Annotated in this window: 41 protein-coding genes (1 of these 41 cut by a window edge); 11 read left to right on the top strand and 30 right to left on the bottom strand. The window is 72.3% G+C overall.

Features of this window, described 5'->3' with window-relative positions:
• The 4 genes from infB to rimP form a co-directional block, all read right to left on the bottom strand.
• Positions 1-2919: the 5' portion of a translation initiation factor IF-2 gene (gene infB / locus ACFYX4_RS25240; protein ID WP_389337546.1), read on the bottom strand. It extends 177 nt beyond the left edge of the window; 2919 of the gene's 3096 nt are visible here — the first part of the coding sequence; its start codon is at positions 2917-2919; the stop codon falls past the left edge of the window.
• A gap of 147 nt (positions 2920-3066) precedes the next feature.
• Positions 3067-3363 (bottom strand): YlxR family protein, encoded by a 297-nt coding sequence (locus ACFYX4_RS25235; RefSeq protein ID WP_389337543.1) that lies wholly within the window; start codon positions 3361-3363, stop codon positions 3067-3069.
• 102 nt (positions 3364-3465) lie between these two features.
• Complete coding sequence (nusA, locus tag ACFYX4_RS25230; RefSeq protein WP_389337540.1) at positions 3466-4452, bottom strand: transcription termination factor NusA; 987 nt, start codon at positions 4450-4452, stop codon at positions 3466-3468.
• 2 nt (positions 4453-4454) lie between these two features.
• Positions 4455-4982, bottom strand: coding sequence for a ribosome maturation factor RimP (gene rimP / locus ACFYX4_RS25225; RefSeq protein ID WP_389337537.1), 528 nt, complete (start codon positions 4980-4982; stop codon positions 4455-4457).
• 210 nt (positions 4983-5192) lie between these two features.
• Here rimP and ACFYX4_RS25220 point away from each other — a divergent pair, with 210 nt between their 5' ends.
• The 3 genes from ACFYX4_RS25220 to ACFYX4_RS25210 all read left to right on the top strand — a co-directional run bounded on the left by ACFYX4_RS25220 (position 5193) and on the right by ACFYX4_RS25210 (position 7274).
• A complete protein-coding gene (locus ACFYX4_RS25220) occupies positions 5193-5753 on the top strand; it encodes a hypothetical protein (RefSeq protein WP_389337534.1) in 561 nt (186 codons plus the stop codon).
• Positions 5750-6280, top strand: a complete 531-nt coding sequence (locus ACFYX4_RS25215; RefSeq protein ID WP_389337531.1) for a ferritin-like domain-containing protein — start codon at positions 5750-5752, stop codon at positions 6278-6280. Before ACFYX4_RS25220 ends, ACFYX4_RS25215 begins: the two co-directional genes overlap by 4 nt.
• A 97-nt stretch (positions 6281-6377) precedes the next feature.
• Positions 6378-7274 carry an aminoglycoside phosphotransferase family protein gene (locus tag ACFYX4_RS25210; protein ID WP_389337528.1) on the top strand — a complete coding sequence of 299 codons (897 nt, stop codon included), beginning with the start codon at positions 6378-6380 and terminating at the stop codon, positions 7272-7274.
• Between the two features lie 281 nt (positions 7275-7555).
• Here the strand turns inward: ACFYX4_RS25210 and ACFYX4_RS25205 are convergent, their stop codons facing one another.
• The 7 genes from ACFYX4_RS25205 to ACFYX4_RS25175 form a co-directional block, all read right to left on the bottom strand.
• Positions 7556-9259 carry a proline--tRNA ligase gene (locus ACFYX4_RS25205; protein WP_389337525.1) on the bottom strand — a complete coding sequence of 568 codons (1704 nt, stop codon included), beginning with the start codon at positions 9257-9259 and terminating at the stop codon, positions 7556-7558.
• Between the two features lie 73 nt (positions 9260-9332).
• Complete coding sequence (locus ACFYX4_RS25200) at positions 9333-9896, bottom strand: GNAT family N-acetyltransferase (RefSeq protein ID WP_389337522.1); 564 nt, start codon at positions 9894-9896, stop codon at positions 9333-9335.
• A 51-nt stretch (positions 9897-9947) separates the two neighbouring features.
• Entirely contained in the window at positions 9948-10796 is an 849-nt protein-coding gene (locus tag ACFYX4_RS25195; RefSeq protein ID WP_389337519.1) for a GNAT family N-acetyltransferase, read from the bottom strand.
• Positions 10797-10953: 157 nt separating this feature from the next.
• Entirely contained in the window at positions 10954-12111 is a 1158-nt protein-coding gene (gene ispG, locus ACFYX4_RS25190) for a flavodoxin-dependent (E)-4-hydroxy-3-methylbut-2-enyl-diphosphate synthase (RefSeq protein ID WP_389337516.1), read from the bottom strand.
• Positions 12112-12314: 203 nt separating this feature from the next.
• Positions 12315-13607: a M50 family metallopeptidase gene (locus ACFYX4_RS25185; protein ID WP_389337617.1), complete on the bottom strand. Its 1293-nt coding sequence runs from the start codon at positions 13605-13607 to the stop codon at positions 12315-12317.
• 11 nt (positions 13608-13618) lie between these two features.
• Positions 13619-15043: a 1-deoxy-D-xylulose-5-phosphate reductoisomerase gene (gene dxr / locus ACFYX4_RS25180; RefSeq protein ID WP_389337513.1), complete on the bottom strand. Its 1425-nt coding sequence runs from the start codon at positions 15041-15043 to the stop codon at positions 13619-13621.
• Between the two features lie 94 nt (positions 15044-15137).
• Positions 15138-17084, bottom strand: a complete 1947-nt coding sequence (locus ACFYX4_RS25175) for an acyl-CoA dehydrogenase family protein (protein ID WP_389337510.1) — start codon at positions 17082-17084, stop codon at positions 15138-15140.
• Between the two features lie 577 nt (positions 17085-17661).
• Between ACFYX4_RS25175 and ACFYX4_RS25170 the strand changes: the two genes are divergently transcribed.
• Positions 17662-18675: a LacI family DNA-binding transcriptional regulator gene (locus tag ACFYX4_RS25170; protein ID WP_389337507.1), complete on the top strand. Its 1014-nt coding sequence runs from the start codon at positions 17662-17664 to the stop codon at positions 18673-18675.
• A 67-nt stretch (positions 18676-18742) separates the two neighbouring features.
• Positions 18743-20785 (top strand): TIM-barrel domain-containing protein, encoded by a 2043-nt coding sequence (locus ACFYX4_RS25165; protein WP_389337504.1) that lies wholly within the window; start codon positions 18743-18745, stop codon positions 20783-20785.
• 69 nt (positions 20786-20854) lie between these two features.
• On the opposite strand, the gene ACFYX4_RS25160 is transcribed toward ACFYX4_RS25165, so the two are convergent.
• The 7 genes from ACFYX4_RS25160 to ACFYX4_RS25130 form a co-directional block, all read right to left on the bottom strand.
• Positions 20855-21568: a hypothetical protein gene (locus tag ACFYX4_RS25160; RefSeq protein WP_389337501.1), complete on the bottom strand. Its 714-nt coding sequence runs from the start codon at positions 21566-21568 to the stop codon at positions 20855-20857.
• A 26-nt stretch (positions 21569-21594) separates the two neighbouring features.
• Complete coding sequence (locus ACFYX4_RS25155) at positions 21595-23796, bottom strand: glycoside hydrolase N-terminal domain-containing protein (RefSeq protein ID WP_389337497.1); 2202 nt, start codon at positions 23794-23796, stop codon at positions 21595-21597.
• Positions 23793-25757 carry a beta-galactosidase gene (locus ACFYX4_RS25150; RefSeq protein WP_389337494.1) on the bottom strand — a complete coding sequence of 655 codons (1965 nt, stop codon included), beginning with the start codon at positions 25755-25757 and terminating at the stop codon, positions 23793-23795. Before ACFYX4_RS25150 ends, ACFYX4_RS25155 begins: the two co-directional genes overlap by 4 nt.
• Positions 25757-27985, bottom strand: coding sequence for a 1,4-beta-glucanase (locus tag ACFYX4_RS25145; RefSeq protein WP_389337491.1), 2229 nt, complete (start codon positions 27983-27985; stop codon positions 25757-25759). The genes ACFYX4_RS25150 and ACFYX4_RS25145 overlap by 1 nt, the downstream gene beginning before the upstream one ends.
• A gap of 303 nt (positions 27986-28288) precedes the next feature.
• On the bottom strand, positions 28289-29239 hold the full coding sequence (locus tag ACFYX4_RS25140; RefSeq protein WP_389337488.1) for a carbohydrate ABC transporter permease: 951 nt from the start codon (positions 29237-29239) through the stop codon (positions 28289-28291).
• Between the two features lie 5 nt (positions 29240-29244).
• A complete protein-coding gene (locus tag ACFYX4_RS25135) occupies positions 29245-30279 on the bottom strand; it encodes an ABC transporter permease (RefSeq protein WP_389337485.1) in 1035 nt (344 codons plus the stop codon).
• A gap of 27 nt (positions 30280-30306) precedes the next feature.
• Complete coding sequence (locus ACFYX4_RS25130; protein WP_389337482.1) at positions 30307-32010, bottom strand: extracellular solute-binding protein; 1704 nt, start codon at positions 32008-32010, stop codon at positions 30307-30309.
• A 385-nt stretch (positions 32011-32395) separates the two neighbouring features.
• On the opposite strand from ACFYX4_RS25130, the gene ACFYX4_RS25125 reads away from it, so the two are divergent.
• Positions 32396-35257, top strand: coding sequence for a glycoside hydrolase family 3 C-terminal domain-containing protein (locus ACFYX4_RS25125; protein ID WP_389337479.1), 2862 nt, complete (start codon positions 32396-32398; stop codon positions 35255-35257).
• A gap of 120 nt (positions 35258-35377) precedes the next feature.
• Here ACFYX4_RS25125 and ACFYX4_RS25120 read toward each other — a convergent pair whose 3' ends face one another.
• The 3 genes from ACFYX4_RS25120 to gabT form a co-directional block, all read right to left on the bottom strand.
• The gene (locus tag ACFYX4_RS25120; protein WP_389337476.1) at positions 35378-36823 is read right to left on the bottom strand and encodes an aldehyde dehydrogenase family protein; all 1446 of its coding nucleotides are present in this window, start codon (positions 36821-36823) and stop codon (positions 35378-35380) included.
• 192 nt (positions 36824-37015) lie between these two features.
• On the bottom strand, positions 37016-37636 hold the full coding sequence (locus ACFYX4_RS25115; protein WP_389337473.1) for a phosphatase PAP2 family protein: 621 nt from the start codon (positions 37634-37636) through the stop codon (positions 37016-37018).
• A 453-nt stretch (positions 37637-38089) separates the two neighbouring features.
• The gene (gene gabT, locus ACFYX4_RS25110; protein ID WP_389337470.1) at positions 38090-39424 is read right to left on the bottom strand and encodes a 4-aminobutyrate--2-oxoglutarate transaminase; all 1335 of its coding nucleotides are present in this window, start codon (positions 39422-39424) and stop codon (positions 38090-38092) included.
• A gap of 243 nt (positions 39425-39667) precedes the next feature.
• Here gabT and ACFYX4_RS25105 point away from each other — a divergent pair, with 243 nt between their 5' ends.
• Both ACFYX4_RS25105 and ACFYX4_RS25100 read left to right on the top strand, forming a co-directional pair.
• Entirely contained in the window at positions 39668-42214 is a 2547-nt protein-coding gene (locus ACFYX4_RS25105; RefSeq protein WP_389337467.1) for an ATP/GTP-binding protein, read from the top strand.
• 121 nt (positions 42215-42335) lie between these two features.
• Positions 42336-43961, top strand: a complete 1626-nt coding sequence (locus tag ACFYX4_RS25100) for a PucR family transcriptional regulator (RefSeq protein ID WP_389337464.1) — start codon at positions 42336-42338, stop codon at positions 43959-43961.
• A 31-nt stretch (positions 43962-43992) separates the two neighbouring features.
• On the opposite strand, the gene ACFYX4_RS25095 is transcribed toward ACFYX4_RS25100, so the two are convergent.
• The 7 genes from ACFYX4_RS25095 to ACFYX4_RS25065 all read right to left on the bottom strand — a co-directional run bounded on the left by ACFYX4_RS25095 (position 43993) and on the right by ACFYX4_RS25065 (position 51869).
• Complete coding sequence (locus ACFYX4_RS25095) at positions 43993-44457, bottom strand: hypothetical protein (protein ID WP_389337461.1); 465 nt, start codon at positions 44455-44457, stop codon at positions 43993-43995.
• Between the two features lie 131 nt (positions 44458-44588).
• The gene (locus ACFYX4_RS25090; RefSeq protein WP_389337458.1) at positions 44589-46022 is read right to left on the bottom strand and encodes an NAD(P)/FAD-dependent oxidoreductase; all 1434 of its coding nucleotides are present in this window, start codon (positions 46020-46022) and stop codon (positions 44589-44591) included.
• A gap of 34 nt (positions 46023-46056) precedes the next feature.
• The gene (locus ACFYX4_RS25085; protein ID WP_389337455.1) at positions 46057-46869 is read right to left on the bottom strand and encodes an ABC transporter permease; all 813 of its coding nucleotides are present in this window, start codon (positions 46867-46869) and stop codon (positions 46057-46059) included.
• Positions 46870-47799: an ABC transporter permease gene (locus ACFYX4_RS25080; RefSeq protein ID WP_389337452.1), complete on the bottom strand. Its 930-nt coding sequence runs from the start codon at positions 47797-47799 to the stop codon at positions 46870-46872.
• Entirely contained in the window at positions 47799-48965 is a 1167-nt protein-coding gene (locus tag ACFYX4_RS25075) for an ABC transporter ATP-binding protein (RefSeq protein WP_389337449.1), read from the bottom strand. The genes ACFYX4_RS25080 and ACFYX4_RS25075 overlap by 1 nt, the downstream gene beginning before the upstream one ends.
• Positions 48966-48970: 5 nt before the next feature.
• Positions 48971-50218: a spermidine/putrescine ABC transporter substrate-binding protein gene (locus tag ACFYX4_RS25070; RefSeq protein ID WP_389337446.1), complete on the bottom strand. Its 1248-nt coding sequence runs from the start codon at positions 50216-50218 to the stop codon at positions 48971-48973.
• A 76-nt stretch (positions 50219-50294) separates the two neighbouring features.
• The gene (locus ACFYX4_RS25065) at positions 50295-51869 is read right to left on the bottom strand and encodes a gamma-aminobutyraldehyde dehydrogenase (RefSeq protein ID WP_389337443.1); all 1575 of its coding nucleotides are present in this window, start codon (positions 51867-51869) and stop codon (positions 50295-50297) included.
• 211 nt (positions 51870-52080) lie between these two features.
• Here ACFYX4_RS25065 and ACFYX4_RS25060 point away from each other — a divergent pair, with 211 nt between their 5' ends.
• Positions 52081-52683: an NADAR family protein gene (locus ACFYX4_RS25060; RefSeq protein ID WP_389337440.1), complete on the top strand. Its 603-nt coding sequence runs from the start codon at positions 52081-52083 to the stop codon at positions 52681-52683.
• Positions 52684-52686: 3 nt separating this feature from the next.
• Here ACFYX4_RS25060 and ACFYX4_RS25055 read toward each other — a convergent pair whose 3' ends face one another.
• A complete protein-coding gene (locus ACFYX4_RS25055; protein ID WP_389337436.1) occupies positions 52687-53709 on the bottom strand; it encodes a DUF4190 domain-containing protein in 1023 nt (340 codons plus the stop codon).
• Between the two features lie 90 nt (positions 53710-53799).
• On the opposite strand from ACFYX4_RS25055, the gene ACFYX4_RS25050 reads away from it, so the two are divergent.
• A complete protein-coding gene (locus ACFYX4_RS25050; protein WP_389337614.1) occupies positions 53800-54951 on the top strand; it encodes an adenosine deaminase in 1152 nt (383 codons plus the stop codon).
• Positions 54952-55020: 69 nt separating this feature from the next.
• Positions 55021-55707 carry a glycerophosphodiester phosphodiesterase gene (locus ACFYX4_RS25045; RefSeq protein ID WP_389337433.1) on the top strand — a complete coding sequence of 229 codons (687 nt, stop codon included), beginning with the start codon at positions 55021-55023 and terminating at the stop codon, positions 55705-55707.
• Between the two features lie 20 nt (positions 55708-55727).
• Here the strand turns inward: ACFYX4_RS25045 and ACFYX4_RS25040 are convergent, their stop codons facing one another.
• Entirely contained in the window at positions 55728-57419 is a 1692-nt protein-coding gene (locus ACFYX4_RS25040) for an RNA polymerase sigma factor (protein ID WP_389337430.1), read from the bottom strand.
• Positions 57420-57671: the final 252 nt, after the last annotated feature.

Genomic DNA, 57671 nt, shown 5'->3' with positions numbered 1-57671 from the left:
GATGAGTCGGGCCTTGGTGTTGCGCTTGACCTCGCCCGAGCGGATGAGGACACCGGCGATGTTGCCGAGCTTGGACGACTTGAAGACCTCGCGGATCTCCGCCGTACCGAGCTCGTGCTCCTCGTACTCCGGCTTCAGCATGCCCTTCAGGGCCGCCTCGATCTCCTCGATCGCCTGGTAGATGACCGAGTAGTAGCGGACGTCCACGCCCTCGCGCTCGGCCATCTGCTGCGCACGGCCGGCCGCGCGCACGTTGAAGCCGATCACGATGGCGTCCGAGCCCATCGCCAGGTCGATGTCGGACTCCGTGACCGCACCGACGCCGCGGTGCAGGACGCGGATGTCGACCTCTTCGCCGACGTCCAGCTGGAGCAGCGAGGACTCGAGAGCCTCCACTGAACCGGAAGCGTCACCCTTGATGATCAGGTTCAGCTGCTGGACCTCGCCGGCCTTCAGGGCGGCGTCCAGGTTCTCCAGGGAGAACCTGCGCGTGCGCTTGGCGAAGGCGGCGTTCCGCTCGCGGGCGGCACGCTTCTCGGCGATCTGGCGGGCGGTGCGGTCCTCGTCGACGACGAGGAAGTTGTCGCCCGCGCCCGGGACGTTGGTCAGGCCCAGGACCTGGACCGGCGTCGACGGGCCGGCCTCGGCCACGTTGTTGCCGTTGTCGTCGAGCATGGCGCGCACTCGGCCGTAGGCGTCGCCCACGACCATCGTGTCGCCGACCCGCAGGGTGCCTCGCTGCACGAGGACCGTCGCCACGGCGCCGCGGCCGCGGTCGAGACGGGACTCGATCGAGATGCCCTGCGCGTCCTGGACCGGGTTGGCCCGCAGGTCGAGCGAGGCGTCGGCCGTGAGGATCACGGCCTCGAGCAGCGAGTCGATGTGCAGACCCTGCTTGGCGGAGATGTCGACGAACATGGTGTCGCCGCCGTACTCCTCGGCCACCAGGCCGTACTCGGTCAGCTGACCGCGCACCTTGGTCGGGTCCGCGCCCTCGACGTCGATCTTGTTGACCGCGACGACGATCGGGACCTCGGCCGCCTTGGCGTGGTTGAGCGCCTCGACCGTCTGCGGCATGACGCCGTCGTTGGCCGCGACGACCAGGATCGCGATGTCCGTCGACCGGGCACCACGGGCACGCATGGCGGTGAACGCCTCGTGACCCGGGGTGTCGATGAAGGTGATCGCGCGGTCCTCTTCGTTGACCTGGGTCGAGACCTGGTAGGCACCGATGTGCTGGGTGATGCCGCCGGCCTCGCCCGCGATGACGTTCGTCTTGCGGATGGCGTCGAGCAGTCGGGTCTTTCCGTGGTCGACGTGACCCATGACGGTGACGACCGGCGGGCGGACCACCAGGTCCTCCTCGTCGCCCTCGTCCTCGCCGAACTCGATGTCGAAGGACTCGAGCAGCTCGCGGTCCTCCTCCTCCGGGCTGACGATCTGAACCTGGTAGTTCATCTCGCCGGCGAGGAGCTGGAGGGTCTCGTCGGAGACGGACTGGGTCGCGGTGACCATCTCGCCGAGGTTCATCATGACCGCGACGAGCGACGCCGGGTTGGCGTTGATCTTCTCCGCGAAGTCGGTGAGCGACGCACCGCGCGACAGGCGAATGGTCTCGCCGTTGCCGCGAGGCAGCATCACGCCGCCGACCGACGGGGCCTGCATGGCCTCGTACTCCTGGCGCCTCTGCCGCTTCGACTTGCGACCGCGACGCGCGGGACCGCCGGGACGGCCGAAGGCGCCCTGCGTGCCACCACGGCCACCGGGACCGCCCGGACGACCGCCGAAGCCGGGACGGCCGCCACCGCCACCGCCCGGACCGCCGGGACGACCGGCGAAGCCGCCGCCACCGCCGCCGGGACCGCCGGGACGACCGGCGAAGCCGCCGCCACCGCCGCCGCCGGGACGACCGGCGAAGCCGCCGCCGCCCGGACGACCGCCGCCGCCACCGGGACGACCGCCGCCGCCGGGACCGCGACCGCCGGGACCGCCGCCACCGGGACGGGGGCCGGCAGCCGGACGCTGCGGCATCATGCCGGGGTTCGGACGCGGGCCGCCGGGACGGGGACCGCCGGCGCCGCCCTGCGGACGCGGCATGCCGGCCGGGGACGGGCGGGGACCGCCGGGAGCCTGCGGACGAGGACCGCCGCCCTGGGCGCCGGGCGCCTGCGGACGGGGGCCCGCGCCGGGAGCGCCGCCGGGACGGGGACCGCCGGGGCCGCCCTGCGGACGGGGGGCCTGCGGACGGGCCATGCCGGCGTTGCCGCCGGAGGTGAAGGGGTTGTTGCCCGGACGGGGACCGGCCGGACGGGCGCCGGGACGCGGCGCGCCGCCACCGGGACGCTGACCCTGCGCGGCGGCCGGGCGCTGAGCCTGACCACCCTGCTGGCCCTGACCGGGGGCGGGACGACCGCCGGGCTTGGGAGCGCCGGGGCGCGGACCCTGACCCTGGCCCTGGCCGGCCGGCTTCTGCGGAGCCGGGGCCGACGGCGGAGCGGTGAACTCCGGGGCGGCCGGGGCCGGACGCGGCGCGGGCCGCGGGCCCGGACGCGGGCCGGAACCGGAAGACGCCGGCGCGGGGGCCGACGGGGTCGACGAGGCAGCCGGGGCCGCGGGGGCCTGGGGCGGCTGAGCCGTCGGGGGCTTGGGGGCGGCCGGCCGAGGTGCGGCCGGGCCCGGACGGGCCGCCTGCGCCGGGGAGGGCGCCGCGGGCCTGGGGGCAGCCTTGCGCGGGGCGGGCTTGGCGGACTTGCCGCTGCCACCGCCCTGGAAGGCGTCGGTCAGTTTGCGTACAACGGGCGCCTCGATCGTCGAGGACGCCGAACGGACGAATTCACCGAGCTCTTGGAGCTTGGCCATGACGACCTTGCTCTCCACGCCGAACTCCTTGGCGAGTTCGTATACCCGGACCTTAGCCACTTCGCTCCTTTTAGGTCCGGGTTGCGGCCGGACCGTCGCTACTTCATGGGCGTACTCATCGCGTGCTCATCGAGTGCTCATCGCAATCTCGACCTACTTCCAACTCGCGGGGTACCTGGGCCGCGCGGGGGTTCCACGCAACGCTTCTTACGGTGTTGCCTGATCGGCAACTGTCGTCTGCTCGACGTACCGGCGCAACGCCTTTGTGTCGAGCGCTCCCGGGGCACGCAACGCCCGCGTGAACGCCCGGCGGCGTACCGCCTGGTCGAGACAGACCGGGGCGGGATGCACGTACGCACCCCGGCCGGGCAGCGTACCGCGAGGATCGGGGACGCAGGCGTCCTCTCTCGCCACGATGCGCAGCAGCTCCGTCTTGGCCGTTCGCTCCCTACACCCCACACAGGTGCGTTCAGGGCGTGAGCGGGCGTGCGTCCGGCCAGACACAGTTAAGTCTACCTCCCCGCGGCCACCTCACCCCTTCGGGGCAGGACTCGAACAGTTGCCGCGCGTATATCTGACGTGATCTGAGCGTGCTGAGGCGTGGATCTATTCCCCGGGCTGCTCGGTGTCGGGCCGGATGTCGATCCGCCAGCCGGTCAGCCGGGCGGCGAGCCGGGCGTTCTGCCCTTCCTTGCCGATCGCCAGCGACAGCTGGTAGTCCGGGACCGTCACGCGCGCGGAGCGGGCCGCCATGTCGACGACCTCCACCTTGGACACCCGGGCGGGTGACAGCGCGTTCGCCACCATCTCGGCCGGGTCGTCCGACCAGTCGACGATGTCGATCTTCTCACCGTTGAGTTCGCCCATGACGTTGCGCACCCGGCCGCCCATGGGGCCGATGCAGGCGCCCTTGGCGTTCAGGCCCGAACGGGTGGAACGGACGGCGATCTTCGTACGGTGACCGGCCTCACGTGCGATGGCGGCGATCTCGACGGACCCGTCGGCGATCTCCGGCACCTCCAGCGCGAACAGCTTCTTCACCAGATTGGGGTGCGTCCGCGAGAGGGTCACGGACGGGCCGCGCACGCCCTTCGCCACCCGGACGACGTACGACCTGAGACGCATGCCGTGCTGGTAGGTCTCGCCGGGGACCTGCTCCTGCACCGGCAGGATGGCCTCCAGCTTGCCGATGTCCACGAGGACGTTCTTCGGGTCGCGGCCCTGCTGGACCACACCGGTGACGATGTCGCCCTCACGGCCGGCGTACTCGCCGAGCGTCGCGTCGTCCTCGGCGTCGCGCAGGCGCTGGAGGATCACCTGCTTGGCCGTCGTCGCGGCGATCCGGCCGAAACCGGACGGCGTGTCGTCGAACTCGCGGGGCTCCTGCCCCTCCTCCAGGTCCTCGGGGTCCTCCTTCGCCCACACGGTCACGTGACCGGTCTCCCGGTTGAGCTCCACGCGCGCGTGACGGCGGCTTCCCTCGGTGCGGTGGTAGGCGATGAGGAGGGCCGACTCGATCGCCTCGACCAGCAGGTCGAAGGAGATCTCCTTCTCCCGAACCAAGCCCCGCAGGGCACTCATGTCGATGTCCACGGCTACGCCTCCTCCTCTTCCTTCATGTCCTGCGCGCCCTGCGCGTCCTGCTTGTCCTTGCGGTTGAACTCGACCTGCACGCGCGCCTTGTCGACGTCCGCGAACGCGAGTCTGCGGGTGGTGGCCTTGCGGCCCTTCACTCCGGGAACCTCCACGTCGAGACCCTCGTCGTCCACGGCGAGGATCCGGGCGACGAGTTCGCCGTCCTCGCGCAGCTGGAACCTCACCAGGCGGTCCGTGGCGCGGACGTAGTGGCGGTGCTCGGTGAGGGAGCGCTCCGCGCCCGGGGTGCCGACCTCGAGGGTGTACTCGCCCTCGCCCATCGCGTCGGTCTCGTCGAGCTTCGCCGAGAGCGCGCGGCTCACATCGGCGATCCGGTCCAGGTCCGCTCCGGTGTCGGAGTCGACGACGACGCGCAGCACTCGCTTGCGTCCGACGGAGTCCACGGCGATCTCTTCGAGATCCAGGCCCTGGGAGGTGACGAGGGGTTCCAGCAGTTCTCGCAGCCTCTCGCTCTGGGTCGTGCTCATCCGGGTGACTCCTCGGCCGCGTGTGCTGTTGTGGGTTGGGTCGCGTGTCTGATCAAAGGGTATCGGGTCGCGGAGGGTGTTGCCGTCCACCGGACGGTGCCGGTGAGTGGTGGGGGGCGGGTGCGCGGGTACGGTGATCACGGGTGTGCCGCGCGTGAGCGGGCCCTGATCGGTGTTCCCTTTCGTACGAGTTCCCCGAGGACGTCTGCCGTGCCGTTCCCTCCACCGCCGCGCACCCTCTCCGGGCCGCGCAGAAGAACCCTGCTCGCCTCCGCCGCCGGGGCGGCCCTGCTGATCGGCTGCTCGGGGTCCGGGGACTCCGGCGAGGAGGGCTCGGAGGGCGATCCGTCGGTCGCGGAGCGGGCACGCGCGCGTGCGGCCCGGGACAGCGCGGGGCTGGCGGCGCGGTACGACGCCGTCCTCGCCGCGCATCCTTCGCTGGCGGAGCGGCTGACGCCGCTGCGGGCGGAGACGGTACGGCACACGGAGGCGTTCGGGGGCGTGGCGGGGACGCCGGGTGCGACGCCGTCTGGGTCTGGGTCTGGGTCTGGGTCGCCTACGGCATCCGCTTCCGGGGCGGCGGCTCCCGGTCCGTCGGTGCCCGTGAACGAGAAGGACGCACTCACCGAACTGGCCACCGCCGAGCGGACGCTCGCCGACCGCCGGGTCGCGGCGCTGACGGACCTGCCGGGCGAACTGGCCCGGCTGCTGGCCTCGGTGGCGGCGTCCGGGGCGGCGCACGCCTACATCCTGACGGAGGGCGCGCGATGAGCGACACGAAGGGCGCGAAGGGCGCGAAGGCCGAGGAGACGACGGCGCTCCAGGCCGCGCTGGCCGCCGAGCACGCGGCGGTGTACGGGTACGGCGTCGTCGGCGGGCGGATCGGCGAGGCGCGGCGCGCGGAGGCCCGGGCGGCGTACGACGCGCACCGGGCGCGCCGGGACGCGCTGGCGCGCGAGGTGCGGGATCTGGGTGGCGAGCCGGTGGCGGCGAGCGCCGCGTACGCCCTGCCGTTCGCGGTGCCGGACTCCGCGGCGGCGGTCCGGCTCGCCGCCGAGCTGGAGGAACGGGTCGCCGGCGTCTACTCGGACCTGGTGCGGGCGGCCGGGGGCGCGCGACGCCGGGAGGCCGCCGGGGTGCTGCGGGAGGCGGCGGTGCGGGCGGTGCGCTGGCGCGGCGGCAGCGTAGCCTTCCCTGGTCTCGCTGAGCGGGCCGGCTCGGCCGCGGATCCGGCCGTCACCGGCGCGGGCGCCGCGGCCACGGAGGCGGGCTCGTCCACACCGGCGCCGACGGGGTAGGCGGAAGGCGCCCGGAGAAACCGGGTGCGGCGCTGGAGCACAGACTGACGACCACGACCGGAACGCAGGAGCACGACCAGGAAGGGACGGTTCGCGCATGGCTTTCGAACCGCCGCGGCGGCTGGTCAGGGCGCTCGGTGAGACGGCGCCGGACGGCGACGACTGGCTGACCGCGCTGCCGGAGGCGGCCCGACAGGCCGTCGCTCTACGCGAGTTGACCGTCGAGCGGGTCCAGGTGCCGGGCGGGCGCAGCAGCCTGGTGGTGCTGGTGCGGTACGCCGACGGGACGCCGGCCGTGCTGAAGCTGGCCCCGCCCCGGTTCCGGCCGGAGGCCGAGCGGGCCGCGCTCGCGCGGTGGGGCGGACTGGGCGCCGTACAGCTGTTGGAGGAGCCGGCCGGCGAAGGGGTGCTGGTGCTGGAGCGGCTGCATCCCGATGTGTCGGTGCGGTCGCTGCCGGAGGCGAAGGCGCTGCTGGAGGCGGCGGGGACGCTGCGGCGGCTGTGGGTGGAGCCGCCGGCCGGGAAGTCGTTCGAGACGGTCGCCGAGCGGACCGGGCGGCAGGCGGAGGCGATGCGGGCGACCGCCGTCGACGACGAGGTGGGCGTGCTGGTGGACGCGGCGCTCGCGGCCCGCGAGGAGTTGCTGGCCGCGCCGCCCGAACACCGGCTGCTGCACGGGACGTTCCGGCAGAGCAAGGTGCTGGCGGGCGAGCGGATGCCGTGGCTGGCCGTGGGGCCGGATCCGGTGGTGGGCGAGTGCGCGTTCGATCTGGCGCGGCTGGTGCGTGACCGGGTGGAGGATCTGATCGCCACTACGTCGGGGGCGGGGACCACGCGGCGGCGGGTGCGGAAGCTGGCGGAGTCGCTGGAGCTGGATCAGGAACGGGTGCGGGGGTGGACGTTGTTCCGGGCGGTGGAGTCCGGGGTGCGGGCGCTGCGAGTGGGACGGCCCCGGGACGCGGAGTTGTTGCTGGAGTTCGCGGGCTGGTTGTGAGGCGGCCGCAGGCCCGGTGGGGGCCGGCCGCGCCCGCACGGCGGCGCCGCATGCCACCCGCACCCAAACAGGCGGCTTCCAAAGCGAGTTGAGCCGCCTCGCGGGCGGGGATCCAGGTGCTGTGACAGCCGCCGGCGCGGACCGCGCCGGCGCCGTCCAGGGGGCAGCACCGTTCCCCTCCGTGGTGTGGCTCTGACCTGCACCACGGAGGGGAACGGTCCGGAAGAAGCCCGTGAGGCGGCCCTACGCCTCGGCAGAACGTGCTGAGAGCTGCCTTTACGTCACGCGGTGAGGCGGGCGATCGCCTCGTCCACCGTCAGCTCCTCGCGCTCGCCGGTGCGGCGGTCCTTCAGCTCCAGGACGCCCTCGGCGGAGCGGCGGCCGGCGACGAGGATCTTCGGCACGCCGATCAGCTCGGAGTCGGTGAACTTCACGCCCGGGGAGACGCCGGCCCGGTCGTCGACCAGGACGCGCAGCCCCGCCGCCCGCAGCTTCTCCGAGACGTCGAGGGCCAGTTCGGTCTGGAGGGCCTTGCCGGCGGCGACCACGTGCACGTCGGCCGGGGCGACCTCGGCGGGCCAGCACAGGCCCTTGTCGTCGGCGGTCTGCTCGGCGAGGGCCGCGACCGCGCGGGAGACGCCGATGCCGTAGGAGCCCATGGTGACGCGGACCGGCTTGCCGTTCTGGCCGAGGACGTCGAGCTTGAGGGCGTCGGCGTACTTGCGGCCGAGCTGGAAGATGTGGCCGATCTCGATGGCGCGGTCCAGCTTGAGGCCGGTGCCGCAGTTCGGGCAGGGGTCGCCCTCCTGGACGACGACGACGTCGACGTACGCGTCGACCTCGAAGTCACGGCCCGCGACGACGTTCTTCGCGTGCGTGTGCTCCTTGTTGGCGCCGGTGATCCAGGAGGTGCCGGGGGCCACGCGCGGGTCGGCGATGTAGGTGACCTTCTCGCCCAGGCCCTGCGGGCCGACGTAGCCGCGGACCAGGTCGGGGCGGCCCACGAAGTCCTCGGCGGTGACCAACTCGACGGCGGCCGGGGCGAAATGGGCCTCGACCTTGTCCATGTCGACCTCGCGGTCGCCGGGCACGCCGACGGCGACGATCTCGCCGTCCACCTTGACGAGGAGGTTCTTCAGGGTGGCGGAAGCCGGGACGCCGAGGGAGGCGGCCAGGGTCTCGATGGTCGGGGTGTCCGGGGTGGGGATCTCCTCGGCGGCGGGGACGCCGGCCGCGTCCACCGGCTGGAGCTGGTAGCTGATCGCCTCGGTGTTGGCGGCGAAGTCGCAGTTGGGGCAGTCGGCGAAGGTGTCCTCGCCGGCGCCGGCCGGGGCGAGGAACTCCTCCGACTTCGAGCCGCCCATCGCGCCCGCGGTGGCGGCGCAGATGCGGTAGTCGAGGCCGAGGCGCTCGAACACCTTCTGGTAGGCCTGGCGGTGCAGGGCGTAGGACTGCGCGAGGCCCTCGTCCTCGGTGTCGAAGGAGTAGGAGTCCTTCATGAGGAACTCACGGCCGCGCAGGATGCCGGCGCGGGGGCGGGCCTCGTCGCGGAACTTGGTCTGGATCTGGTAGAGGATGACCGGCAGGTCCTTGTAGGAGGACGCCTGGTCCTTCACGATCAGCGTGAAGATCTCCTCGTGGGTCGGGCCGAGGAGGTAGTCGCCGCCCTTGCGGTCGTTCAGGCGGAACAGCTCCGGGCCGTACTCCTCCCAGCGGCCGGTCGCCTCGTAGGGCTCCTTCGGCAGGAGGGCGGGGAGCAGCACCTCCTGGGCGCCGATCGCGTCCATCTCCTCGCGGACGATCCGCTCCACGTTGGCGAGGACCTTCTTGCCGAGGGGCAGCCAGGTCCAGATGCCGGCGGCGGTGCGGCGGACGTAGCCGGCGCGGACGAGGAGCTTGTGGCTGAGGACCTCGGCGTCGGCGGGGTCGTCGCGCAGGGTCTTCGCCATCAACTGGGACATGCGCTGGACCGGTGCGTTCGCCATGGTTGTCGTACTCCTGCCGATGGGGGTGATGGCAAGGAGGTTAACCGGGAGCGCGGGGTGGCCGGAAATCCGTTTACCCCTCGCGGGGCGGGAGGGGGGCGGCGCTCCGCCCCCGGCGCAGCGGGAGGGGGGCGCCCATCACGGCGTACGGGCGGGGCGCGCTGGGGAAGAGGACGCGGCGGGCCAGGTCCTCGTAGCCGAGGGAGCGGTAGAGGGCTCGCGCCGGGCTCTCGGTGTCGATCGCGGAGAGGATCGAGCGGGGCTGGGCGGCGCCGTCGGTGATGGCGGTGATCAGGGCGCGGCCCGCGCCGCGGTTCTGGTAGACAGGGTGGACGTGCAACTCCGTGATGACGAAGGAGTCGTCGAGCCAGGCGTCGTTGCCGAGGGCGCGGAGGTAGGGCTCGACGACGGTGGACCACCAGTGGGCGCGGTCGTTCGGCATGCCGTAGACGAAGCCGACGAGTCTGCCGCCGGCGGTGGCGCCGAGGGCGCGCGCGCCGGGGTTGGTCATGTGCCGCAGGACGATCTGCCTGCGGACGGCGACTTCGTCGGGGCCGAGTCCGAAAGCGACGGCCTGGACCGCCAGTGCCTCGTCGACGTGGGCTGAAAGATCCAGGGGGCCGATGACGAGGTCCATGGCGGGAGCCTACAGGGGGCCCAGGAGGTGAACTGCTCAGAAGAGCAGGCTTCAGAAGAGCACGCTCATGAAGGCGCCCACCTCTTGGAAGCCGACCCTTCGGTACGTGCGTCGTGCCGCCGTGTTGAAGTCGTTGACGTAGAGGCTGACGACCGGGGCCACGTCCGCGAGGGCGTAGCGCAGGACCGCGGCCATGCCGGGGGCGGCGAGGCCCTTCCCCCGGTACTCGGGGGCCACCCAGACGCCCTGGATCTGGCAGGCGTCGGGGGTCGCGGCGCCGATCTCCGCCTTGAAGGCGACCCGGCCGTGGTCGTCGAGGCGGGCGAACGAGCGGCCGGAGCCGACGAGTTCGGCGACGCGGGCCTGGTAGAGGAGACCGCCGTCGCCGGCCATCGGGGAGACGCCGACCTCCTCGGTGAACATGGCCACGCAGGCCGGCATGATCGTCTCCATCTCGTCCTTGCGGATGCGGCGGACGTACGGATCCGGGGTGATGTCGGCGGGCATGCGGTCGGTGACCATGAGGGGCTGGTGGGCGCGGATCTCGCGGGCCGGGCCCCAGTGGGGTTCGAGCAGCCGCCACAGCTGGGCGGTGGCGTCGGAGGGGCCGACGATGGAGGAGCAGCGGCGACCGGCCCGCCTCGCGCGGTCGGCGAAGGCGCGTACCGCGCGCGGGGTGGCGCAGATCGGGACGAGGTTGGCGCCCGCGTAGCACAGGGACGTCAGCATGCCGTCCTCGTACCAGCCCCACATCTCGCCGCCCAGCCGCCACGGGTCCAGGCCCGCGACCTGCACACGGGAGGTCACGAAGGCGTTCGCGACCGGCTCGCGGTCGAGCACGGCGAGAGCGGCGTCCAGATCGCTCGGTTCGAGGACCCGGGAGGTGGTCTGCGTCAACAAGTGCGGGGCCTCACACTGGGGTCTGCCTGATCCCCGCACTGTACCCGCCGTTCCTTTGCCGCGCCGCCCCGCGACGATCCCCGGCCGGGAGGACGGGGTGCGAGGGGGCCACGGAGGCTGTCGAAGCGGGGCCGGGCCCCGCCCCGGAGCCGGAACCTCAGCCCGCGACCGACACCGACGGTTCGCCTGATGCCACGCCCTCGGACTCCATCTGTTCGGCCAGCTTCATGGCCTCCTCGATGAGGGTCTCCACGATCTTGGACTCGGGGACGGTCTTGATGACCTCGCCCTTGACGAAGATCTGGCCCTTGCCGTTGCCGGAGGCGACGCCGAGGTCGGCCTCGCGGGCCTCGCCGGGGCCGTTGACGACGCAGCCCATGACGGCGACCCGGAGCGGGACCTCCATGCCGGTGAGGCCGGCGGTGACCTCTTCGGCGAGCTTGTAGACGTCGACCTGGGCGCGGCCGCAGGACGGGCAGGAGACGATCTCCAGGCCGCGCTGCTTGAGGTTGAGGGACTCCAGGATCTGGTTGCCGACCTTGACCTCCTCCACTGGGGGCGCGGAGAGGGAGACGCGGATCGTGTCGCCGATGCCCTGGGAGAGGAGGGCGCCGAAGGCGACGGCCGACTTGATGGTGCCCTGGAAGGCGGGGCCGGCCTCGGTGACGCCGAGGTGGAGGGGGTAGTCGCAGGCGGCGGCGAGCTGGCGGTAGGCCTCGATCATCACGACCGGGTCGTTGTGCTTGACCGAGATCTTGATGTCGCGGAAGTCGTGCTCCTCGAAGAGGGAGGCCTCCCAGAGGGCGGACTCGACGAGGGCCTCGGGGGTGGCCTTGCCGTACTTCTGGAGCAGGCGCCGGTCCAGGGAGCCCGCGTTCACGCCGATGCGGATCGGGGTGCCGTGGTCGTTCGCGGCCCGCGCGATCTCCTTGACCTTGTCGTCGAACTGCTTGATGTTGCCGGGGTTCACGCGGACCGCCGCGCAGCCCGCCTCGATCGCGGCGAAGACGTACTTCGGCTGGAAGTGGATGTCGGCGATGACCGGGATCTGCGACTTGCGGGCGATGGTCGCGAGCGCGTCGGCGTCGTCCTGGGTCGGGCAGGCGACGCGGACGATCTGGCAGCCGGACGCGGTCAGCTCGGCGATCTGCTGGAGCGTGGCGCCGATGTCGGACGTACGGGTCGTGGTCATCGACTGCACGGACACGGGCGCGTCCCCGCCGACCGCCACGGAGCCGACCTGGATCTGCCGGCTCTTCCGGCGCTCGGCAACCCTGGTCGGAACGGACGGCATGCCGAGAGAAATCGCAGTCATCTGCTGTGCAACCCCAAGTCGTGGATCATGTCCCAGGTCCCGTCAGCGGCGGGCTCCAGGCTTCGAGATTACGGCACGGGCGCAGACCCGAGCACATCCCGCCCGTAAACCACCCGTGGGGAGTCCGCCGGGGCGCGCGGTGCGCGGCCGGACGGCGAACGGCCGGACACCCAGGGTGCCCGGCCGTCGCGAACCGCTGATGGCTAGGAGATTCGTACGGGGTTAACCACGTCCGCGATGAGGACGAGGATGGTGAAGCAGATGAAGATGCTCGCCACCACGTAGGCCACCGGCATCAGTTTTGCCACGTCGAAGGGGCCCGGGTCGGGTCGGCGGAGGAGTTTTGCCACGTTGCGGCGCAGGGACTCCCAGAGGGCGCCCGCGATGTGGCCGCCGTCCAGGGGGAGCAGCGGGAGCATGTTGAAGAGGAACAGGGAGAGGTTGAAGCCGGCGACCAGCATCAGCGCCATGGCCAGTTGCTGGGTCGGCGGGATGTCCAGGGTGAAGATCTCGCCGCCGACGCGGGCCGCGCCGACCACCCCCATGGGCGAGTCGGGTTCGCGGGGGGCGCCGTCGAAGGCCGCGTTCCACAGGGCCGGGATCTTGCCGGGCAGGGCGGCGAGGGAGTCGACGGCCTCGCCGATGCGGTCTCCCATCCAGGTCACGGACTCGCCGAAGTCCTGCTTGACGATGCCGGTGGCGGCGCTGAAGCCGAGGAAGCCGGCGGAGACGTACTCGCCCTGGACGATCTGGCCGGCGGAGTCCTTCTTGGCGACCTGGTTGGTGGCGATGGTCGCCGTCAGGGTGATGTCCTTGCCGTCGCGCTGGACGACGACCGGGACGGTCTTGTCGGGGTTGGCGCGGATGAGGTCGGACAGCTCGTTCCAGTCGTCGGTGCGCACGCCGGCGAAGGAGACGATCTCGTCGCCCGCCTTCAGCCCGGCGGCCGCGGCCGGGGAGGCCGGGTCCTTCGCCGTGCAGTCGTTGCGGTTCTCGCTCTGCTTGATGACGCACTGGGAGACCGAGCTGACCGTGGTGGTCTGCTGCGAGATGCCGAAGCCCATCAGGACGGTGAGGAACAGCGCGACGGCGAGGATCAGGTTCATGAAGGGCCCCGCGAACATCACGATGACCCGCTTCCACGGCCTGCGCGTGTAGAACATGCGCTTCTCGTCGCCGGGCTTGAGCTCCTCGAACGCGGCCGAGCGGGCGTCCTCGATCATGCCGCGCCAGGGCGAGGTGGAGCGGGCGGTCACCCGGCCGTCGTCGCCGGGCGGGAACATGCCGATCATGCGGATGTAGCCGCCGAAGGGGATGGCCTTCACGCCGTACTCGGTCTCGCCCTTGTGGCGTGAGAACAGCGTCGGGCCGAAGCCGACCATGTACTGCGGCACGCGGATGCCGAAGAGCTTGGCCGTGGACAGATGCCCCAGCTCGTGCCACGCGATCGAGACCAGCAGGCCGATCACGAAGACGACTATGCCGAGGATCATCATCAGGGACGTCATCAACGCGCCTCCGCGGTCGCCGTCTGTGCTGTCAGTTCCCGGGCCCGGGCCCGCGCCCAGGTCTCCGCTTCGAGGACGTCCGGCACGGTGAGTGAAGTTCCCGTGACGGGCGTGCCGTGTTCCTCGACCACCCGCGTCACCGTATCGATGATCCCGTTGAACGGCAGCGCGCCCCGGCGGAAAGCCTCCACGCACTCCTCGTTGGCGGCGTTGAACACCGCGGGGGCGGTGCCGCCGAGTTCGCCCACGTGCCGGGCGAGGCCGACCGAGGGGAAGGCCTCGTCGTCGAGCGGGAAGAACTCCCACGTCGACGCCTTGCTCCAGTCGAAGGCGGGCGCCGCGTCGGGCACCCGCTCGGGCCAGCCGAGGCCGACGGCGATGGGCCCGCGCATGTCGGGCGGCGTCGCCTGCGCCAGTGTCGATCCGTCCGTGAACTCAACCATCGAGTGGACATACGACTGGGGATGCACGACGACCTCAATGCGGTCGAAGGGAATGTCGTAGAGGAGGTGTGCCTCGATCACCTCCAGGCCCTTGTTGACGAGGGTGGCGGAGTTGATCGTGATCACCGGGCCCATGGCCCAGGTGGGGTGGGCGAGGGCGTCCTCGACGGTGACGTGCGCCAGCTGCTCCCTGGTCCGGCCGCGGAAGGGGCCGCCGGAGGCGGTGACGACGAGCTTGCGGACGTCCGCGCGCGTGCCGGCGGCGAGGGCCTGGAAGAGGGCCGCGTGCTCGGAGTCCACGGGGATGATCTGGCCGGGTTCGGCGAGCGCCTTCACCAGCGGGCCGCCGACGATGAGCGATTCCTTGTTGGCGAGCGCGAGGGTGCGGCCCGCCTCCAGGGCGGCGAGGGTGGGCGCGAGTCCGATGGAGCCCGTGATGCCGTTGAGGACGGTGTGGCAGTGCGCGGCGTCGGAGGCGGCGAGCTGGGTGGCCGCGTCCGGGCCGGCGAGGATCTCGGGGAGCGGCTCCCCCGCGCCGTACTCGGCGGCGAGCGCCTCGCGCAGGGCGGGCACGACGTCCTCGCGGGCGACCGCGACGGTCCGCACCCGCAGTCGGCGGGCCTGTTCGGCGAGGAGGGCGACCCGGCCGCCGTTGGCGGACAGGCCGGTCACGCGGAAGCGGTCCGGGTTGCGCAGCACGAGGTCGATGGCCTGGGTGCCGATCGAGCCGGTGGAGCCGAGGATCACCACGTCCTTGGGGCCGTCGCCGGCGACGGGGTCGTGGACGAGGTGCGGGTCGGCCAGGGCGCGGGCCGGGCGTCCCGTCGTCCGCGCGGGGGGCGGGTCCTGCGGCGCCAGGTGCGTGCCCCGCGTGCTCGGCGCGCTGAGGTCGGGGCCCGGTGCGGTGAGGGTGCGTGCGTGGCGTCGCGGGGCGGCCGGGGCTTCCGGCCCGCGCCCCGAGGGGGCTGGACTGTCGCTCATCCCCCCATTGTCGCCGCAAGGGGCGCGCGCGTGGACAGGGCGTCCCCCCGAGAGAGCTGTCTCGGGGGGACGCCCTGGTGGCACGGGCCCGGTGTCACCTGATCGGGCGGTGCACGTTCTCCCGGCTGCTCGGGCCGGGGGTGGCGTCGGCGATCCACGGGCCGTCGCCGGAGGGGTCGACGACGCCTTCCTCCAGCCACTCGTAGGCGCCCCCGAGGACGCCCTTGACGACCTTGCGGTCAAGGTCGTCGGTGTTGGACCACAGGCGGGTGAAGAGGGCGTCGACGCGGACGCGGGCCTGGCGGCAGAAGGCGTCGGCGAGCTGGTAGGCCTCGCGGCCGTGCTCGCCCCGGCCGCGCAGCAGTTCGGCCCGCACGCAGGCCGCGCTCATCGCGAACAGTTCCGCGCCGATGTCGACGATCCGGCCGAGGAAGCCCTGTTTGGTCTCCATGCGGCCCTGCCAGCGGGACATGGCGTAGAAGGTGGAGCGGGCCAGTTTGCGGGCGTGCCGTTCGACGTACCGCAGATGCGGGGAGAGGTCGACCTCGTGCTTGAACTCGGGGTAGGAGTTGGGGAGTTGGCCGGGGCCCGCGACCAGTTTGGGCAGCCACCTGGCGTAGAAGACGCCAGCGTTGGCGCCCGCCTTCGCCTTGTCCTGGAGGGACTTGTCGGGGTCGATGAGATCGCCGGCGACGGAGAGGTGGGCGTCGACGGCCTCGCGGGCGATCAGCAGGTGCATGATCTCCGTGGAGCCCTCGAAGATGCGGTTGATGCGCAGGTCGCGCAGGAGTTGCTCGGCGGGGACCGCGCGTTCGCCGCGGGCGGCGAGGGACTCGGCGGTCTCGAAGCCCCGGCCGCCGCGGATCTGGACGAGCTCGTCGGCCATCAGGCAGGCCATCTCGCTGCCGTAGAGCTTGGCGAGGGCGGCCTCGATGCGGATGTCGTTGCGGTCCTCGTCGGCCATCTGGCTCGACAGGTCGACGACGGCTTCGAGGGCGAAGGTGGTGGCCGCGATGAAGCTGATCTTGGAGCCGACCGCTTCGTGCTGGGCGACGGGCTTGCCCCACTGCTCGCGGACGCCGGCCCACTCGCGGGCGATCTTCAGCGACCACTTGCCGGCCCCGACGCACATGGCGGGCAGGGAGAGCCGGCCGGTGTTGAGGGTGGTCAGGGCGATCTTGAGGCCGGCGCCCTCGGGGCCGATGCGGGCGGTGGCGGGGACGCGGACCCGGTGGAAGCGGGTGACGCCGTTCTCCAGGCCGCGCAGGCCCATGAAGGCGTTGCGGTGCTCGACGGTGACGCCCTCGGAGTCGGCCTCGACGACGAAGGCGGTGATGCCGCCCTTGTGGCCCTCGGACTTGGGCACGCGGGCCATGACGACCAGGAGGTCGGCGACGACGCCGTTGGTGGTCCACAGCTTGACTCCGTCGAGGACGTAGTCGTCGCCGTCGGGGACGGCGGTGGTGGCCAGGCGGGCGGGGTCGGAGCCGACGTCCGGCTCGGTCAGCAGGAACGCCGAGATGTCGGTGCGGGCGCAGCGGGGCAGATAGGCGTCCTTCTGCTCCTGGGTGCCGAACAGCTTCAGCGGCTGCGGTACGCCGATCGACTGGTGGGCGGAGAGGAGCGCGCCGAGCGCGGGGCTGGCGGAGCCGACCAGGGCGAGGGCCTTGTTGTAGTAGACCTGGGTGAGGCCGAGGCCGCCGTACTTGGGGTCGATCTTCATGCCGAGGGCGCCGAGCTCCTTGAGCCCGTTGACCGTCTCGTCGGGGATGCGCGCCTCGCGTTCGATACGGGCCGAGTCGATCCTCGTCTCGCAGAAGTCGCGCAGCTTGGCGAGGAAGGCCTCGCCTCGGCGGGCGTCCTCGCCGGCGGGCAGGGGGTGGGGGTGGATCAGGTCGAGCCGGAAGCGGCCCAGGAACAGTTCCTTGGCGAAGCTGGGCTTGCGCCAGTCCTGCTCCCGAGCGGCCTCCGCCACCTGGCGTGCCTCACGTTCGGTGACTGTGGGGCCGGGTCGGGAGGAGGAGGTGGGTGGTGCGGACATGAGGCTCACCTCGCCGCGAATCGGGATCTTGGACCTATTCGGTTACTGACGGGTCCTACTCGATCGTATGTACCGGATTCGGGGGGAGGTCACCAGCCCTGGGGTGGGGGGCGGGTGTTCCGGGGCGGGTGCGGGTTCGGCTGTCGCGCCCTGGAATCGCCGGGCGCCGGGGGCGGTCGCGGGGCCGGGGGGCCTTGCGCCGAACGGGTGGTGCGGGACGCGGGGGGCGAGCATGCCGGCCGGGGGGCCGTGGGCGGTTTTTCTCGCCCCCGCCGCCCCTTCCCTCCCCCACTCTCGGCTTCGCTCGAGCGGGGGGACCCCCATCGTCCCCGGGGGCTGCCGCCCCCGGACCCCCGGTTCGGCCCTGGACGGGCCTCGTCCTCAAACTCCCCCAGAGGGGGGACCCCCAGACGGGCTGGTTGTGCTGGTCTCCCTGCACCGCTCCGGAAGTCTTTGTCGAAGCGCTTCGACAACCTATGGACACCCACCCTCGCTAGAGCTACTGTCGAATCACTCTTACCCGCCCCTGTTCGCACTGCGCACTGTCGAAGCGCTTCACAAAAGCTTGGAGAGCTGGATGGTCACCCTCGCCGAGGTCGCCCAGCACGCCGGAGTCTCGGCGAGCACGGTGAGCTATGTCCTCAGCGGCAAGCGGTCCATCTCCGCGACCACCCGGGAGCGGGTCGAGCAGAGCATCCGCGAGCTCGGCTACCACCCGAACGCGGGGGCCCGCGCGCTGGCCAGCAGCAGGTCGAACATCATCGCGCTGATGATCCCGCTGCGCACCGACATGTACGTGCCGGTGATGATGGAGATCGCCATCGCGGTGGCCACCGCCGCCCGGGCGCACGGCTACGACGTCCTGCTGCTGACCGGCGAGGAGGGGCCGGACGCCGTGCGCCGCGTCACCCGCAGCGGGCTCGCCGACGCGATGATCCTGATGGACGTCCAACTCGACGACGAGCGGCTGCCGTTGCTGCGCGGCACCCACCAGCCGTCCGTTCTCATCGGGCTGCCCGCCGACACCGCCGGGCTGACCTGCGTCGATCTCGACTTCACGGCGACCGGCGCGCTGTGCGTGGAGCACCTGGCGAAGCTCGGGCACCGTGACATCGCTGTCATAGGCGAGGCGGCAGCCGTCTACGAGCGGCACACCGGGTTCGCCGAACGCACCCTCGACGGACTCCGGTCGCGTTCCCGGGAGTTGGGCGTGCGGCTGCTGCACCGGCCGTGCGAGGGCGGGTACGACGCCATGGCCGCGACCCTCGCCCGGATCCTTGACGAGCGGCCCGACACCACCGGCTTCGTCGTGCAGAACGAGTCGGCGGTCGAGCCGCTGCTCGCGCTGCTGCGCCAGCAGGGGCGGGCGGTGCCGGAGGACGTGTCGGTGCTGGCCGTCTGCCCCGAGCAGGTCGCCGTCCAGGCCTCGGTGCGGCTGACGTCGGTCGCCATCCCCGCGCAGGAGATGGGCCGGCACGCCGTGGAACGCCTCGTCGCCAAGCTCGACGGCCGGGGCGAGGACGAAGTGGTGCTGCTGGCACCCGAGTTGACGGTCCGGGCGAGCACCGGCCCGGCCCCGGTCACCTCCTGATCCACCTCCTGCCCCCCTCTCCGCACGCCTCATGTCTGCACTCCTCCAGGAGCACAGGAGCCCCCTCGTGAATCAGCCTGCCGAAAACCAGACCCAGGTCAGCCTCGCGCAGTCCTCGCCCACCGTCGGCACGTTCCGTGAGCGGGACGGCGCGCTGGAGTGGAGCGGTCGTCAGGAGACGTTGCGCGTGGAGCCGTGGGGGCCGGACGCGGTCCGGGTCCGGGCGCGGCTGGGCGGTCCCGTCCTCGACGGTCTGCCCGGCGCGCTGCTCCAGGAGGCCCCGCCGACCCCGTCCACGGTGAAGATCGAGGAGGGGCGGGGGCGGCTGACCGTCGGCGCGCTGACCGTGGAGGTCGACGCGGAGGGCATGGTCCGCTTCCTGCGCACCGAGGACGGCTCCGAGGTGCTGTCCGAGGCCCGCGCCCACTTCTGGTGGCCCGGCCCGCGCCTCTACACGGCCGTCGGCAACGGCCACCACCGGCTGGAGCAGCGCTTCGCCGCCTACGACGACGAGCGGCTGTACGGCCTCGGCCAGCACCAGCACGGGCGGCTGGACCAGAAGGGGCTGGTGCTGGACCTGGTCCAGCGCAACGCCGAGGTCGGCATCCCGGTGCTCACCTCCAGCCGGGGCTACACGCTGCTGTGGAACAACCCGGCGATCGGCCGGGTGGAGCTGGCCGGCAACGGCACCCGCTGGGTGGCGGACTCGGCGCGGCAGATCGACTACTGGATCACGGTGGGCGACCCGGCCGGGGCCCAGCGCCGCTACAGCGCGGTGACCGGCCGCACGCCGATGCTGCCGGAGTGGGCGGCGGGCTTCTGGCAGTGCAAGCTGCGCTACCGCACGCAGGACGAACTCCTCGCGGTGGCGCGGGAGTACAAGCGACGGGGCCTGCCCCTGTCCGCCATCGTCTGCGACTTCTTCCACTGGACGCACCTGGGCGAGTGGAGGTTCGACCCCGAGGAGTGGCCGGACCCGGCCGCGATGGTCCGCGAACTGACCGAGCTGGGCGTGAAGTTGGTGGTGAGCGTATGGCCGTCGGTGTCGCCGCTGAGCGAGAACCACTCGGTGATGGAGCAGCGGGGTTACTTCATCGGCACCCAGTACGGTCCGCAGGCGCACGCCGACTGGCCGGACAAGGGGGTCGCCTCGACGGTCCAGGTGGCCTTCTACGACGCCACCAACCCCGACGCCCGTGACTTCGTGTGGTCGCGCATCCGGGACAACTACCTGACCCCGTACGGGATCGACGCGTTCTGGCTGGACGCCTGCGAGCCGGAGCTCAAGCCCGGCTTCCAGGAGAACCTGCGCTACTGGGCGGGTCCGGGGCTGGAGGTCGGCAACATCTACCCGGCGGACAACGCCCGCACCTTCTACGAGGGGCTGCGCGCCGCCGGCGAGGAGGAGATCGTCACGCTCAACCGCTCGGCGTGGGCGGGCAGTCAGCGCTACGGCGCGGCGCTGTGGTCGGGTGACATCGGCACCGACTTCGCGACGCTGCGCCGGCAGATCGCGGCCGGCCTCAACACGGCGCTGTCCGGCATCCCGTGGTGGAACACCGACATCGGCGGCTTCCACGGCGGCGATCCGGACGACCCGGCCTACCGCGAGGTGATGGTCCGCTGGTTCCAGTTCGGCGCGCTGTCCCCGCTGATGCGTCTGCACGGCTTCCGCGACCCGGGCATGCCGCTGGGCCCGGAGATGACCGGCGGCCCCAACGAGGTGTGGTCGTACGGCGAGGAGGCGGGCGCGGTCCTGGAGCGCTGTCTGCGGCTGCGGGAGCGGCTGAAGCCGTATGTGCTGGACGTGATGCGGGAGGCGCACGAGGAGGGGCTGCCGGTGATGCGGCCGCTGTTCCTGGAGTTCCCGGACGACCCGGCGGCCTGGTCGGTCGACGACGCCTACTTGTTCGGCCGGGACCTGCTCGTCGCGCCGGTGCTGGAGGCGGGCGCGAGGACGTGGACGACGTATCTCCCGGCGGGCGCGGCCTGGACGGACGCGTGGACGGGTGAGACGTACGAGGGCGGTGCGGCCGTGACGGTCGACGCCCCGCTGGACCGGATCCCGCTGTTCCTGCGGGACGGGGCGCGGCTGCCGGTGGCGGAGTAGCCGCGCCGGACAGGACGGTGCGGCCGGTCCCTCGAGGGAGGGGCCGGCCGCATCGTCGTGCCGGGGGTGTCAGCTGCTGCTGACGGTCAGGTTGTTGGCCTGGAAGTTCAGGCCGCCGGCAGAGGAGGTGATCTCGAAGCCGAACTGGACGTCGCCGATGGTCTCGTTGCCCATCCAGCCCTTGGTGTCCTTGATCCACTTGAGGATCGGCAGGATGGCGACGGTGCCGGACGACGAGTCGGAGGTGCGCAGGAACGAGAACACCTCGTTCGCGCCGTTGCTGCCCTTGTAGACGGTCCAGGTGTGGCCGCCGAGGGTGACGTTGCCCTGCGAGGTGCCGAGCGGGCCGACGGCGCCGTTGTGGTTCACCCAGAGCATGATCTCGTAGTCGTAGTCGGTGTCCCAGATGTCGTACGAGGTGTTGTAGGCGCCGGACGACGGGACCGTGACGTTGTAGCTGCTGGACAGCGAGCCGAGCGAGGTGATCGTCTTGTTGATCACCTTCTTGGCGTTGGGGTACGACTTGATGCCGCCGGTGTTCGGGTGGTCGGCCCAGACGCCCCAGTCGGTGCCGGAGTTGGCCCAGACGCACTGGCTGCCGGCGCCGGAGCCCCAGATGTTGTTGTAGAGCGTGTAGCCGTTCAGGCTGGTGTTGCCCCACTGGTCGCAGGAGTTCCAGACGGCGGCCTGGGCGGGGGCGGCGGCGAGTCCGACGGTCGCGCCGAGGGCGAGCGCCGGGGCCAGCAGGGCCTTGCCGACCCTGCTCGACATGGATGTTGCCATGGTGTCCCTTACATGGGTGGGGGGAGTCACCACGTCCCCGAGGTGAGGACGTGGTCTTCTCCGGCGGTCAGGTCGAGTGACCGCGCGCCGGAGGAAGTCCGGACTTCGATGCGGTGGTCGCGGTGCGGTCTGAGGACGGCGCGGACGCCGTCGGGGCCCCAGGCGAGGTCGAGTTCGGCGCCGAACCGGGTCCGCACGCCCCGCAGTTCGCCTGCCGGGAGGGCGGGAATGAGCGCGGGCAGCAGCACCAGCCGGTCGGGGGTGGACTGGACGAGCGCCTCGATCAGCACGGCGGGCAGGGTGTGCGCGGCGTCCGCGTTGTAGACGTCGCGGTGGGGATAGTGGGCGCTCATCAGCGAGGCGTGGAAGAAGTCGCCCTCCAGGACCTGGGCGAGCGCGTGGGCGACCCGGTGGCCGTCGCGCAGGCGGGCGGCGATCAGGGCGTGGTGGAGGTGGCCGTGCGCGGAGTCGTTCTCCGCGCCGCGCAGTTCGAGGGCGCGGTGGGCGGCGGCGGCGAGGCGCGGGGTGTCGTAGGGGGTGATCTCGTCGAGGGGCCACACTCCGTAGAGGTGGCTGAGGTGGCGGTGGTCGTAGGTGTCGTCGAGGCCGGGGCGGGCCCATTCGGCGAGGGCGCCGTCGGCGTTGACGCGGTGCGGCGGGAGGCGGTCGGCGAGGGCGCGCCAGCGGTCGGCCCGCTCGGGGTCGTCCGGGTGGTAGTCGGCGGCGGTGAGGAGGGCGTGGCGGGCGGCGGAGAGGTCCATGGCCGCGTTCAGCGCGCCCCAGCTCGCGTTGGCGGGCCGGTTCTCCGGTGAGTAGGAGGGGACGACGACCAGTCGGCCTTCGTCGTCGGTACGGGTGAGGAAGTCCTCGTAGAACAGGGCGACTTCGGCGAGGGCGGCGGCGGTGCGCGGGTCGCGTGCGCCGCGGGTGTCGTCATGGTCGACGAGCGGTTTCAGCAGCCAGTCGGCGCCGGCGGTCCACAGGTGCAGCGGGTACTCGCGGCTGAAGTGGTACGTCAGTCCGGACTCGCCGTCGGTGTGGGGCGGCGCGACGACGCCCCGTGCGCCGAAGATCGCGCGGGCGTTCTCGCGCCAGTCGTCGAGCTGGCCGTGGATGAGGGCGGCGAGGGCGTCGGTGACCTCGGGGAGGGCGGCGGCCGCCGCGGACGCCGTCTGGAGGTTGACGTTGGCGTCGGTGGTGAACGCGCCGGACCAGGCCGTGTCCCAGTCGCCGGTCCACAGTCCGGTGAGCCGGGGCGGGAGGAGGCCGCCGGCGCTCAGCAGGTGGTAGCGGCCGGCCGCGAAGAGCCGTTCCAGCAGGGCCGGTCCGCGCTGCCGCTTGAGCAACTCCGATCCGGGCAGGGCGCGTTCGGCCGGGTCGGCGGCGAGGTCGAGGGTGACGCGCTCGTAGGCGGTGCGGTGCGGCCGGGTGTGCCGGTCGAGCAGCTCCTCGTAGGAACCGTCGGCGAGCAGGGCGCGCAGGGCGCGGGTCTCCCCGGCGACGTCGAGTTCGCCGGTGTGCCGTCGGACGCGGGTGAGCAGCAGCACGGAGCGGGCGCCCTCGATGTGGACGCCGGGCGCGGCCAGGGTGGTGCTGCCGCCGGTGACCGCGAGGAGGGTGACGCCGGTGTAGGAGCGGTCGCTGTCGGGGTAGCGGGCGCGGAGGCTGAGGGCTGCGCCCTCGGGGGTGAGGAGCGCGCCGTGTCCGACGGCGAGTCGGGCGGGCGCTCCCGGGAGACGGTGGTCCAGCAGCACGTCGAGGGTGAGGCCGCGGGCGGTCACCTGCTGGACGATCACGTCGTCGGCGCGGGAGACGAAGACGCGGCTGGTCCAGTCGCCGCCGGCGGCGGTGGTCTCGCCGGTGGCGAAGTCGACGGCGCGGCGGTAGCGGGGCAGGTCGGCGGGCGGGCGTCGCAGCCGGGTCTGGAAGGCGGGGTGGAAGGGCTGCACCCATTGCAGGGGCCGTCCGTCGGTGAAGCCCTCGGCGGCGGTGAGTTCACCGGCGAGCAACCGGTCCTGAAGCGCGGGGAGTTGCGCGGCCAGCTCGGGGGGCTTGGCGTGCTCGGCGCCGTTGGGGCGGACGAGCGTGTGATGGGTGACGACGACCCGGTCGTCGTTCGGATCGCCGAACACCAGGGCGCCGTGGTGGCCGTTGCCGCTGAGGAAGCCGTCCTCCCAGCGGGCGGCGGGACGCGGCTCCCAGGTGCCGTGAACGGGGCCGCCGGTCATGACGTCAGCACCGCGACGCCGTAGCGGCCGAGGGTGATCTCGTCCGTGACGTCGACGCCGGTCAGGAGGTCCCGGTGGACGCCCGGCACCTCGACCGTCACGGGTTCCCGCCCGTGGTGCAGCAGGAAGAGGAGGTCGCCCCGGCGGACGGCCTCGACGTGGTCCGGCAGTCCGTCGAGCGCCGGCCTCGCGCCCGCGTCCGCCGCGATCCGGGCGAGCAGGTCGCGCAACGATTCCGGCTCCGGGAGCGTCGAGACGTACCAGGCGCGGCCCTTGCGCAGCACGGCGGGCAGACCGTCGAGCTCCCCGCCCTTGTAGCCGATCGTGTGGTCGGGGTCGGCGGCCTCGACCTCCTCCGACCACAGCGTGCCGCGGAAGCCGTCGCACTCGACCCTCTCCCCCGCGTCCAGCGGCCACCACTCGTGCAGGGTGCGGATGCCGAACAGCTCGCGCAGCCGGGCGTCCATGCCGCCGGGCCGCACCCGGTCGTCCCCGTCGGCGACGCCGGTGAGGAAGCCGCTGACCAGGGTGCCGCCGCCGCGCACGTAGGCGAGGAGGTTGTCGATCGCCGTGTCGGTGAGGAGGTAGAGCTGCGGGACGACGACCAGCCGGTAGCCGGACAGGTCGTGCTCGGGGTGGGCGAAGTCGGCGGTGAGGTGGCTCTCCCACAGGGCGCGGTGCCAGGCGGTGAGGACGTCGGGGAGATCCACCTCGGTGGACGGCCGGCCGTCCTGGGCGCCGGCCCACCAGGAGTGCCAGTCGTGCAGAACGGCGACCTCGGCGGTAATGTGACGTCCCGTCACTTGTGTTCCGAGCAACGCGAGTTCCGCGCCGAGCTGCTTGATCTCCTGGTACGTGCGGCCCTGTTCGCCCGCGTGGCTGACCATCCCGGAGTGGAACTTCTCCGCGCCCTGCCGGGACTGCCGCCACTGGAAGTAGCAGACGGCGTCCGCGCCCCGGGCCACCGCCTGGAGCGACCACAGGCGGTTCATGCCCCGGGGCTTGGGATGGTTCACGCCGCGCCAGTTGACGGGACCGGCAGCCTGTTCCATCAGCATCCAGGGACCTCGGGCCTGCGAGCGGGTGAGGTCCTGGACGAGGGCGCCGCGCTGCGCGCCGAGCGGGTCGCGCGGGTCGGGGTAGAGGTCGACGGAGACGACGTCCTCCTCCTCGGCCCAGCGCCAGGCGTCCTGCCCGAACCACAGCGGCATGAAGTTGGTGGTGACCGGGAGGTGCGGGGTGGCCCGGCGGACGATGTCGCGTTCCGCGCGGTAGCACTCCAGGAGCATGTCGGAGGTGAAGCGCCGGAAGTCCAGCACCTGTGTGGGGTTCTTCAGGTAGTGGGCGTGGCGAGGGGTGTGGATCTCGGCCCAGTCGCCGTAGCCCTGGCTCCAGAAGGCGGTGCCCCAGGCGTCGTTGAGGGCGTCGAGGTCGCCGTATCTGTCGCGCAGCCAGCCGCGGAAGCGGGCGGCGGCCTCGTCACCCCAGTCGTAGGTGCAGTACTCGTTGTTGATGTGCCACATGGTGAGGGCGGGGTGGCCTGCGTAGCGGGCGGCCAGGTCCTCGGTGACGGCGGCGGCGTAGCGGCGGTAGGTGGCGCTGGAGTGGGAGAAGTGCTGGCGGCCGCCCCACCACTCGGTGCGGCCGTCCTGGTCGACGGGCAGGGTGTCGGGGTGCAGATGCCCCATCCAGGGCGGCGGGGAGGCGGTCGGAGTGGCGAGGACGACGCCGACGCCGTTGTCGTGCATCAGGTCCATCAGCCGGTCCAGCCAGCCGAACTCCCGCTCCCCCGGCCGGGGTTCGAGCTTCGACCAGGAGAAGACGCCGAGGGTGACGGAGTTGACGCGCGCGGCCTTCATCAGCCGTACGTCCTCCTGCCAGGTCTCCTCGGGCCACTGCTCGGGGTTGTAGTCGCCGCCGAAGAGGACGCGGCCGTCGGTCACCGTGCTCAGGCCGGGCATCAGACGGGCTCCCCGTACTGGATGCCCCGGCCGTTGGTGGCGATGTAGACGCGGCCGTGGAGGCGCGGGTCGGCGGCGATGGTCGCGCCGATCCAGCCCCACTGGTGCCGGTCGTCGTTGATCCGCACCCAGCTCTCCGCGCCGTCGTCGGAGCGGTACACGGCGGTGATCGCCTCGGTCGCGCCGACCTGGTAGACCGCCGGGTAGTCGGCGCCGTCGGCGGGCCTGCCGAAGGCGAGGGTGTAGGAGGCCCAGCAGCTGGTCAGCTTGGTGAAGGTCGCGCCGCCGTCGGTGGACCGGTACAGGCCGTTCCACTTGGTGCTCAGCCACAGGTCGCCGGAGCGCCCAGGGGCCGCCGCCAGCTGGAACTGGCTGTCGCCGGACGGCAGTCCGCCCGCCCGCGCCGTGAAGGTGAGGCCGCTGTCGGTGCTGGCGAAGAGCGTTCCCGTGTCGGTGTCGTAGGCGTAGAAGCGGGTCGGGTCGGCCGGGTCGGCGAGCGGTGTGGCGCCCTTGGGGCAGGAGGGGATCTCGGTCCAGGTGGCCCCGTTGTCGGTGGAGCGCTGGGCGGGGTACTTGGTGCCGTTCCAGTGCACGAAGGTCCACAGCAGCACGCTGCCGTCGGCGTTGGCCGCGATCGGCCCCGGGGCGTCCTTGGCGATGGCGGGCTGGGCGGCGAAGGGCGCCCAGGTCCGGCCGCCGTCGTTCGAGTACGCGCCGTTGCCGTGGTCGCCGAAGCCGGTGCGCACGACGTACGACGGCCGGGCGGCGGCCTGCGCGAGGCCCGTCGCCGTCCCGAACACCGGGTTGTCCGCCATGCCCCGCGCCGGCGACGCCGTGAGCCGCTCGTGGTACATCACGCCGATGTCCCCGAGCCCGCTGATCAGGTGCGCCTCCCCGGTCGGCGGCGAGATCAACTGACGTACGGAGGTCTCCTCCAGTCCGCGGATCTGCGGCGCCCACCGCTTCAGGTCGCGGGTGCCGTAGAGGGTGGCGCCGGTGCCGTAGACGATGTGCCGGGAGTCGTACGGGTCGACGGCGACGGCCTGGATCCACCAGCCGAACTTGGGCTTCTCCTCACCCCACTTGAGGTACGGAGTCTCCGCGACGTCGAGGACGGCGGTGTCCTTGAGGGAGGTCCAGGTGCGGCCGCCGTTCGTGGAGCGGTACAGGGTGTCGACCGCCGCCCAGCGGTTGTTGGTGGAGACGACGACGGTGCCCGGACGGCAGGCGTCCACGGCGACGCCGCCGTAGCCGAAGCTGTCGGTGGAGCCGTCGGCGGTCTTCCCGCCGGGCTTCACCGGGGTGACCTCGGTCCACTTCCCGGTCGTCGTCGCCAGCTTGTGCACGCTGCCGTCGGACTGGCCGTTGGGTCCCGGCGCGTCGGCGTACGTCACGTACAGCTCGCGGGTGTGCGCGTCGAACGCGGCCCGGACCGGGATCCTGGCCGCGGCGCCGGCGGGCTGTCCGGGGACGGGCTGCCAGGTGGCGCCGTCGGTGGTCCGGTACAGGCCGGCGGAGACGCCGCCGGCGTCGCCCCAGCCGGCGTAGAGGGCGCGGCCGGCGGCGACGAGGAGGGTGACGCCCTGGCCGGTGGCGGCGGGGGCGGGCGGGAAGGCGGTGGCCGCCGCCCAGGTGGATCCGCGGTCCGTGGACTTGAGGAGGCCGTCGTGGCGCGTCCCCAGCCAGAGGGTGTCGCTGTCCCGCGGGTCGACGAGGAGACGCTCGCCGGTGCCGCGGCCGTCCTCGTTGGCTCCCAGCTTCACGGTGAGGTCGGTGCGGGTCCAGGTGGCCCCGCGGTCCTCGGAGCGGAGGATCGCGCCGTTGCCGGCCCAGGACTGGGCGTAGGTGCCGAGGGCGAGGTACAGGCGGTTCGGGTGGGTGGGGTCGACGGCGAGGGCCTCCACGCCGAGGAGGTTCCAGTCGTCCCAGCCGAGGTGGTCGGTGAGGGGGGTCCAGCGGGCGGCCCGGTCGTCCCATCTGTACGCGCCGCCGATGTCCGTGCGGGCGTAGGCGAGGCCTCTTACGGCGGGGTGGAAGAGGACGCCGGTGACGAAGCCTGTGCCGCCGATCACTGCGTTGCGCCAGCGGTAGGTGGGGGCTGCGGGTGTGGGGGGTTCTGCCTGCTCGGCGGCGAACGCTTTTGCCTGGACGCCCGGGAGGGCGGTGAGGGTTGCTGCGGCTGCCGTCCCGGCGAGGACGGTGCGGCGGGGGAAGGGGGAGCTGTGCATGGGTACCTCGCGGGGGTTCGGGTCTGGTCCGGGGTTTCGTGGGTGCGGGGGGGTCGGTGCTGGGGGACGTGGGTCGCGCAGCCCGGCGCTACCGGGGTGCCGCCGCGCCCACCCGTGCCGCCTGGGGGTCCCCCCAGGCCCTTAAGGCACTGGGGGAGGCACGACTGCCCGTGGCTACGAGGGTTCGGCGGCTTGGCGACTCGGCGAGTGGAGTCATCTAAGGGGCGCGGGGAACTGCGCGACCGGCCACCGACGACCCGCAGTCGCCGAACAACTCGCAGCCCCCGAAACAGTGGGCGCCCGTTACCCCTTCACCGCGCCCGTCAGCATGCCCTTCCTGAAGTGTTTCTGGACGAACGGCGACAGCACCGCCACCGGCAGCAGCGCCATCACCATGACCGCCATCTGCACGGCCAGCCCGGACAGTTGGCCGGTCTTGATGGCCTGCCCCAGCCCCACCGGCGCCTCCTGCTTCTGCACCAGCTGGATCATGACGTTCTGGAGCGGCATCATGTCCTGGTCGTTGAGGTACAGCGAGGCGTTGAACCAGGCGCTCCAGTACCCGACGGCGTAGAACAGCGTGATGACCGCGATCACCGCCCGGGACAGCGGCATCACGATCTGCCAGAGGATGCGCAGGTCCCCCGCCCCGTCGATCCGCGCGCTGTCGACGAGTTCGGGCGAGATGCCCATGAAGAACCCGCGCAGCACGAGGATGTTGAAGACGCTCACCGCGCTCGGCAGGATCAGCGCGAGATAGCTGTCCGTCAGCCCGAGGGTCTGCACCAGCAGGTAGGTGGGGATGAGGCCGGCGCTGAAGAACATGGTCGCGAGCAGCGTCATCAGCAGCGTGCGGTGCGCGAGCGACCCGGAGCGCGAGAGGCCGTAGGCGCACAGCACGGACACGGTCATGGAGAACAGCGTGCCGACCAGGGTGACGAGGACGCTGATGACCGCCGCGCGGGTGACCTGACCGCCGCTGAGCAGCTCCTCGTAGGCGATGAAGGTGATGCCCTTCGGCACCATCACCAGGCCGCCGGCCTCGTCGATGGTCTTGCGCGAGGAGAGGCTGGTGACGACGACGATCCACAGCGGGAACACGATCGCGAGGCAGGCCAGCGTGAGGGCGAGGCCCTTGCCGGCGAGGCCCGCCCTGGAGGGCGGCTCCTCCCAGCCGGGCCGGGGCGGGGCCTGCCACCAGCGGGGCGCCTCGCGTCGTTCCGGCTCGTCGTCCCGCCGTGGCTCCCAGGTCATGGTCGTCATTTCTTGTAGACCCCCTGCTCGCCCATGAGATGGGCCACCTTGTTCGCGGCGATGACCAGCCCGAGGCTGACGACGCCCTTGACCAGGCCGGCGGCCGCCGCGTAGCCGAAGTCCTGGTTGCGCACGCCGTTCCACCAGACGAAGGTGTCGAGGACCTCTCCGGCGCCCGGCCCGACGGCGTCGCGTTGCAGCAGGATCTGTTCGAAGCCGACCGTCAGGGCGTCGCCGACCCGCAGCACCAGCAGCAGGGCGATCACGGGGCGCAGCGCGGGCAGGGTGACGTGCCACATCCGGCGCCAGCGGCCGGCGCCGTCCATCGCGGCGGCCTCGTACTGGTCGGGGCTGACCGAGGCCAGCGCGGCGAGGAAGACGATGATCCCCCAGCCGGCGTCCTTCCACACGCTCTGGGCGGTGATCAGCAGCGGGAAGGTGTCGGGGTTGGTCATGATGTCGAGGCCGTCGTACCCGTTCTGCCGCAGCAGTTGGGAGAGGATGCCCGCGCCGCCGAAGAGCTGCTGGAAGACGGCGATGACCAGCACCCAGGAGAAGAAGTGCGGCAGGTAGAGGACGGCCTGGGCGACCGCCCGCACCCGGGGCCTGACCACGCTGTTGATGAGCAGCGCGAGCAGGATGGGGATCGGGAAGAACAGCACGAGCTGGAGGAAGAACAGCACCAGCGTGTTCTCCACCGCGCTCCAGAAGGCCGAGTCCTCGAAGATCCGCTGGAAGTTCTCCAGGCCCACCCAGGGGCTGTTGAGGATGGAGACGACTCCGTTGTCGCTGATGTAGGGGTCGTACTCCTGGAAGGCGACCACGTTGCCGAGGATGGGCACGTAGTTGAAGAGCAGGACCAGGGCGATCGCCGGCAGGGTCATCAGGAGCAGCACGCGGTCGCGTCTGAACCTGAGCCGCAGACTCAGCTTCCCCGAGGGCGCCTTCCGTCCGGGGCCGGTGGCGCCGCCGGACGCCACCGGGGTCTTCTCCGTCTCGTCGGCCTCGGCCCTGCTCCGAGGCACCGTGCTGTGGGACACGGCCGTTCTCCTTGCCTCGCCGCCGGGTCAGCTCGCCGCCGAGCCGTTCTCGTCGAGCAGCTTCTTGTACCAGTCGCGCAGTTGGTCGCCGCCCTTGCTCTTCCAGTCGGAGACGAACTGCTGCACGTCGCTGATCTTCTTGCGGCCGCGGACGACGTCGTCCTCCAGCTGCTCCACGTCGTTGGTGAGGTTGGTGAAGCGGGTGGGCTCGGTGATCTGCATGCCGTAGAAGGAGGACTTCTTGGTGAAGGCGCCCATCCGCTGCTGCCATTCGACCTGGCCCTTGGCCACCTCGGGGAAGTCCGGGTGGGCGATGGTCGCGGCGGGGCCGTCGATCATCACGTAGGCGTTCATGACCTCGTTGTTGCCCTTGTCGTTCTTGACCGGGACGCCATCCTTGACCGTGTAGTGGGTGCCTTCGACGCCGTAGTTGGTGAGCATGTACTCCTTGGTGCCGTACGGCGCGGCGGTGACGTTGGCGACGGCCAGCGCGTCGCGGATCACGGACTCGGAGGCCTTCTTGTTGACGAAGGCGAAGATGTTCGCCGGGTTCGTGGCCCACAGGACGGGGTCGCCGCCGTCGTGGCCGAAGAGGTCCATGCCCCAGATCTTGAAGGCGGGGTTCTGGGTGGCCTGGCTGGCGGTCTGGCCGTACCAGGTGGAGATGTCGTTGTTCCAGATCAGGAACTCACCGGCGGCGAACTTGGGGGCCGGGTCGGTGGCCTGGCTCTTGCCGAGTTCGAAGTCGGGGTGGACGACCTTGGCGGCGAACAGCTTGCGGGTCCACTCGAGCGCCTCGAGGAACTCCTCGGTCTCGATGCGGTTGACCAGCTTGCCGTCGACGAGGTTCCAGCCGAGGGGCTTCTCCCCGCCGCTGAGGACGCCGAAGATGTTGAAGGCGGTCCACTTCATGTCGCCGCAGGCCCACCGCTTGGCCCTGGCGTCGGTGATCTCCTTGCACAGGGCCAGGAACTCGTCGGCCGACTTGGGGACTTCGTAGCCCTCCTTGTCGAAGACGTCCTGGCGGTAGTGGGGCACGATGTTCGGGACGTACGAGGCGGGCATCGGCAGGCCCATCAGCTTGCCGCCGAAGATGGAGCGCTGCCAGGCGTCCGTGGGGATCGCCGCCAGGTTGGGGAACTCCTTGACCGCGTCCCCGGAGAGGTAGGGGCCGAGGTCGGCGAACTTGCCGATGATGGCGCTGGGTATCTTGCCGCCCATGTTCCAGCCGGGGATCACCACGACGTCGGGGACGTCGCTGGAGGCGAGGACCGCGCCGAGCTTCTGGTCGTAGGTGTTGCCGTCCTGGTTCTGCCACTGGACGTCGACGCCGATGGTGTCGTTCATCGCCCGGTAGTAGGCGTTGTCGCCCTTCGGCGGGGAGCCCCAGAACGGCGCCATGACGGTGACCTTGCCGCCCTTGCCGAGCTTCTTCGGCACGGAGGTCTTGAGGCCGGCGAGGTCGAGCTTGCCGGTGAAGCCGACCGCGGAGCCGTTCTTGGAGGCGATGTCGGGCGTGACGACGTTGCTGGCCACATACGTCGGCAGGATCTTCTTGGCGTTCTTCCCCGACGTGGTGCCCTCTCGCGAACCGCTGTCCGAGCCGCCGCAGGCGGCGAGCAACGGCATGCCTCCCGCCACCGCTGCGGTGGCGACCGCCGTGGAGGCGAGGAAGCTTCTCCGGCTGGGCCCGGAAGGACCCTCGGAGGAGGAAGCGGCGTTCGGCGTCATTGCGTCAACCCTTCATGGCGCACCAGGACACCCGGCGGTGGCCGTCGGCTGCGGTGTCTCGAGTGGATCTGGCTGAGCTGAAGCGGTTCCCGACTCCTGGTCGTCCAGGGACCGGCGCGCACCCGATGGCGGCTCCGTCCCTTCGAAGGATCGTCGAAGCGCTTCGATGTTGCTGCGAGGTTAAGTGAAGGGCAGGGGGTGCACAAGGGTCGCTTCCAAGATTCCTCCGAGGTGTCCCGGTTCGGCACATGCGCACATTCGGCTTGAAATGACGCCTGGCTGTCGGAGTCGAGGCGGTGGGGTCTCTTGACACCCACCCCTGGGGCGATCGAGCATCGAAGCGCTTCGAAAGCGTTCCCCCGCTCCATCGCAAAGGGATCCCCACGTGACCGCAAACACGCCGCCCACGCCGCCGTTCCGCGATCCGCATCTGCCGTTCGCGAAGCGCATCGACGATCTGCTGTCGCGGCTGACGCTCCCGGAGAAGGTCTCCTTCCTGCACCAGTTCGCGCCCGCTGTCGAACGGCTGGGCCTCGCCGCGTTCCGCACCGGCCAGGAGGCGCTGCACGGAGTGGCCTGGATGGGCCCGGCGACGGTGTTCCCGCAGGCGGTGGGCCTGGGCGCGACCTGGAACCCGGAGCTGGTGCGCCGCGTCGGCGAGGCGGTGTCCAAGGAGGTCCGCGCGATGCGCGCCCGCGACGAACGGGTGGGCCTGAACGTCTGGTCCCCGACGGTGAACCTGCTGCGCCACCCCCTGTGGGGCCGCAACGAGGAGGGCTACTCCGAGGACCCGAAGCTCACCTCCGCCATCGCCACCGCCTACACCTGCGGTCTGCGCGGCGACCATCCGACGTACTGGCGCACGGCGCCGGTCCTCAAGCACTGGCTGGCCCACAACAACGAGACCGGCCGTGACGTCACGTCCTCCTCGGTCCGCCCGCGCGTGCTGCACGAGTACGATCTGCGCGCCTTCCGCGAGACGGTCGAGGCGGGCGCGGTGGCCGGGGTGATGCCGGCGTACAACCTGGTCAACGGGCGTCCCAACCACGTCTCCCCGTATCTGCGGGAGCAGTTGCGCACCTGGACCGAGCAGGACCTGCTGGTCTGCTCGGACGCGGGCGCGCCCTCCAACCTGGTCGACTCCGAGCACTACTTCGACACCCACGAGGAGGCGACCGCGGCCTCGCTCACCGCCGGCGTGGACAGCTTCACCGATCACGGCACGGACGGCTCGAAGATCACCGCCCGGGTGCGGGGCGCGCTGGAGCGGGGCCTGCTGACCGAGGCCGACGTCGACACGGCGGTGCGCCGCCAACTGTCCGTCCGCTTTCGTCTCGGTGAGTTCGACCCGCACTACGACCCGCACGCGGGCACCGGCGAGTTCGACACCCCGGCCCACCGCGAACTCGCCCTGGAGGCCGCCGAGCAGGCGGTGGTCCTGCTGCGCAACGACGGGGTGCTGCCGCTCGCCCCGGACGCCCGGATCGCCGTGGTCGGCCCGCTCGCCGACGAGTGCAAGCTCGACTGGTACAGCGGCACGCTGATCCACCGCTCCACTCCCCTGAACGGGCTGCGGAAGCGGTTCGGGGCGGAGCGCGTCGAGTTCGCGGAGGGCGTGGACCGCGTCCTGCTGAAGACCGCCGCGGGCACCTTCCTGCACGTCCCGGCCGCTCCCGCGGTCGCCGACGAGGCGCGCGGCGCGGCGGGCGCCCTGGACCCGGCGCTGCTCGCGGGCCGCACGGACCTCCCGCCGCTCACGGCCGACGCCGCCGGCACCGAGCTGGCGCTCGTCGACTGGGGCGGGGGCGTGCTCACCCTGCGCGCTCCCGACGGCCGCTGGCTCTCGGTCGCCGAGGACGGCTTCCTGCGCGCCTCCGCCGACCAGCCGGGCGGCTGGGTGGTGCAGGAGACGTTCCGCCTCGAACCGGCGGGGGACGGCGAAGCCGGCGCCCATGGGAACGGTCACCTCCTCAGACACATCGGAACGGGTCGTCACGTCTGTGTCACCGCCGAGGGCGTGAAGGTTGCCGGGGAGAATCCCGAGGTGTTCGAGCTCGTCGTCGTCGAAAGCGGCGAGGACGCGGTGGCCCGCGTCACGGCGGAGGCGGACGTCGTCGTGGTGGTGGCGGGCAACGACCCGCACATCAACGGCCGGGAGACCGAGGACCGCGCCACGTTGCGCCTGCCCTCGCAGCAGGAACGGATCCTGGCGGCGGCCCGCTCCGCGAACGCGCGCACGGTGCTGGCGCTGGTGTCGGCGTACCCGTACGCGGTCGACACGGGCCCGCTGTCGGCGGTGCTGTGGACCGCGCACGGCGGCCAGGCCGCGGGCACGGCGCTGGCGCGGGTGCTGGCCGGCGACGTCTCCCCCGCGGGCCGGCTGCCGCAGACCTGGTACGCCGACGACGCGGACCTGCCCGACCTGCTCGACTACGACGTGATCGGCGGGCGGCAGACGTACCTGTACTTCGAGGGCAGGCCGCTGTTCCCGTTCGGGCACGGCCTGTCGTACACGTCCTTCGCGTACGCCGACCTCGCGGCAGCCGTCGGGGACGGCTCGGTGAGGGTCTCGTTCACGGTCGCCAACACCGGGGACGTGGCCGCCGACGAGGTCGCCCAGCTCTACACGCGCGCGGTGGACCCGTCGGTCACCCGGCCGCGCCGCGAGCTGCTCGCGCACCGCCGGCTGACGCTCGCGCCGGGCGAGAAGGCGGAGGTGACCTTCGAGGTCCCGCTGTCCGCGTTCGCGTTCTGGGACGTCGCACGGGACCGGTGGCGGCTGGAGCCGGGCCCCTACGACCTGCTGGTGGGCTCCTCCAGCGAGGACGTCCGGCTGCGCACGACGGTCACGCTCGACGGCGAGCCGGCGGCCCCGCGTCCGGTGCTGAGCCGTGGTCTGGCCGCCGTGGACTTCGACGAGCAGGGCGGCGCCGAGATCGTCGACCGGACCAAGGCGTCGGGCGACGCGGTGACCCCGGCCGGGGACGGCGTCGGCGAACTGGTGTACCGGGCCTGCGACTTCGGGGCGGGGACGGCCGGCGTGCGGGTGGAGGTGGCCGGCGAGGGCACGGTGGAGCTGTCCGTGGACGGCGGCCCGGCCCCGACCGCGCTGCGGCTCGACCCGCCGACGGCGGGACCGTACGACTACGTCACCCTGGACGCCCCGTTCACCGCGGCGGGCGTGCGGGATCTGCGGCTGAGGCTGCGCGGCCCCTTGCGGCTCGCGCGCGTCGGCTTCTCCGGCTGAGGGTCCGGAGGAAGCCGGCGCAGAAGAAGGGGCCCGGCACCGGAAGGCATCGGTGCCGGGCCCTTTCGGGACGGCGTTCGCGCGCCGAACGCCAGCCTAGCTGAAAATGGTTCTCATGAGCTAGAGCGCGAGTCCGGTGAGGACCAGCACCCGCTCGTAGGTGTAGTCGTCCATCGCGAACCGCACGCCCTCGCGGCCCACGCCGGACTGCTTGGCCCCGCCGTACGGCATCTGGTCGGCGCGGTAGGAGGGCACGTCGCCGATGACCACGCCGCCGACCTCCAGCGCGCGGTGGGCGCGGAAGGCGACCTGCACGTCGTGCGTGAACACACCCGCCTGGAGGCCGTACTTGGAGTCGTTGACGGCGGCGAAGGCCTCGGCCTCGCCGTCGACCTTGCGCACGGTGAGGACCGGTCCGAAGACCTCCTCGCAGGAGATCGTGACGTCGGCCGGCACGTCGGCGAGGACGGTCGGCGCGTAGGTCGCGCCGTCGCGCTTGCCGCCGGCGAGCAGGCTCGCGCCCGCGGCGACGGCCTCGTCCACCCACGTCTCGACGCGCTTGGCGGCGTCCTCGCTGACCAGCGGGCCGACGTCGGTCGCGTCGTCGGAGGGGTCGCCGGTGCCCTGGGCCTCGACGGCGGCGACGATGCGCGGCAGCAACCGGTCGTAGACGGAGGCGTCGGCGATCACGCGTTGCACCGAGATGCAGGACTGGCCGCCCTGGTAGTTGGAGAAGGTGGCGATGCGGCCGGCGGCCCAGTCCAGGTCGGCGTCGCTCGCCCAGTCGCCGAGGACGACGGCCGCGCCGTTGCCGCCCAGCTCCAGGGTGCAGTGCTTGCGCGGCACCGAGTCCATGATCGCGTAGCCGACCTTCTCGGAGCCGGTGAAGGAGATGACCGGCAGCCGCTCGTCCTGGACGAGGGCGGACATGTCGTCGTTGGCGACCGGCAGGATGCTCCAGGAGCCGGCGGGCAGCTCGGTCTCGGCGAGCAGGTCACCGATGATCAGGCCGGACAGCGGGGTGGCCGGGGCCGGCTTGAGGATGATCGGCGCGCCGGCGGCGATCGCCGGGGCGACCTTGTGGGCGCACAGGTTCAGCGGGAAGTTGAACGGCGCGATGCCGAGGACGACGCCCTTCGGGAAGCGGCGGGTCAGCGCCAGGCGTCCCTGGCCGCCGGCATCGGTGTCGAGCCGCTGGGCCTCGCCGCCGTTGAACCGCCTGGCCTCCTCGGCGGCGAACCGGAACACGGAGACGGCCCGGCCGACCTCGCCGCGGGCCCACTTGATCGGCTTGCCGTTCTCGGCGGAGATGAGCTGCGCGATCTCCTCGGTGCGCTCGGCGAGCCGCTTGCTGACGTGGTCGAGGGCGGCGGCACGGACGTGGGCCGGGGTGGCGGCGAACTCGTCCCGTACGGCGTACGCGGCGGCCACGGCCTCCTCGACCTGGGCGTCCGTCGGCACGCTGACCTTGCCGACGAGACGGCCGTCCCACGGGGAGGTGACGTCGAAGCTGACCTCGCCGGAGACCTGGCGGCCGGCGAGCCAGAAGGCGTGGGTGGAAGTCATAGTCGGTCCCGGCCCTTCCGCTTGGGGGTGTGCTGGCATTCCGGGTCCACGGTAGGGGGGACTGGGCGCGGGGTCGCTTGTCCGAGTCGTACGGGTGCGGGGCGGGTGTGCGCCGGAATGGCGGGGTGAGGCCCCCTGTTGGCCTGCCGTGGGCCCGCCGCACCGCCCGTCGGCTGCCGCAACACCCGTCGGCTACCGCACCGTCCGGCGCAGGAAGAGCCACAGCCCGCCCAGCAGCACCGCGCACAGGCACCAGCTGGCCACCACGTCCAGCGGCCAGTGGTAGCCGTGCCGGACCAGCCCGAAGGAGACGCCGAGGACGAGCACGAGGGCGACGGCCGCCGCCGCGCGCCGGGCCGCCGCGGTGACCAGCCAGGGCAGCAGCAGGAGCACCGCGGCCCCGTAGGCGACGCCCGCGGTCGCCGTGTGCCCCGACGGGTAGTAGCCGGTGGCCGGCGGCACGGCGGGCGTCCCGGGCCGGTCCGTCCACTCCTTCAGCGGGAAGACGATCAGCGGCACGAGCGTGATCAGGACCAGCGCGGCGACCGACGGCAGCCACCAGCGGCGCCGTCCGGCCGCGCTGCCCCGGCGGACGGTGTACAGGGCGGCCAGCAGCAGGACCGGCACGGCGATCTGCACGCTGCCCAGGTCGGACAGGAGCGCGGAGGGCCGGTCCGGGTCGACGAGGGCCCGGCTGACGCTCTCGTCCAGCCGCAGCAGCGGGCCGTCGGCGGCCACCTGCCAGGTGATGAGCGTGAAGAGGAGAGCGGGCAGGCCGAGCAGGAGGGCTCGCCGGTGGGGGCGGGTCGACATGGACCCAGCTTGTCAGGCGGGCGGAGCCGGCCTGAGGGGAAAAGAAAGAGACCCCGGAACGGGTCCGGGGTCCGCGTCGCGTGGTCGGCGCGTCAGAAGGAGGTCGGCCGCCCCGGAACAGGGGGGGGTGGTTCCGGGGTGGCCGTCCGGACCGGAACGCCGGCCGCCCCGGGGGGTTTGGGGCGGGCGACCGTCCGATCGGTGAGGAGATCCGAAGCGCGAGGCCCCGGTTGTGTGCGCGAAGCACGACCAGGTCGAAGCTGGGGAGGCCCCGGCCTGGGCGCCCGCAGTCCCCTGCGAGCGGGGTGTATCTCTCATCTGCCTAGAACCTACGGCAGTGACTGGCGTGACGACAGACGGAATCCCGTCCCGCCATCCACCCCGCACACGTTCTTCACACGCTCTGCCCGCCGACGCGGCTCAGACGCGCGCCGGAGGCGAGCCAGCGGCCGCTCAGACGCGCGCGAAGGCCTGCTCGATGATGTCGAGCCCCTCGTTGAGCAGGTCGTCGCCGATGACCAACGGGGGCAGGAAGCGCAGCACGTTGCCGTAGGTGCCGCAGGTCAGGACGAGCAGCCCTTCCTGGTGGCAGGCCTTGGCGAGCGCGGCGGTCGCCTCCGGGTTCGGCTCCTTGGTGGCGCGGTCCTTGACCAGCTCGATCGCGATCATCGCGCCCCGGCCGCGGACGTCGCCGATGATGTCGAACTTCTCCTGCATGGCGGTGAGACGCGCCTTCATCGTGGACTCGACGGCCTTCGCGCGGGCGTTGAGGTCGAGCTCCTTCATCGTCTCGATGGAGCCGAGCGCGCCCGCGCAGGCGACCGGGTTGCCGCCGTAGGTGCCGCCGAGGCCGCCCGCGTGCGCGGCGTCCATGATCTCGGCGCGGCCGGTGACCGCGGCGAGCGGCAGCCCGCCCGCGATGCCCTTGGCCGTCGTGATCAGGTCCGGGACGATGCCCTCGTCCTCGCAGGCGAACCACTGGCCGGTGCGGCAGAAGCCGGACTGGATCTCGTCGGCGACGAAGACGATGCCGTTGTCGGCGGCGAACTGGCGGATCGCGGGCAGGAAGCCCTTGGCCGGCTCGATGAAGCCGCCCTCGCCGAGCACCGGCTCGATGATGATCGCGGCCACGTTGTCCGGGCCGACCTGCTTGGTGATCTGGTCGATGGCCTGCGCGGCGGCCTCGGGGCCCGCGTTCTCCGGGCCGGTGGGCCAGCGGTAGCCGTAGGCGACCGGGACGCGGTAGACCTCGGGCGCGAACGGGCCGAAGCCGTGCTTGTACGGCATGTTCTTCGCCGTCAGCGCCATGGTGAGGTTGGTGCGGCCGTGGTAGCCGTGGTCGAACACGACGACCGCCTGGCGCTTGGTGTAGGCGCGGGCGATCTTGACGGCGTTCTCGACGGCCTCGGCGCCGCTGTTGAACAGCGCGGACTTCTTGGCGTGGTCACCCGGGGTGAGCTCGGCGAGGGCCTCGGCGACCTCCACGTAGCCCTCGTACGGGGTGACCATGAAACAGGTGTGGGTGAAGTCGGCGAGCTGGGCGCTCGCCCGGCGTACGACGGCCTCGGCGGACGCGCCGACGGACGTGACGGCGATGCCGGAGCCGAAGTCGATGAGGCGGTTGCCGTCGACGTCCTCGATGATGCCGCCGCCCGCGCGCGCGGTGAAGACCGGCAGCACGGAGCCCACGCCCTGCGCGACCACGGCGGTGCGGCGGGCCTGCAACTCCTGCGACTTCGGGCCGGGGATGGCGGTGACGACGCGGCGCTCCTGCGGAAGTGCGGTCATGGGGGGCTCCCTGATGGTCTTGCTGAGGACGCTTGACTTCTTTTTCTCGCAGGTTAGGGCGGTTCGGGAGGGGTGGGCATGCTCCATGTGGGCGTTGTCGGCCGGGGCGGTTGTCCGCCGTGGACATAGCGGGCCCGGCGATCGTCGCGCGGGCGCGGCCGTGTGAGCGGTGGACTCCTCCGGACGGGGCGTTAGATTGGCTCGCTGACGGTGGACGGATCGGCTGGTCAGGGGGCAAGGGCGATGGACAGCGACGGGACGCAGGACGCGCGGGGTACGCATGCGAATCCTGTGCCACGCCCGACGACGCCTCCCCAGGCACCCCCGACACCGTCCCAGCCTCCCTCGGCGTCGGCCCCGCCGCCGTCCGTGCCCGCTCAGCCGCCCTCCGCACCGGCTCGGCCGCCGCAGCCGCCCGGCATGCCGCCGGGGTCGGCGGATCACGGCTCCGGCCGGGGCGTGGAGTCATCCGCCGTCGCCGCGTGGCTGAACGAGGCGCGTCCGCAGGCCCGGCCGGGCATCTGGCGGTTCGGCTACCGGCTGCCGAAGGCGGCGCGGGCGGCGGAGCGGCTCGCGCCGGTCACGGTCGTCGGCATGCTGATCCCGCTGGTGGTCGCGCTGGTGCTGTGGTCGATGTGGCGGCGCGGCGGCATCCCCTACCAGTTCGCGCCGCTGCGTCTGTTCACGCCGGACGACTGGTGGTGGGGCGGCACGATCGCCTCCCCGAAGACCATGGACGGCGCGGAGGCGCGCGTGGTCTACGACGGCGTGTTCTTCGCCGTCCTCCTCTACGCGATGGGCCGGCTGGGCAGTTGGCCGGACGCGGTGCGCCACTTCGTCGGGCGCCGGCCGCAGCCCGCGCGGGCCCTGCTCGGCCTGCTGGGCGCGCTGGTCGCGCTGAGCTTCGTCTTCCCCTCCGCGTTCCCGGGCGTCGGCTGGGACTCCCTGCCGGTGGTCGACCCGCTGTTCTCCCTGATCGTCCTGATCTCCGGCGGCTACGAGCTGTTCGCCTCCCCTACGTTCACCGACTCGCTGTACGCGGTGATCACGCTGCTCGTGGTGTGGCCGTTCGCGGTGGTCGGCGGCTGGCTGCCGTACCTGCGGGAGCGGCTCGCCGCCCGGCGCGCCGCCGGCGACCCCGCCGCGTCGACGCCGGTCGAGCGCCCGCGCGCGCAGTGGCCGAAGCTGCGCGAGGCCGGGCAGTACGAGGCGGCGGAGGCGCTGACCTCCGAGGTGGCCGCCGGGCTGATGAACGACGTGGACTGCGCGCGTGTCACGCGCGCGTGGGAGTCGGGCCGCGCCGACTTCCGGGACACCGTGCTGCGCGAGGGCGGCGCGGCCTGGACCCACCCCTCCGGCTCCCGCGACCTGCCCCGGCGGGCCGCCCGGCACGACGTGCTGGCCGGTCAGGTGCGCATCGGGCGCTGGGCGGCGGCGGAGCGGGCCCCGCTGCCGTACCACGAGGCGGGCGCGGCGCTCGGCCCGGACGTGCTGGGCACCTCGCTGCTGGCGGTGGGACCGTCCGGCTCGGGCAAGACGCGGACGCTGGTCGAGCCGGTGACGGAGGCGCTGTCCCTGCGGGCGCTCACCGGAGGGTGCGCCTTCGTCGCCGTGTCCTCCCCGGGCAGCCCGCTCGGCTCCGACTCCGCGTACGACGTGATCGTCCGGATCGGCGATCCGTCGTCCGTGCACGACCTGGACCCGTACGCCGAGTCCGACGACCCGGACGAGGCGGCGGCCGTCCTCGCCGAGGCGCTGGTGGGCGATCTCGACTCCGTCGGCGGACAGGGCGCGGCCACGGCGCTCGCCCAGTTGCTCGGCCCCTACCGGGCCGTGCACGGCCGCTTCCCCGCGCTGCCGGTGCTGCGCGAACTGCTGGAGGGCGAGCCGGCGGCGCTGTCCGCGCTGCGGGAGGCCGTCGCGGGGAACGAGGTCATGCGCCGTGAGCTCGACGCGCGCATCCGCCAGACGGGCGCGCCGGGCGACCCGGCCCGCGCCCTCGCGGACCGGCTGGCCCTGCTGAACCGTCCGGTGTTCGCGGACTTCTTCGGCGGGAGCGGGCGGCCGGGCGGGGCGGAGGGGCGTGCGTCCGGTGCCGGTGCCGCGGGTGGCGGTGTCGGTGCTGCGGGTGCCGGTGACGGTGGCGATGAGCGGCGGGCGTTCTCGCTGCGCGCGCTCGCCCACCACCCCCTGCGCGTGCGCGTCGACCTGCCCGAGCGGGGGCACGAGGAGGCCGGGCGGCTGATCACCCGGCTCGTCCTGGCCCAGTTCCACGCCGTCGTCCGGGAGGGGCGGCGCGCGCACTTCGTCTGCCTGGTGCTGGACGACGCGACGGGGACGGTCACCGCGGACTCGGTGCGCCGGATCCAGCGGCTGCGCTCGCAGAACGCGGGCGTGCTGCTCGCCCTGCGCAGCGTCGCCGACGTCCCGGAGGCGCTGCACGGCCCGCTGTACGGGGCCGTCGGCTGCCGTATGGCGTTCTCCGGGATCACCACCTGGGACGGCGGCCGGTTCGCGCGGACCTGGGGCACCGAGTGGGTGGAGACGACGGAGGTCGCCAAGCACACCGTCTTCGCCGACCAGCCGATGACCCGCGCCCTGCACGCCCTGCGCAAGCTGATCACCGGCAGGGCCGTGACCACGGACGCGGTGACCGTGCGCCAGGTCGAGCGGGAGCGCTGGTCGGCGTCCCAGCTGGCGCACGAGGTGCCGCCGGGGCACGCGGTGCTGTCGCTGACCACCGTCGAGGGCGAGCACGCGCCGCCGCTGCTGCTGGATCTGCGGGGCTGAACGGAGCGCCGGCACCTCTACAGTGAGGCAGAATCGGCACTGGCCCTTCATACGAAGCGGCCAAAAGATCATGTGCCCGATCACCCCCTCAGACCTGGGGATCCCGAGACCTGAAGGCCCCATGCCTCCCACGCTTGCCTCGCTCGTCCACCACTCGGCGCTGAAGCTGACCGTGCGGGCGGGCGAGGACCGTCTCGACGTGCCGGTGCGCTGGGCGCACGTCAGCGAGCTAGCCGACCCCGTGCCGTACATGGAGGGCGGCGAGCTGCTGCTGATCACCGCGCTGAAGCTGGACGCGGAGGACCCGCAGGCCATGGGGCGCTATGTGCGGCGGCTGGCCGGGGCGGGCGTGGTCGGGCTGGGGTTCGGCGTCGGGGTCAACTACGAGGAGACCCCGAAGGCGCTGGTGGAGGCGGCGGAGCGGGAGGGCCTGCCGCTGCTGGAGGTGCCGCGCCGTACGCCCTTCCTCGCGATCAGCAAGGCGGTGTCGGCGGCGATCGCGGCCGATCAGTACCGGGCGGTGACGGCCGGGTTCGCGGCCCAGCGGGAGCTGACGAAGCAGGCGCTGGCGGGCGGCCCGGAGGGCCTGCTGTCCGCGCTCGCCGCACAGGTCGACGGCTGGGCGGCGCTGTACGACGCGTCGGGCTCGGTGGTCGCCGCGGCGCCCGAGTGGGCGGGGCGGCGGGCGGCGCGGCTCACGGCGGAGGTCGAACGGCTGCGGGAGCGTCCGACGCCGGCCTCGGCGGTGGTCGGCGGCCCGAGCGGCGGCCCGGCGACTCCCTCGTCCCCCGACGGCGCCGAGAACGCGGACCGGATCGAGCTGCACTCCCTGGGGACCGGCCGCCGCCCGCGCGACACACTCGCCGTGGGCACCGCCGCCGCGCTCGGCACGGCGGAGCGGTACGCCGTCCACTCGGCGATCGCCCTGCTCACGCTCACCACGGAGCGCTCCCGTTCGCTGCACGCGGCGGAGCAGCGGCTCGGCGCGGCGGTGCTGCGCATGCTGCTGGCGGGCGAGCCCGATCACGCACGGGCCGTCGCCGGGGACCTGTACGGCGAGCTGCTGGACGCGCCCTTCCGGGTGATCGTGGCCGAGCCGGCGTCCGCAAAGCCGTCGGGCGATCCGCTCGCCGGGCTGTCCGGGCTCGCCGACGTCGTGGAGTCGGCGGCGGCGCGGTCCGGGGAGGCGGTGCTGGTGGTGCCCGAGGGGGCCCGGCTGGTGGCGCTGGCCGCGGACGGCGGCGCGGCGGTGGCGGCGTGCGTGCAGCACGCGGCGGCGCTGGAGGGGAAGCGGGCCGCCGGGGCGGTGGAGGGCGACGAGGACGAGACGGTCGTCGGCCTGTCCGCGCCGGCCGGTCCGATCGCGGCGGCGGCGGCCTACAAGCAGGCCGAGCAGGCGCTGTCCGTGGCCCGCCGCCGGGGCCGGGTGCTCGTCGAGCACGAGCAGTTGGCGGCGGGCTCGGTGCTCCCGCTCCTCGCGGACGACGCGGTGAAGGCCTTCGCGGACGGGCTGCTGCGCGCCCTGCGCGAACACGACGCGACCGGCCGCGGCGACCTGGTGGCCTCCCTGCGGGCGTGGCTCTCCCGCCACGGCCAGTGGGACGCGGCGGCGGCCGACCTGGGCGTCCACCGCCACACCCTGCGCTACCGCATGCGCCGGGTGGAGGAGATCCTCGGCCGCTCCCTGGACGACCCGGACGTCCGCATGGAGCTGTGGCTCGCGCTGAAGACGACGACGGCCGAGTGAGCGCGGGAGGCGGTCGCGGGCGTGCGGTGCGTCAACCGCCTCCTCCTCCCGCCGGGCCACCCGCCGGGCCCGCCGCAGCCTCGTGCATCGCCAGTTCCAGGAGGGACGCGTCGGTGAGGGTGCCGGAGCCGTCCGGGGGGAGCAGCCAGCGGACCGTGCCGGTCGTGTGGCCCGGGTAGGGGACGACGATCCAGGTGCCGGCGCCGGCCGTGCGGATGCCGGTGCCGATCCAGCGGGCGGCCGTGCCGGGCGGCACGAAGAAGCCCATCCGGTCGTCGCCGAAGTCGACCAGCACGGGGCCGGGCTGGTCGAGGATGCGGGTGAGGACGTCGAGCGTGGGATAGCCGAGGCCGCCCGGCAGGATCAGGACGTCCCAGGCCTTGCCGGCGGGCAGCAGGGCGACCCCGAGGGGGTTGCGCTCCCATTCCCAGCGGCAGGCCTCCGGATCCGGCGCCACCGATGCGAGCCACTGAGCCGCCGTCTTCGCCCCAGCCATGAGAAGACCTCCCTCTTCCTCGTGGACGCGTGCGCGTCATGAGAGGAGAGGGAGGTCCCGCGGCGGCATTACGCGGGTTGCGGCCACTCGATCGGGTGAACCGGGTCGCGCCGTGACGAGACGGGCGCGGGTCAGCTGTCGAAGCCGAGCCCCAGCCGGTCCATCGTCCGCAGCCACAGATTGCGCCGCCCCGCGTGCGCGTCCGCGCGGGCCAGCGACCACTTCGTGAGGGCGATGCCGGTCCAGGCGAACGGCTCGGGCGGGAAGGGCAGCGGCTTCTTGCGGACCATCTCCAGCGAGGTGCGCTCGGTGGTCTCCCCGGCCAGCAGGTCGAGCATCACCTCGGCCCCGAACCGGGTCGCCCCGACGCCCAGCCCGGTGTACCCGGCGGCGTACGCGACCTTCCCCTGGTGCGCCGTGCCGAAGAACGCCGAGAAGCGCGAGCAGGTGTCGATCGCGCCGCCCCACGCGTGCGTGAAGCGGACGCCCTCCAGCTGCGGGAAGCAGGTGAAGAAGTGCCCGGCCAGCTTGGCGTACGTCTCGGGCCGGTCGTCGTATTCGGCCCGGACCCGGCCCCCGTAGGGGTAGATCGCGTCGTAGCCGCCCCACAGGATCCGGTTGTCGGCGGACAGCCGGAAGTAGTGGAACTGGTTGGCGGAGTCCCCGAGGCCCTGCCGGTTCTTCCAGCCGACGGACGCCAGTTGCTCCGCCGTCAGCGGCTCGGTCATCAGCGCGTAGTCGTAGACCGGGACGGTGTACGCGCGCACGCGCCGGACCAGGTTCGGGAAGATGTTCGTCCCCAGCGCGACCTGCCGGGCGCGGACCCTCCCGTACGGGGTGCGGACGGCCATCCCCGAGCCGTACGGCTTCAGGGTCAGCGCGGGCGTGTGCTCGTGGACGCGGACGCCGAGCCGCAGACACGCCTGCTTCAGCCCCCAGGCCAGCTTCGCCGGATGGAGCATGGCCACGCCCCGCCGGTCGTACAGCCCCGCCTGGAAGGTGGGCGAGGCGACCTGCTCGCGCACGGCGTCGGCGTCGAGGAACTCGATGTGCTCGGCGAGGCCCCGGCCCTCGATCTCCTCGTACCAGTCGCGCAGCTCCCAGGCCTGGTAGGTCTCGGTGGCGACGTCGATCTCGCCGGTGCGCTCGAAGTCGCAGTCGATGCCGTGACGGGCGATCGCCGCCTCGATCTCGTCGAGGTTGCGCGCGCCCAGCTCCTCCAGCCGGTGGATCTCGTCCGGCCAGCGGGCGAGCCCGTTGGGCAGCCCGTGGGTGAGGGAGGCCGCGCAGAAGCCCCCGTTGCGGCCCGAGGCGGCCCAGCCCACCTCGCGGCCCTCCAGCAGCACCACGTCCCGCTGCGGATCGCGCTCCTTGGCGACGAGCGCGGTCCACAGTCCGCTGTAGCCGCCGCCGACGACCAGCAGATCGCAGGTCTCGGCGCCGGTGAGCGCGGGCTCGGGGCGCGGCTTGCCGGGGTCCTCCAGCCAGTACGGAACCGGCCGTGCTTCGGAAAGGGACTTCGCCCAGTCTTTTTCTCTGCCACTGCTCATGGCGCTCGGGGCCATGATTCCAACTCCCTACGGAGGGTTTCAGAAAAGGCTACGCCTTTTGCCTGTTGCGGCGGTTGCCGGCGACCATGGAGATCAGGACGAACAGTACGGCGACGAGGAACATGGCCGTGCCGATGACATTGATCTGGACGGGCGTTCCGCGCTGCGCCGAACCCCAGACGTACATGGGGAACGTGACGGTCGAGCCCGCGTTGAAATTGGTGATGATGAAATCGTCGAAGGAGAGCGCGAAGGCGAGCAGCGCGCCCGCGGCGATTCCGGGTGCCGCGATCGGCAGGGTGACCCGGACGAAGGTCTGCAAGGGGCCGGCGTACAGGTCCTGGGCCGCCTGCTCCAGTCTCGGGTCCATCGACATCACGCGCGCCTTGACGGCCGTCACGACGAAGCTGAGGCAGAACATGATGTGCGCGATGAGGATCGTCCAGAATCCCAACTGCGCGCCCATGTTGAGGAACAGGGTGAGCAGCGAGGCCGCCATGACGACCTCGGGCATCGCCATCGGCAGGAAGATCAGCGAGTTGACGGCCCCCCGCGCGCGGAAGCGGTAGCGGACGAGCGCGAAGGCGATCATCGTGCCGAGGGCGGTGGCGCCGAGCGTCGCCCACACGGCGATCTGGAGGCTGACCGACAGCGATTCGCACATTCCGGCGACGCCGCACGGGTCCTTCCAGGCGTCCGTGGAGAAATGCTGCCATTCGTAGTTGAAGCGCCCCTTCGGTTTGTTGAAGGAGAACACCGTGACGATGACGTTGGGCAGCAGGAGATAGGCGAGCGTCAGAAGTCCCGCGAGGACGACGAGATTTCTTCTGAGCCAGTTGAGGAAGTGCTTGACGAAGGGCATTTAGACCAGATCCTCCGTCCCGGACCTGCGGATGTAGAAGGTGACCATGAAAAGGATCACGGCCATGAGGATGAAGGAGAGCGCGGCGGCCGTCGGATAGTCGAGCACCCGCAGGAACTGCGTCTGGATGACGTTTCCGACCATGCGGGTGTCGGTGGAGCCGAGGAGTTCGGCGTTGACGTAGTCGCCGGACGCCGGGATGAAGGTCAGCAGGGTGCCGGAGACCACGCCGGGCATCGACAGCGGGAAGGTGACCTTGCGGAAGGTGGTGACCGGCTTGGCGTACAGATCGCCGGCCGCCTCGTGCAGCCGCCCGTCGATGCGCTCCAGCGAGGTGTAGAGCGGCAGGACCATGAACGGCAGGAAGTTGTACGTCAGACCGCAGACGACGGCCAGCGGGGTGGCCAGCACCCGGTCGCCGGAGGTCCAGCCGAGCCAGGCGGTGGCGTCGAGGACGTGCAGCGCGTCGAGCGCGCCGACCACCGGGCCGCTGTCGGCGAGGATCGTCTTCCAGGCGAGGGTGCGGATCAGGAAGCTGGTGAAGAACGGCGCGATCACCAGGATCATGATCAGGTTCCGCCAGCGGCCCGCGCGGAAGGCGATCAGATAGGCGAGCGGATAGCCGAGGATCAGGCACAGGACCGTCGCCGAGCCCGCGTAGAGGATCGAGCGCAGGAACTGCGGCCAGTACTCGCTCAGCGCGTCCCAGTAGGTCGCGAAGTGCCAGGTGACCTTGTAGCCCTCCTCCAGGGAGCCCGTCTGCACGGACGTGGAGGCCTGGTAGATCATCGGCAGCGCGAAGAAGACGACCAGCCAGAGCAGGCCGGGCAGCAGCAGCCAGTACGGCGTCCAGCGCCCGCGTCTGCGCGGTGGCTTCTCCTGCGGCGCGGGCGGGGAGAGAGGCGGGGGCGCCTCGGTGAGGGTCGCCATCAGAGGGCCGCCTCTTCCTGGACGCCCGCGTCACCCGTCGTCCCGGCGAGCAGGGACTGAGCCGCGTCGAGGCCGAAGGTGTGGGCGGGGCTCCAGTGCAGGACGACCTCGGCGCCGGGGGCGAGCCGGGCGTCCCGGTCGATGTTCTGGGCGTAGACCTCGAACTCGGGGCAGACCGTGCTGTCGACGACGTACTGGGTGGAGACGCCGATGAACGACGAGTTGGCGATCCTCCCGGTGATCCGGTTGCGGCCCACCGGTATCTCGCCCGCGTCGTCGGCGTGGGTGAGGGTGATCTTCTCCGGGCGGACGCCGACCAGCACCCTGCCGCCGGCCTCGGTCGGCGCGGCGCAGCGAGCCTCGGGCAGCACCAGCTTGCCGCCGCCGGCCTTGAGGACGATGTCGTCGCCGCTGTGGGAGTCGACCTCGGCCTCGATCAGGTTCGACGTGCCGAGGAAGTTCGCGACGAACGTGGTCTTCGGGTTCTCGTAGAGGTCGGCGGGCGAGCCGAGCTGTTCGACGCGGCCCGCGTTCATCACGGCGACCGTGTCGGCCATCGTCATGGCCTCCTCCTGGTCGTGCGTGACGTGCACGAAGGTGATGCCGACCTCGGTCTGGATGCGCTTGAGCTCCAACTGCATCTGGCGGCGCAGCTTGAGGTCGAGGGCGCCGAGGGGCTCGTCGAGGAGGAGCACCTTGGGGTGGTTGATCAGGGCGCGGGCGACGGCGACGCGCTGCTGCTGGCCGCCGGAGAGCTGGTGCGGCTTCTTGCGGGCCTGCTCGCCGAGCTGGACCAGCTCCAGCATGTCCTCGACCTGCTTCTTCACGCTCTTGATGCCGCGCCGGCGCAGTCCGAAGGCGACGTTCTCGAAGATGTCGAGGTGCGGGAAGAGGGCGTAGGACTGGAAGACGGTGTTCACCGGGCGCTTGTACGGCGGGAGGGCGGTGACGTCCTGGTCGCCGAGGCGCACGGTCCCGGAGGAGGGTTCCTCCAGGCCGGCGATCATGCGCAGGGTGGTGGTCTTGCCGCAGCCGGAGGCGCCGAGCAGGGCGAAGAAGGAGCCCTGCGGGACGGTCAGGTCGAGCGGATGGACGGCGGTGAAGGAGCCGTAGGTCTTGCTGATGCCCGTGAGGCGGACGTCGCCGCCGCTGTCAGTGGTCTTCATCGTCGTCACGCCCCAGTGAGCTTCGCGAACTGTGCTTCGTAGGCCGTCTCTTCCTTCGTGCTCAGGGAGCGGAAGGAGTGGGACTTGGCCTGCATGGCCTTGTCAGGGATGATCAGCGGGTTCTTCGCCGCGTCCGGGTCGATCTTCGCGAGCTCGCTCTGCACCCCGTCGACGGGACAGACGTAGTTGATGTACGCGGCGAGCTGGGCGGCCGGGCGGGGCTCGTAGTAGTAGTCGATGAGCCGCTCGGCGTTCGTCTTGTGACGGGCCTTGTTGGGGATCAGCATGTTGTCGCTGGACGTCATGTAGCCGCTGTCGGGGATGACGAAGTCGACGTCGGGGCTGTCCGCCTTGAGCTGGACGACGTCGCCGGCCCAGGCGATGCAGGCCGCGAAGTCCCCGCTGCTGATGTCCGAGGTGTAGTCGTTGCCGGTGAAGCGGCGGATCTGCCCGTTGTCGACGGCCTTCTGGAGGCGGGCGATCGCGGCGGCGTAGTCGTCGTCGGTGAACCGGCCCGGGTCCTTGCCCATGTCGAGCAGGGTCATGCCCATGGTGTCGCGCATCTCGGTGAGGAAGCCGACGCGCCCCTTGAGCTTGGGGTTGTCGAGCAGGTCGGAGACCGACCTCACCTCGACGCCGTCGAGCGCCTTCTTGTTGTAGGCGATGACGGTCGAGATGCCCTGCCAGGGGTAGGAGTACGCCCGCCCGGGGTCCCAGTCGGGGCTGCGGAACTGGGCCGACAGGTTGGCGTAGGCGTGCGGCAGATGGGACGGGTCCAGTTTCTGGACCCACCCCAGGCGTATGAGGCGGGCGGCGAGCCAGTCGGTGAGGACGATGATGTCGCGGCCGGTGTCCTGGCCCGCGGCGAGCTGCGGCTTGATCTTGCCGAAGAAATCGTTGTTGTCGTTGATGTCCTCGGTGTACTTGACGGAGATGCCGGTCGCCTTGGTGAACGCATCGAGCGTCGGGTGGCGCTTGCCCGAGTCGTCGACGTCCATGTACTCGGTCCAGTTGGAGAAGTTGACGGTCTTCTCCTTCGCCGAGTGGTCCTCGGCGGACGTGCCGCCCTCGGTCCGGCCGGCCGCGGGGATCCCGCAGGCGCTCAGCGCTCCCAGGCCGCCCAGCGTCAGGGCGCCGCCCGCGGAGGCGCGCAGCAGCGACCGGCGGGTCAGGGCGGCCCTGCCGTCGCGCAGACTGCGCCGCAGGGCTGCCGCTAGGGGCGGGGTCAGGCGGTCGGGCTCGTACTGCTCCATGCGCGTGGTGCCCTTTCGGAAGAGTTCGGCCTGGTCTCGGCCGGTGCGCTGCCACCCGGCGGCAGCCGGAAGCGGGCTACGGCCGGTCCCCGAAGACGGTGCGGTGCCAGTCCTTGCGGATCACTGCGGTGTTGTCGAACATGACGTGCTTGATCTGCGTGTACTCCTCGAACGAGTACGCGGACATGTCCTTGCCGAAGCCGGACGCCTGGTAGCCGCCGTGGGGCATCTCGCTGATGATCGGAATGTGGTCGTTGACCCAGACGCAGCCGGCCTTGATCTCGCGTGTGGCCCGGTTCGCCCGGTAGACGTCGCGGCTCCACGCGGAGGCCGCCAGCCCGTACGGGGTGTCGTTGGCCAGCCGGATGCCCTCGTCGTCGGTGTCGAAGGGCAGGACGACCAGGACCGGACCGAAGATCTCGGCCTGTACCGCCTCGCTGTCCTGCGCCGCGTCCGCGATGAGGGTGGGGAGATAGTACGCGCCGTTCTTGAGATCCCCCTGAGGGATGTCACCGCCGGTCACCACGCGCGCGTAGGCGCGCGCCCGGTCGACGACGGCGGCGACGCGGTCGCGCTGGACGTGCGAGACGAGCGGGCCGAGGTCGGTGCCGGGCGCGAAGGGGTCGCCGAGCCGGACGCTCTCCATGAGGGCGGCGGTCCGCTCGACGAACGCCTCGTAGAGGGGCCGCTGCACATACGCGCGCGTGGCGGCCGTGCAGTCCTGCCCGGTGTTGATGAGGGCGCCGGCGACGGCGCCGTGCACGGCGGCCTCCAGGTCGGCGTCGTCGAAGACGACGAAGGGGGCCTTGCCGCCCAGTTCCAGGTGGAGGCGCTTGACGGTGGCGGTGGCGATCTCGGCGACGCGCCGGCCGACGGCGGTGGAGCCGGTGAAGGACGTCATGGCCACGTCGGGGTGGCCGACGAGGCGTTCACCGGCCTCCTTGCCGGTGCCGGTGACGATGTTGACGACGCCGTCGGGGATCCCGGCGGCCGTCGCGGCCTCGGCGAAGAGGAGCGAGGTGAGCGGGGTGAGCTCGGCGGGCTTCAGGACGACGGTGTTGCCCGCGGCGATCGCCGGAAGGATCTTCCAGGCGGCCATCTGGAGCGGGTAGTTCCAGGGCGCGATGGAACCGACGACGCCTATGGGCTCACGCCGTACGTACGAGGTGTGGTCCCCCGAGTACTCCCCGGCCGACTGGCCCTGGAGGTGGCGGGCGGCCCCGGCGAAGAAGGCGGTGTTGTCGATCGTGCCCGGGACGTCGAACTCCCGGGTCAGCTTCAGCGGCTTGCCGCACTGGAGGGACTCGGCGCGGGCGAACTCCTCGGCCCGGTCGGCGAGGACGGCGGCGAAGCGGTTCAGGGCGTCCGAGCGCTCGCCCGGCGTCGCGCCGGCCCAGCCGGGGAAGGCGGCGCGGGCGGCGGCGACGGCCGCGTCCACGTCGTCGGCGCCGGCGAGCTCGTAGGTGAGGACCTCCTCGCCAGTGGCCGGATCGACCACGGTGTGCGTCCGGCCCGACGTGCCGTGCGTGAGGCGGCCCGCGATGTACTGCGCGCCCTGCGCGAAGCGCTCCCGCGCGGGGAACCGGTCGGACCGGTCTGATCGATCGGATCGGTCGCTTCGGTCCGGGGTGGCGGTGCCCGGGTTCTGCATGTCGCTCTCCTCCGCCTTCGCCCCGCTTCACACGGGGGCCGGTGGCGTAGCTCCAGCTCGATTTGACTGCCGATCCTGGCAGAGCGATGGCGGGTCAACAAGTGATTCCGTTGTTGCCTTTTGGTTACGCGACGGAATCTGTCGACCAGGTGTCGAGTCGCCGGGGAAAAGGGCGGACGGAATGTCAGTGGCGCGTGGGAAGGTGGCGTGCATGGAGAGGATCGATTCTCGGGAAGCCCTGGTCAGGGAGGTCCGCGCGGGGGCGAGGGTCAAGTACCTGCACTTCTGGGGGCACCGACCGCTGCCCGACGGCCGGGTGGGCGCAAGCTGTCTGAGCCAGTGGTGGCCGTCGCCGTTCGTGGTCGACGGCGTCACCTACGCGACGGCCGAGCACTGGATGATGGCCGCCAAGGCGCGTCTCTTCGACGACGCGGAGGCGGAGCGGCTCGCGCTGACCGCGGGGCATCCCTCACAGGCGAAGAAGGCGGGGCGGCTGGTCAGGGGCTTCGACCAGGCGACCTGGGAGCGGGAGCGGTTCCGGATCGTGGTGGAGGGCAGCGTCCACAAGTTCGCGGCCCATCCCCGGCTCGAGGGATTCCTGCTCGGCACCGGTGACCGGGTGCTGGTGGAGGCGAGCCCCGTCGACCGGGTCTGGGGGATCGGGCTCGCCGCGCGCGACGAGGGGGCGTCGGACCCGGAGCGGTGGAGAGGGCCGAATCTGCTGGGGTTCGCGCTGATGGAGGCGCGGGAGCGGCTGCGGGACCGGTTGCGGGCGCGGGGAGAGCAGGGCTCCCCCGCGCCCTCCCTCAGCTGATGCTCAGCTGCTGCTCAGCGGGGCCCAGATGACGAACACGAGCAGTGCGGCCGCCATGAGGAACCCGGCGATGCCGCAGATGATCCCGGCGAGGGCCTGAGCGGCGTTGTTCGCCTCGCCGCGCTTGGCCTTCGAGCGGCCGATGAAACCGAAGATCACGGCGAGCGGACCGATGAAGAGCGGTGTCGGCCACATGCAGATGCCCGCGGCGGACAGGATGCCCAGCACCATCGCGGCGAGGCCCATGCCGTTGCTCGGCGGGCGCATGCCGTTCCAGCCGTAGTAGGCCGGGGCCCCGCCGCCGTAGCCGACCGGCGCGCCCGGGTGGCCGTACCCGCCGGGGTAGCCGTACCCGACCTGCCCGTACCCCGGCTGTCCGTACGGGACCTGACCGGGCCCGTCCGGAGCGATCGGCGGCGGAGGAACCGCGCCGTGGGCCGGTGGAGCGAAGGGATCGGCCCCGGGCGCCGGCCCTCCGGCGAGGGTGGCGGGATCGGGCGGCGGGAACCCGGCGAACGCGGCCTGGACGGTCGGCGCGGCCCCGGGCAGGGACGTGCCGGGTATGGACGTGCCGGGCAGGGACGTGACGGTCTGCTGGTGGTGGACCGACGGGGGTTCGTGGTCCTCGGGAGCGGGGGCCGTCGGCGCGGACGGGACCTGCGTGAGCGGCGGGTCGGGGAAGACCACCGTGCCGTCGCTGTCGCCGTCGGGCTCCGCGGGCGCTTCGGGCCACGGCGCGGGATCGGCCGGCGCGCCCCCATCGCCCTTGGCCAGGGTTTCCGTGTCCCTCTTGATCAGGGTTTCCGTGTCCCCCTTGGTCAGCGGCACCCTGGCAGCGGGGACGGCGTCCTCCGGGGCGTCGCCCTCGTCGGCTGTGGTCTGGCCGACCGCGTACTGCGGCCCCTCCGCCCCTGCCGGAACGGAGCCGGGCGCGGCCCACGGATCATGGACGGCGTCGTCGGCGGAATCGGACCGCGAACCAGCGGCCTCCTTCGGCGCCGCCGTCGCCGGTGCGTCGTCGGACATACGCGGGACCCCCCTTAGTCGTGCGTTCCGCAATGCTAAGGCCCGAGCCCGAACACCGAGGTCGGGGCCTACGATGACCCCGACCCGCCGATCAGCCGATCACCGCGCTCCGGTCGCGCCGCCCGCGCCGCTCGGAGTGCCGCTTTTGGGGAGGATCCCTTGACCGACCGCCGCGACGTTCCCGTCGGACCCCTCACCCCCGCCGAGCCCAGCGCCGGCCTCCACGACTTCATCGCCGGTCTGCCCAAGGCCGAACTGCACGTCCACCACGTCGGCTCCGCCTCCCCCCGGATCGTCTCCGAGCTGGCCGCCCGTCACCCCGACTCCAAGGTGCCCACCGACCCCGAGGCCCTGGTCGACTACTTCACCTTCACGGACTTCGCGCACTTCATCGAGGTCTACCTCTCCGTCGTCGACCTCATCCGCACCCCGGAGGACGTCCGCCTCCTCACCTACGAGGTGGCCCGGGACCTGGCGCGCCAGCAGGTGCGCTACGCCGAGCTGACCATCACGCCGTTCTCCTCCACCCGGCGCGGCATCGACGAGATCGCCTTCATGGACGCCATCGAGGACGCCCGCAAGGCGGCCGAGGCGGAGTTCGGGACCGTGCTGCGCTGGTGCTTCGACATACCCGGCGAGGCCGGTCTGGAGGCGGCCGAGGAGACGACCCGGCTCGCCACCGACGACCGGGTGCGCCCCGAGGGCCTGGTCTCCTTCGGGCTCGGCGGGCCGGAGATCGGCGTACCGCGCCCGCAGTTCAAGCCGTATTTCGACCGGGCGATCGCCGCCGGACTGCGCTCGGTGCCGCACGCGGGCGAGACGACCGGCCCGGAGACCGTCTGGGACGCCCTCACTCACCTGCGCGCCGAGCGCATCGGCCACGGCACCAGTTCCGCGCGGGACGAGAAGCTCCTCGCCCACCTCGCCGAGCACCGCGTCGCGCTGGAGGTGTGCCCGACCTCCAACATCGCCACGCGCGCGGTCCGCACCCTCGACGAGCACCCGATCCGGCGGTTCGCCGAGGCGGGCGTCCTGGTCACGGTCAACTCCGACGACCCGCCCATGTTCGGCACCGACCTCAACGCCGAGTACGCGGTCGCCGCCCGCCTCCTCGACCTGGACGAGCGCGGTATCGCCGGCCTGGCGAAGAACGCCGTCGAGGCGTCCTTCCTGGACGCCCCCGGCAAGGCCCGTCTCGCCGCCGAGATCGACGCCTACACGGCAGGGTGGTCCGCCCGCTGACCCCGCCCCCCTGCCCCGCCCCCGCCCCCTGACGGACCGGCCGCGTCGCCGCACCACCACAATGGGCCCATGCAGACCGTGACTGCCGTGGCCCATCGCGGCGACCCGTACCGCTTCCGTGAGAACACGCTCGCCTCACTGCGTTCCGCGCTCGACCTGGGCGCGGACGCCGTCGAGGTCGACGTACGGCTCACCAGGGACGGCGTGCCCGTGCTGCTGCACGACGAGACGCTGAAGCGGCTGTGGCGGCACGAGCGGCCGTTGCGGTCGCTGTCGGCCGCCGAGGTGCGCGGTCTGACGGCGGGCGGGGTGCCGACCCTGGCGGAGGCGCTGGCCGCGACCGAGGGCGCCCGGGTGATGCTGGACCTGCCGGGCACGAGGGACGTGCGGACGGCGCGCCGGATCGTGGACGCCGTCCGCGAGGCCGGGGCGGCGGACCGTGTCTACTACTGCGCCGACGCCGCCGCGATGCTCGCGGTGCGCGCCGCCGACCCCTCCGCCGAGATCGCCCTGACCCACACAAGTCGCGCGCCCGTCCGCCCGGCGGTGCTGGCGGCGGTCCGGCCTCGCTGGCTCAACTACCGCTTCTCGCTGGTGGACCGCGATCTCGCCGCCCGGGTGCACCGCGACGGCCACCTGCTGTCGGTGTGGACCCCGGACACCTGCCGCTCGCTGCGCCGGCTGCTGGACCTGGGCGTCGACTCGATCACGACGAACCGCGTCGACGTCCTGTGCGCCCTGCGCAAGGGCGAGTGACGGACGGCAACGCTCCCGCGTCACACCCGGGAGCGTTGCGGGACCGTCGCCGGGTCCTCGGGCTTCTCGCGCGTGACGTACTGCGGGACCGGGGTGTCGTCGCCGCCCGTGTCGCGGACCAGGCCGTAGCGGATGGCGCCCCGGTCGGGGCCGTAGCGGACGTCCTCGTCGGCCTCCTCCCAGGTGGAGGGGAAGACGATGAGGCCGTAGTCGGCGCCGCGTTCGTTCTGCGTGAGGGTGACCGTGCCGTCGACGTAGAAGTACTCGTTCTGCCACATCTGCTGGGCGCCGGCCGGCAGCACCGTGTAGCCGGTGCCGGGGCCGCCCATGCCGGTGGTGGATCCGGCGGCGCTGCCGTCGAGCGGGTCGTCCATGCGCCGGCCGCCGCCGGAGGCCACATGGAACAGCTTGCCCTCCAGGCCCGTCCACGCGGGCATGACCAGACCGCCGGGGCGGCTCTTGGGTGAGATCTGCCAGCGGACGAGGACATAGCCCCGCCCGCTGAGGGTGACGCTGTCGCCGCGGTGCTGCATCACGGCCTTCGGCCCGCCCGTACTGGTGATCCCTGACTCGGGGCGGTGCGGCAGCGCGGCCGGGCGGGCGTCCCGGGCGGGCGCGCCGTCCACGGTGTCGACGACGCTGCCGTACCGGCCCGTCCTCCTCGGCGACGCCGACGGGGAGGGGGACGACGAGGGCGAGGCGGAGGCCGAGGCCGAGGCCGACGGGGCGGGTCGCGGCGGCGGGTACGGGGCCGGGGTGCCGGGGGCGGCCGAGGCGGTGGGGGCGACGGCGGCGCGCGGCGGCGGGTCGTCGGGCGTCCGGACGACGACGTAGGCGCCACCCGCGGCGAGGGTCGCGCCCGCGGTCACGGCGACGGCCGGCTTGGTCAGCGCGCTCAGCACCTTCGCGGACCAGCCGACCGAGGTCGCGGCGACTGCGGTCTTGCCGCCGAGGGCCAGCGACAGCGTGAAGCCCACGGGGACCGGCACCAGCGCGATCCCGACGAGGAGCCGCTCGGCCGGGACGACGGACGGGCCGGTGTCACCGCAGTAGCCGCAGCCGCGGATGTGCCGGGCCAGCCGCTTGCGCCACACGGAGTCGGGACGGCCGTCCCAGCGGACGGTCAGCTCGCGCAGGTCGGGGCACGCGCCGTCGAGGGCGCGGACGATGCCGCGGGAGACCTCCAGCCGTTCCTTCATCCGCTGGACGCGCACCGCGGCGTGCTGCCGGCTGATGCCGACGGCCGCCGCCAGTTCACGGCGGGTGAGCTCCCCGGCGACCTCCAGCCACCACAGGGACAGCAGTTGGCGGTCCTCGTCGTCGAGCCAGCGCACCGCCTCCGCGACCTCGCGCCGCTCTCCCTCCAACTGGAGTTTCAGCACGGTGAGTTCGGCGAAGTCGGCGGCGCCCTCATGAGACGCCTGGTCGTCCAGCCGCTGCGCGGTGCGGCGGCGGGCCCGGTCGCGGATCTGCCGCATGGCGATCGCGACGAGCCAGGAGCGGAAGCTGTCGGGGTCGCGGAGCGAGCCGAGGTTGCCGACGGCGCGCAGCATGGTCTCCTGCACGACGTCGTCGACGTCGGCGTGGCCGTTGAGGGCGCGGCCGACGATGTTGTAGACCAGCGGCAGCCAGCCCGCGACCAGTTCGTCCAGCGCCCGCCGGTCGCCGGCCTGCGCGGCGGCGATGGTGGAGCGCCAGTGCTGCCCGTCCACGTCGTTCTCTCCGTACCTCGTGTCACTTCGTGTGTGCACGCACCCTCTCAGGGGGACCCGGGGTGGTCGCTATGCCGGGAATCACACCGGGAATCACAGCGGGGATCATGGTGCGGAGACGGAGTGGGGGCCCGCGGGATAACACTTTTTCCCGCCGCCCCCGCGCGCCCCTAGGGGTCGACCCCCACAACCTCCGGACGGCGCAGGGCACTTGCTCGGGGTTCCACCGGGGTGACGCGCCCTCCTGACGGA

The organism is Streptomyces sp. NPDC002328, assembly GCF_042890065.1.
Taxonomy (GTDB): domain Bacteria; phylum Actinomycetota; class Actinomycetes; order Streptomycetales; family Streptomycetaceae; genus Streptomyces.
Note: the sequence above shows the minus strand (reverse complement) of the source record. Positions and strands in the feature narration are given on the sequence as shown.

Coding starts and splice junctions, on each gene's coding strand:
- ACFYX4_RS25090 (WP_389337458.1), bottom strand. CDS start 46,022: ATGGCCCCGAGCGCCATGAGCAGTGGCAGAGAAAAAGACTGGGCGAAG.
- ACFYX4_RS25170 (WP_389337507.1), top strand. CDS start 17,662: ATGGTCACCCTCGCCGAGGTCGCCCAGCACGCCGGAGTCTCGGCGAGC.
- ACFYX4_RS25210 (WP_389337528.1), top strand. CDS start 6,378: ATGGCTTTCGAACCGCCGCGGCGGCTGGTCAGGGCGCTCGGTGAGACG.
- ACFYX4_RS25160 (WP_389337501.1), bottom strand. CDS start 21,568: ATGGCAACATCCATGTCGAGCAGGGTCGGCAAGGCCCTGCTGGCCCCG.
- dxr (WP_389337513.1), bottom strand. CDS start 15,043: ATGAGCGACAGTCCAGCCCCCTCGGGGCGCGGGCCGGAAGCCCCGGCC.
- ACFYX4_RS25115 (WP_389337473.1), bottom strand. CDS start 37,636: ATGTCGACCCGCCCCCACCGGCGAGCCCTCCTGCTCGGCCTGCCCGCT.
- ACFYX4_RS25120 (WP_389337476.1), bottom strand. CDS start 36,823: ATGACTTCCACCCACGCCTTCTGGCTCGCCGGCCGCCAGGTCTCCGGC.
- ACFYX4_RS25075 (WP_389337449.1), bottom strand. CDS start 48,965: ATGAAGACCACTGACAGCGGCGGCGACGTCCGCCTCACGGGCATCAGC.
- ACFYX4_RS25130 (WP_389337482.1), bottom strand. CDS start 32,010: ATGACGCCGAACGCCGCTTCCTCCTCCGAGGGTCCTTCCGGGCCCAGC.
- ACFYX4_RS25155 (WP_389337497.1), bottom strand. CDS start 23,796: ATGACCGGCGGCCCCGTTCACGGCACCTGGGAGCCGCGTCCCGCCGCC.
- ACFYX4_RS25215 (WP_389337531.1), top strand. CDS start 5,750: ATGAGCGACACGAAGGGCGCGAAGGGCGCGAAGGCCGAGGAGACGACG.
- ACFYX4_RS25105 (WP_389337467.1), top strand. CDS start 39,668: ATGGACAGCGACGGGACGCAGGACGCGCGGGGTACGCATGCGAATCCT.
- ACFYX4_RS25060 (WP_389337440.1), top strand. CDS start 52,081: ATGGAGAGGATCGATTCTCGGGAAGCCCTGGTCAGGGAGGTCCGCGCG.
- ACFYX4_RS25095 (WP_389337461.1), bottom strand. CDS start 44,457: ATGGCTGGGGCGAAGACGGCGGCTCAGTGGCTCGCATCGGTGGCGCCG.
- gabT (WP_389337470.1), bottom strand. CDS start 39,424: ATGACCGCACTTCCGCAGGAGCGCCGCGTCGTCACCGCCATCCCCGGC.
- ACFYX4_RS25145 (WP_389337491.1), bottom strand. CDS start 27,985: ATGCACAGCTCCCCCTTCCCCCGCCGCACCGTCCTCGCCGGGACGGCA.
- ACFYX4_RS25065 (WP_389337443.1), bottom strand. CDS start 51,869: ATGCAGAACCCGGGCACCGCCACCCCGGACCGAAGCGACCGATCCGAT.
- ACFYX4_RS25045 (WP_389337433.1), top strand. CDS start 55,021: ATGCAGACCGTGACTGCCGTGGCCCATCGCGGCGACCCGTACCGCTTC.
- ACFYX4_RS25100 (WP_389337464.1), top strand. CDS start 42,336: ATGCCTCCCACGCTTGCCTCGCTCGTCCACCACTCGGCGCTGAAGCTG.
- ACFYX4_RS25150 (WP_389337494.1), bottom strand. CDS start 25,757: ATGCCCGGCCTGAGCACGGTGACCGACGGCCGCGTCCTCTTCGGCGGC.
- rimP (WP_389337537.1), bottom strand. CDS start 4,982: ATGAGCACGACCCAGAGCGAGAGGCTGCGAGAACTGCTGGAACCCCTC.
- ACFYX4_RS25080 (WP_389337452.1), bottom strand. CDS start 47,799: ATGGCGACCCTCACCGAGGCGCCCCCGCCTCTCTCCCCGCCCGCGCCG.
- ACFYX4_RS25085 (WP_389337455.1), bottom strand. CDS start 46,869: ATGCCCTTCGTCAAGCACTTCCTCAACTGGCTCAGAAGAAATCTCGTC.
- ACFYX4_RS25055 (WP_389337436.1), bottom strand. CDS start 53,709: ATGTCCGACGACGCACCGGCGACGGCGGCGCCGAAGGAGGCCGCTGGT.
- ACFYX4_RS25205 (WP_389337525.1), bottom strand. CDS start 9,259: ATGGCGAACGCACCGGTCCAGCGCATGTCCCAGTTGATGGCGAAGACC.
- ACFYX4_RS25200 (WP_389337522.1), bottom strand. CDS start 9,896: ATGGACCTCGTCATCGGCCCCCTGGATCTTTCAGCCCACGTCGACGAG.
- ACFYX4_RS25140 (WP_389337488.1), bottom strand. CDS start 29,239: ATGACCTGGGAGCCACGGCGGGACGACGAGCCGGAACGACGCGAGGCG.
- ACFYX4_RS25185 (WP_389337617.1), bottom strand. CDS start 13,607: ATGATGATCCTCGGCATAGTCGTCTTCGTGATCGGCCTGCTGGTCTCG.
- ACFYX4_RS25175 (WP_389337510.1), bottom strand. CDS start 17,084: ATGTCCGCACCACCCACCTCCTCCTCCCGACCCGGCCCCACAGTCACC.
- ispG (WP_389337516.1), bottom strand. CDS start 12,111: ATGACTGCGATTTCTCTCGGCATGCCGTCCGTTCCGACCAGGGTTGCC.
- ACFYX4_RS25070 (WP_389337446.1), bottom strand. CDS start 50,218: ATGGAGCAGTACGAGCCCGACCGCCTGACCCCGCCCCTAGCGGCAGCC.